At 64.1% G+C, this 44,161-nt stretch carries 43 protein-coding genes and 1 tRNA gene (1 of these 44 only partly in view); 19 read left to right on the forward strand and 25 right to left on the reverse strand.

Annotated elements, in window-relative coordinates; genetic code table 11:
- Nucleotides 1–245 carry the 3' portion of a M23 family metallopeptidase gene (locus tag X741_RS140315; protein ID WP_023780263.1) on the forward strand. 1,726 nt of this gene lie to the left of the window's left edge, so the window shows 245 of its 1,971 coding nt (coding positions 1,727–1,971); the start codon falls outside the window, past its left edge; it ends in the stop codon at nt 243–245.
- Nucleotides 246–256: 11 nt separating this feature from the next.
- Here the strand turns inward: X741_RS140315 and X741_RS140310 are convergent, their stop codons facing one another.
- Complete coding sequence (locus X741_RS140310) at nt 257–1,834, reverse strand: MFS transporter (RefSeq protein WP_023780264.1); 1,578 nt, start codon at nt 1,832–1,834, stop codon at nt 257–259.
- A 153-nt stretch (nt 1,835–1,987) separates the two neighbouring features.
- On the opposite strand from X741_RS140310, the gene X741_RS140305 reads away from it, so the two are divergent.
- Nucleotides 1,988–2,620 (forward strand): TMEM175 family protein, encoded by a 633-nt coding sequence (locus tag X741_RS140305; protein WP_023763938.1) that lies wholly within the window; start codon nt 1,988–1,990, stop codon nt 2,618–2,620.
- Here X741_RS140305 and X741_RS140300 read toward each other — a convergent pair.
- The 8 genes from X741_RS140300 to X741_RS140265 all read right to left on the reverse strand — a co-directional run bounded on the left by X741_RS140300 (nt 2,594) and on the right by X741_RS140265 (nt 14,387).
- Nucleotides 2,594–4,105 (reverse strand): L,D-transpeptidase family protein, encoded by a 1,512-nt coding sequence (locus X741_RS140300; protein WP_023763937.1) that lies wholly within the window; start codon nt 4,103–4,105, stop codon nt 2,594–2,596. The genes X741_RS140305 and X741_RS140300 overlap by 27 nt on opposite strands.
- A 201-nt stretch (nt 4,106–4,306) precedes the next feature.
- Nucleotides 4,307–4,672, reverse strand: coding sequence for an MmcQ/YjbR family DNA-binding protein (locus X741_RS140295; protein ID WP_023780265.1), 366 nt, complete (start codon nt 4,670–4,672; stop codon nt 4,307–4,309).
- A gap of 72 nt (nt 4,673–4,744) precedes the next feature.
- Nucleotides 4,745–7,351, reverse strand: a complete 2,607-nt coding sequence (clpB, locus tag X741_RS140290) for an ATP-dependent chaperone ClpB (protein WP_023780266.1) — start codon at nt 7,349–7,351, stop codon at nt 4,745–4,747.
- A 220-nt stretch (nt 7,352–7,571) separates the two neighbouring features.
- On the reverse strand, nt 7,572–8,525 hold the full coding sequence (locus X741_RS140285) for a DUF4167 domain-containing protein (RefSeq protein WP_023780267.1): 954 nt from the start codon (nt 8,523–8,525) through the stop codon (nt 7,572–7,574).
- Between the two features lie 302 nt (nt 8,526–8,827).
- Nucleotides 8,828–9,706: a peptide chain release factor N(5)-glutamine methyltransferase gene (gene prmC, locus X741_RS140280; protein ID WP_023780268.1), complete on the reverse strand. Its 879-nt coding sequence runs from the start codon at nt 9,704–9,706 to the stop codon at nt 8,828–8,830.
- The gene (prfA, locus tag X741_RS140275; RefSeq protein WP_023780269.1) at nt 9,699–10,778 is read right to left on the reverse strand and encodes a peptide chain release factor 1; all 1,080 of its coding nucleotides are present in this window, start codon (nt 10,776–10,778) and stop codon (nt 9,699–9,701) included. Before prfA ends, prmC begins: the two co-directional genes overlap by 8 nt.
- Before the next feature lie 10 nt (nt 10,779–10,788).
- Nucleotides 10,789–13,059 carry a phosphoenolpyruvate--protein phosphotransferase gene (gene ptsP / locus X741_RS140270; protein WP_023780270.1) on the reverse strand — a complete coding sequence of 757 codons (2,271 nt, stop codon included), beginning with the start codon at nt 13,057–13,059 and terminating at the stop codon, nt 10,789–10,791.
- Nucleotides 13,060–13,133: 74 nt separating this feature from the next.
- Nucleotides 13,134–14,387: an aspartate kinase gene (locus X741_RS140265; protein ID WP_013892869.1), complete on the reverse strand. Its 1,254-nt coding sequence runs from the start codon at nt 14,385–14,387 to the stop codon at nt 13,134–13,136.
- Between the two features lie 223 nt (nt 14,388–14,610).
- On the opposite strand from X741_RS140265, the gene X741_RS140260 reads away from it, so the two are divergent.
- Nucleotides 14,611–16,473 (forward strand): CHASE3 domain-containing protein, encoded by a 1,863-nt coding sequence (locus tag X741_RS140260; RefSeq protein WP_245272794.1) that lies wholly within the window; start codon nt 14,611–14,613, stop codon nt 16,471–16,473.
- Between the two features lie 26 nt (nt 16,474–16,499).
- On the opposite strand, the gene X741_RS140255 is transcribed toward X741_RS140260, so the two are convergent.
- A complete protein-coding gene (locus tag X741_RS140255; RefSeq protein ID WP_023780272.1) occupies nt 16,500–17,069 on the reverse strand; it encodes a putative glycolipid-binding domain-containing protein in 570 nt (189 codons plus the stop codon).
- Between the two features lie 319 nt (nt 17,070–17,388).
- Here X741_RS140255 and ubiG point away from each other — a divergent pair, with 319 nt between their 5' ends.
- Complete coding sequence (ubiG, locus tag X741_RS140250; protein WP_023763929.1) at nt 17,389–18,138, forward strand: bifunctional 2-polyprenyl-6-hydroxyphenol methylase/3-demethylubiquinol 3-O-methyltransferase UbiG; 750 nt, start codon at nt 17,389–17,391, stop codon at nt 18,136–18,138.
- A gap of 78 nt (nt 18,139–18,216) precedes the next feature.
- Here the strand turns inward: ubiG and X741_RS140245 are convergent, their stop codons facing one another.
- Nucleotides 18,217–19,143, reverse strand: coding sequence for a DMT family transporter (locus X741_RS140245; protein WP_023780273.1), 927 nt, complete (start codon nt 19,141–19,143; stop codon nt 18,217–18,219).
- 60 nt (nt 19,144–19,203) lie between these two features.
- On the opposite strand from X741_RS140245, the gene X741_RS140240 reads away from it, so the two are divergent.
- Nucleotides 19,204–19,689 carry a MarR family transcriptional regulator gene (locus X741_RS140240; protein WP_023763927.1) on the forward strand — a complete coding sequence of 162 codons (486 nt, stop codon included), beginning with the start codon at nt 19,204–19,206 and terminating at the stop codon, nt 19,687–19,689.
- 4 nt (nt 19,690–19,693) lie between these two features.
- Here X741_RS140240 and X741_RS140235 read toward each other — a convergent pair whose 3' ends face one another.
- Genes X741_RS140235 through X741_RS140220 form a run of 4 tightly spaced genes read right to left on the reverse strand, consistent with a single transcriptional unit; the run spans nt 19,694 to nt 22,108 of the window.
- Nucleotides 19,694–20,119, reverse strand: a complete 426-nt coding sequence (locus X741_RS140235) for a DUF1178 family protein (protein WP_023780274.1) — start codon at nt 20,117–20,119, stop codon at nt 19,694–19,696.
- Complete coding sequence (locus X741_RS140230) at nt 20,116–20,982, reverse strand: carbon-nitrogen hydrolase family protein (protein WP_023780275.1); 867 nt, start codon at nt 20,980–20,982, stop codon at nt 20,116–20,118. The genes X741_RS140235 and X741_RS140230 overlap by 4 nt, the downstream gene beginning before the upstream one ends.
- A 10-nt stretch (nt 20,983–20,992) precedes the next feature.
- Complete coding sequence (gene grxC, locus X741_RS140225; RefSeq protein WP_023763925.1) at nt 20,993–21,262, reverse strand: glutaredoxin 3; 270 nt, start codon at nt 21,260–21,262, stop codon at nt 20,993–20,995.
- A 45-nt stretch (nt 21,263–21,307) separates the two neighbouring features.
- Nucleotides 21,308–22,108, reverse strand: a complete 801-nt coding sequence (locus X741_RS140220) for a ComF family protein (protein ID WP_023780276.1) — start codon at nt 22,106–22,108, stop codon at nt 21,308–21,310.
- Nucleotides 22,109–22,173: 65 nt separating this feature from the next.
- Here X741_RS140220 and X741_RS140215 point away from each other — a divergent pair, with 65 nt between their 5' ends.
- Complete coding sequence (locus X741_RS140215) at nt 22,174–23,046, forward strand: methyltransferase domain-containing protein (protein ID WP_023780277.1); 873 nt, start codon at nt 22,174–22,176, stop codon at nt 23,044–23,046.
- 75 nt (nt 23,047–23,121) lie between these two features.
- Here X741_RS140215 and X741_RS140210 read toward each other — a convergent pair whose 3' ends face one another.
- The 5 genes from X741_RS140210 to argJ form a co-directional block, all read right to left on the reverse strand.
- The gene (locus X741_RS140210) at nt 23,122–23,301 is read right to left on the reverse strand and encodes a Flp family type IVb pilin (RefSeq protein ID WP_023780278.1); all 180 of its coding nucleotides are present in this window, start codon (nt 23,299–23,301) and stop codon (nt 23,122–23,124) included.
- A gap of 110 nt (nt 23,302–23,411) precedes the next feature.
- Complete coding sequence (locus X741_RS140205) at nt 23,412–23,729, reverse strand: hypothetical protein (RefSeq protein ID WP_023780279.1); 318 nt, start codon at nt 23,727–23,729, stop codon at nt 23,412–23,414.
- A 153-nt stretch (nt 23,730–23,882) separates the two neighbouring features.
- Complete coding sequence (locus tag X741_RS140200; RefSeq protein ID WP_013892856.1) at nt 23,883–24,305, reverse strand: (deoxy)nucleoside triphosphate pyrophosphohydrolase; 423 nt, start codon at nt 24,303–24,305, stop codon at nt 23,883–23,885.
- A 28-nt stretch (nt 24,306–24,333) separates the two neighbouring features.
- A complete protein-coding gene (locus X741_RS140195) occupies nt 24,334–25,086 on the reverse strand; it encodes a GNAT family N-acetyltransferase (RefSeq protein ID WP_031250572.1) in 753 nt (250 codons plus the stop codon).
- Between the two features lie 29 nt (nt 25,087–25,115).
- A complete protein-coding gene (argJ, locus tag X741_RS140190) occupies nt 25,116–26,357 on the reverse strand; it encodes a bifunctional glutamate N-acetyltransferase/amino-acid acetyltransferase ArgJ (protein WP_023780280.1) in 1,242 nt (413 codons plus the stop codon).
- A 168-nt stretch (nt 26,358–26,525) separates the two neighbouring features.
- On the opposite strand from argJ, the gene X741_RS03830 reads away from it, so the two are divergent.
- The gene (locus X741_RS03830) at nt 26,526–27,755 is read left to right on the forward strand and encodes a caspase domain-containing protein (protein ID WP_023780281.1); all 1,230 of its coding nucleotides are present in this window, start codon (nt 26,526–26,528) and stop codon (nt 27,753–27,755) included.
- Between the two features lie 112 nt (nt 27,756–27,867).
- The gene (locus X741_RS140185; protein WP_023780282.1) at nt 27,868–28,467 is read left to right on the forward strand and encodes a TetR/AcrR family transcriptional regulator; all 600 of its coding nucleotides are present in this window, start codon (nt 27,868–27,870) and stop codon (nt 28,465–28,467) included.
- A gap of 68 nt (nt 28,468–28,535) precedes the next feature.
- Here the strand turns inward: X741_RS140185 and X741_RS140180 are convergent, their stop codons facing one another.
- Nucleotides 28,536–29,465: a peptidylprolyl isomerase gene (locus X741_RS140180; RefSeq protein WP_023763916.1), complete on the reverse strand. Its 930-nt coding sequence runs from the start codon at nt 29,463–29,465 to the stop codon at nt 28,536–28,538.
- Between the two features lie 262 nt (nt 29,466–29,727).
- On the opposite strand from X741_RS140180, the gene secA reads away from it, so the two are divergent.
- The 3 genes from secA to X741_RS140165 all read left to right on the forward strand — a co-directional run bounded on the left by secA (nt 29,728) and on the right by X741_RS140165 (nt 35,514).
- Complete coding sequence (secA, locus tag X741_RS140175; RefSeq protein ID WP_023780283.1) at nt 29,728–32,460, forward strand: preprotein translocase subunit SecA; 2,733 nt, start codon at nt 29,728–29,730, stop codon at nt 32,458–32,460.
- A 373-nt stretch (nt 32,461–32,833) separates the two neighbouring features.
- On the forward strand, nt 32,834–34,234 hold the full coding sequence (locus X741_RS140170; RefSeq protein WP_023780284.1) for a lipopolysaccharide biosynthesis protein: 1,401 nt from the start codon (nt 32,834–32,836) through the stop codon (nt 34,232–34,234).
- Nucleotides 34,234–35,514: a GNAT family N-acetyltransferase gene (locus tag X741_RS140165; protein WP_023780285.1), complete on the forward strand. Its 1,281-nt coding sequence runs from the start codon at nt 34,234–34,236 to the stop codon at nt 35,512–35,514. Before X741_RS140170 ends, X741_RS140165 begins: the two co-directional genes overlap by 1 nt.
- A gap of 100 nt (nt 35,515–35,614) precedes the next feature.
- Here the strand turns inward: X741_RS140165 and X741_RS140160 are convergent.
- A tRNA-Leu gene (locus X741_RS140160) sits at nt 35,615–35,699 on the reverse strand.
- A gap of 268 nt (nt 35,700–35,967) precedes the next feature.
- Between X741_RS140160 and X741_RS140155 the strand changes: the two genes are divergently transcribed.
- Nucleotides 35,968–36,552, forward strand: coding sequence for a YqaA family protein (locus X741_RS140155; protein WP_023763912.1), 585 nt, complete (start codon nt 35,968–35,970; stop codon nt 36,550–36,552).
- Nucleotides 36,553–36,639: 87 nt separating this feature from the next.
- On the forward strand, nt 36,640–37,158 hold the full coding sequence (locus X741_RS140150) for a disulfide bond formation protein B (protein WP_023780286.1): 519 nt from the start codon (nt 36,640–36,642) through the stop codon (nt 37,156–37,158).
- Nucleotides 37,159–37,307: 149 nt separating this feature from the next.
- Here the strand turns inward: X741_RS140150 and X741_RS140145 are convergent, their stop codons facing one another.
- A complete protein-coding gene (locus tag X741_RS140145; protein ID WP_010911702.1) occupies nt 37,308–37,865 on the reverse strand; it encodes an HNH endonuclease in 558 nt (185 codons plus the stop codon).
- Nucleotides 37,866–37,993: 128 nt separating this feature from the next.
- On the reverse strand, nt 37,994–38,635 hold the full coding sequence (locus tag X741_RS140140) for a DNA-3-methyladenine glycosylase (RefSeq protein ID WP_023780287.1): 642 nt from the start codon (nt 38,633–38,635) through the stop codon (nt 37,994–37,996).
- A 75-nt stretch (nt 38,636–38,710) separates the two neighbouring features.
- On the opposite strand from X741_RS140140, the gene gluQRS reads away from it, so the two are divergent.
- Both gluQRS and X741_RS140130 read left to right on the forward strand, forming a co-directional pair.
- Complete coding sequence (gene gluQRS, locus X741_RS140135; protein ID WP_023780288.1) at nt 38,711–39,586, forward strand: tRNA glutamyl-Q(34) synthetase GluQRS; 876 nt, start codon at nt 38,711–38,713, stop codon at nt 39,584–39,586.
- 141 nt (nt 39,587–39,727) lie between these two features.
- Nucleotides 39,728–40,624 carry a DMT family transporter gene (locus X741_RS140130; RefSeq protein ID WP_023780289.1) on the forward strand — a complete coding sequence of 299 codons (897 nt, stop codon included), beginning with the start codon at nt 39,728–39,730 and terminating at the stop codon, nt 40,622–40,624.
- A 173-nt stretch (nt 40,625–40,797) separates the two neighbouring features.
- On the opposite strand, the gene X741_RS140125 is transcribed toward X741_RS140130, so the two are convergent.
- Nucleotides 40,798–41,649 (reverse strand): YihY/virulence factor BrkB family protein, encoded by an 852-nt coding sequence (locus tag X741_RS140125; protein WP_031250575.1) that lies wholly within the window; start codon nt 41,647–41,649, stop codon nt 40,798–40,800.
- A gap of 58 nt (nt 41,650–41,707) precedes the next feature.
- On the opposite strand from X741_RS140125, the gene X741_RS140120 reads away from it, so the two are divergent.
- The 4 genes from X741_RS140120 to X741_RS140105 form a co-directional block, all read left to right on the forward strand.
- Entirely contained in the window at nt 41,708–42,574 is an 867-nt protein-coding gene (locus tag X741_RS140120; protein ID WP_084018903.1) for an SDR family oxidoreductase, read from the forward strand.
- A 22-nt stretch (nt 42,575–42,596) separates the two neighbouring features.
- On the forward strand, nt 42,597–42,788 hold the full coding sequence (locus tag X741_RS140115; RefSeq protein WP_013892839.1) for a twin transmembrane helix small protein: 192 nt from the start codon (nt 42,597–42,599) through the stop codon (nt 42,786–42,788).
- 18 nt (nt 42,789–42,806) lie between these two features.
- Nucleotides 42,807–43,388, forward strand: coding sequence for a cob(I)yrinic acid a,c-diamide adenosyltransferase (locus tag X741_RS140110; RefSeq protein WP_023780291.1), 582 nt, complete (start codon nt 42,807–42,809; stop codon nt 43,386–43,388).
- Nucleotides 43,389–43,421: 33 nt separating this feature from the next.
- On the forward strand, nt 43,422–44,161 hold a 740-nt coding region (locus tag X741_RS140105), incomplete at its 3' end, for a rhomboid family intramembrane serine protease (protein ID WP_023780292.1).

Here is a 44,161-nt window from a genome sequence, read left to right on the forward strand (position 1 = left end):
TCCGGCAAGGCCAGGTCATCGGCTACCTTGGCCAGACTGGCCTCTCCACCGGTCCACACCTCCACTACGAACTGATCGTCAATGGCACCAAGGTTGATTCTATGCGCGTCCGGCTGCCGGTCGGCAAGGTGCTGAAGGGCGACGATCTCGTCGCCTTCAAGCGCGAGCGCGAGCGCATCGACGATCTCCTGAAGCAGGAAGACGGCAATTCGCTGAAGGTCGCCAGCGCCAAGATCGAAGGCTGAGCCTTCGAATTTCAGTCCTGCCGGGTTTTGGCTTGCGGCGACGTTTTGGCTTGCCGCTGCCAGGGCAATGGCTCCCCGGAAATGGTCGTCCAGGCAATCACTGTCGAAAGCAGGCATAGCAGCGCCGTCACCAAGGAGACGGCGGCAAACGCCGCATCGCTGGCCGCGAGCCTTGCCGCATCGAGCGCCGGCGCAAGTCCGGCCGGCGCCGGTTCGCCGAAGCCGGGCACGCCCGGCGCCGCACTCCCGTCCAGCGCGTTGGCGTAGACCCAGGCGGCCAGCGACCCCATCGCCGCCACGGCGATTAGGCCGCCGATGCGCGAGACGGCATTGTTGATGCCGGAGGCAGCGCCTGTATCCTTGTCTTCCACTGCCGTCATGATCGCGGTCGACAAAGGTGAGACGACCAGCGCCATGCCAAGCCCCATCAGCGCCATCAGCGGAAATATCCCCGTCCAGAAATGATGGAAGCCAACATAGGCGAGCAAGGCAAGCCCGGCGAAGGCGACCGCCACGATCAGGCTGCCGCAGGCGATCGGGAAACGCGGTCCGATCCGGTCCGACAATTGGCCGACCGGTCCCGACAGAAGCGCGATCGATGCCGACAGCGGCAGGAAGATGAAGCCGACTTCGGCCGTGCTCAGCCGCCAGCCGGCGATCAGCAACATGGGTAGGTAGAAAAGATTGGCCGACAGCGCGAAATAGAGGAAGAAGGTCGCCACATTGGCGCCGGCGAAAGCGCCGATGCGAAACAGGCTGAGGTCGATCATCGGCTCACGCTGCCGCTGCTCGAACAGGATGAAGACGACCAGCAGCACGGCACCGGCGGCAATGCTGGGCCCAGCCATATGGCCCTCGCCGCTGGAGCTCATGGAGGTCAGTCCATAGGCGAGCGCGCCGAAAGCCAATGTCGCGAGCGCGCCGCCACCAAGATCGAGGCTGCGCTTCTCCGTCGGTGCATCGGCCGGGATCTTGACGAGCAGCAGATAGATCGAGATCAGGCCGAGCGGCAGGTTGACGGCGAAGATCGCCCGCCAGATGCCGTCGCCGAAAGCAGAAAGCACCAGACCGCCGAGCACGGGACCAAGCGCGGTGGTCAAGGCCGAGGCCGCTGCCCAGATGCCGATCGCTCGGCCGCGCTCCTTTTTCGGGTAGGCCTTGGCGATGATGGCGAGGCTGCCGGGCACCATGATCGCGGCACCAATGCCCTGGAGGGCGCGAAACGCGATCAGCACGACAGCGTTCGGCGCCAGCGCACAGGCGAGCGAGGTGGCGACGAAAAGCGCAATGCCGGCCACGAAGGCGCGGCGCAGCCCGAACCGATCGCCGGCGGCACCGCCGGCAAGGATCAGCGCCGACAGCGTCAGCGCATAGGCATTGGAAATCCACTGCGCCTCGGCGAGGCTGGCGCCGAGATCGACGCGGATCGCCGGCATGGCGATGGCCAGGATCGAGCCGTCGATGAAGCCGAGCGCCGAAGCAAGGATCGCTGCGATCAACACGTATCGCCGCTGCGATTGCGGACAGAAGGTTCCGGTGGTGACCGGGCTGGTCAGCGGGATGGCGGCTGCTTTGCTTGGTGAATGCATGGAACCCTGCTTAGACCGCCATTGTGTTTGCAACAACCGGCCAAACGCCTTGCGGTCCTTGAAACCAGCCAGTTGGCCAGGATGACGCCCTATCCGGATGCAAACGGCCGCAGTCATGCTAGGTTCCGGCGAGCAGCAGGCGGGGAGAAATCGATGAAGCGCCCACTTGAAGCATCGGCGGAGGGACGTGGCCGCATCGTCGGCATCACCGACGGCGTGTTCGCCATCGCGCTGACCCTGATCGTGCTCGAGATCAGGGTGCCGGCGCATGAGGCTGTTCATTCCGAGCGCGATCTGCTTGCCGCCATCGCGGCACTGGCGCCACGCTTCCTGACCTACGCCTTGAGTTTCCTGACGCTGACCATCTTCTGGTTCGGCCAGCAGGCGCAACATGGGCTGATCGCCAAATCCGACCGGCGGCTCGCCACGCTGAACCTCTGCTTTCTCGCCTTCATCGCCCTGCTGCCATTCTCGACCGACCTTCTGGCCGACTTCCTCGAATTCAGGACCGCGGTTCTTGTCTATTGGCTCAATCTGCTGATGCTCGGCGTCACGCTGTTCGCCAGCTGGCGCTACGCCGAGAAGAACGGCTTTGTGGCGGAAGATGTCGACGCGCAAACGAAACGCACGGTCTATCTGCGCATCGTCAAGGCACAGATTCTATGGGCGATCGGCGCCGCACTTTGCCTGGTCACCCCTCTGCTCAGCGTCGGCTTCATTCTGGTGGTGCAGCTGGTCTATGCCGCCGCGCTGCGCGGCTCATTGCTGCGCAAAGTCATCGGTTGAAGGTCCACCGACGAACTCCACGGTGACGCCTGGCGACACCAGCTTGGCAAGCTCGCGCGCGTCCCAGTTGGTCAGGCGCACGCAGCCATGGCTTTCGGTCTTGCCGATCTTCGACGGCTCCGGCGTGCCATGGATGCCGTAGGTCGGCTTGTCCAGCGCGATCCACACCGAACCAACCGGCCCGTTGGGACCTGGCGGGATGGTCAGGATCTTGTCGTTCTGGCCCTGCTTGAAATTGATGTTGGGATTGTAGGTATAGTTCGGGTCGAGCGCGATGCGCGACACCGTGTGGATACCGGTGGGCGACGGCGTGTCGGCCGAGCCGATGGTCGCGGGATAGGCTGCGACCAGCTTGCCGCCCGCATCGTAGGCGTAGACTTCCTTCTTGCCCTTGTCGGCGACGATGCGCGCGACCGGGGTCGACACCAGCTTGCCGAAGTTGGCAACCTTGATGATCGTCCCGGGGCGATTGAAGTCGAGGCCCTTGTTGATCGACTTCAGATAGTTCTCGTCCATGTGGAAGCGCTCCGCCAGCGCTTCGGGCACCGACGTGTAGCCCATGCGGTCGAGCTGCGCCTTCTGGCTGTAGTCTTCCGGGATCGAGGCGACGTAGGGGCCGGCCGCATCCTCTGGCGTGATGGTGTAGTTGGCAAAGGCATCGCCGCCCGATTGCGCAAGAGCGGCCTGGATACCGACCGCATCGGTCGACTTCAAATTGCTGCCGGTGATCTCGTTGTAGGCGGCGAGCGCCTTGTCGACGTTCGAGCCGAAGCGCCCGTCTATGACGCCGGGCGAAGCACCGCCGCGGTCGAGCAGCACCTGCAGGGCGGCGACATCCTGCCGCGCTCCCAGCGACAGCGACGGGTCGACCGCTGTGTTGCCGCCAGCATTCGGCGGCAGCGCCGCCTGATCGGTGGGCGCGTCCTGATCCTCGGGCGCTGCCGGCTGGAGAGGATCTATCGAGGCTTCATCGAGCGGCTGGCGCTTGATGGTATGCGGCTTTGCGGGCTGCGGCGCGTCGGGGTAATTGTTGTCGTAGCTGCCGTCGTCCTGTGGTGCCGGCGGATAGGCTTCCACCGAATTGTCGCCGTCATCCGCGGGCGGCGGGATGACCCGGCCTTCCTCTTCCAACTGCTTGCGGCGGAAGCGTGCCATGTCTTCAGGATCGTCGAGATAGTAGCGGTCATCGTCGGCGGGGCCGCGGCCCAGCTCGCGCAGCCGCATCTCGCGGCGCAGCGCGCGCCGGTCGAGCCGTGACTGCGGTGGCTGGATGGCGACGACCTTGCCGGTATCGGCATCGACGATGACGCGATTGCCCCTGGCGTCGTAGTAGATATCGAGATTGCCGTCCTGCGCGACAAGGATGCCGCCGGCATCGGCAGCACGGACAACCCTTGGTGCATCGTCCTGCGTCGGTGCGGCAAACGCACCGGAGGACACAAGCCCGGCGGCGAGCGCCGAAAGGGCAAAGATCGTGCGGAACATTGTAGCCAACTCTCCGGTCCGTAAATTGCCGCCGCCCGGCATTGTTCTTTAGGATGCCACATCATGCCTTCCGAAATCGAAACGATTTTCGGACCGATGCGGTAGGCGAACCCCCTCGCCAGCAAACCAGTTAACCACCTTATGGTTCCAACATGAACCGGGCATGAAGATGGCGGCTTCCGGCGTCTCTCGGAATATTCGCTAGCTTGCGCCAAGCCCCAGTTGCTTGCGCGCCTGCTTGGTCAGTTTCAGGGCGACTAGGCGATGGCTCTCGCGCAGGTAGTCCTTCAGCGCCGCATCATCCACGCTCTGGCTTGTCTGACGCTGGATCCATTTCATGCCGCGCGATGCAAGATAGGGCGCGGGCCGACAGCCAGGCTGTTCCTTGAGCACATCATAGGCGATGTCGGAGCATTTGAAGGTGACGAAGAGTTGCTTTCCGTCGTCCCAGCCGCCGATCGCGAAGACCTTGGTCGCGACCTTCCAGACATGGGCGCCGCCCCACTGGACGACATGGTTTGTGGCCGGCAGCGAGGCGCAGAAGCTGTTGTAGTCGTCCAGCGTCATCCGGGCCTCGCTGTTAATAGGAATGCCTAGAAGAAAATGCCGCGCATCCGGGACTGGATGCGCGGCATTGGATCAGGCCGCCGCCTCGGCCGCGACGATCGACGGCTTCGAGCGGAAGTTCAACCGGTCGGATCCGGCCGTCACCTTGACGGTCGAACCGTCCAGTATCTCGCCGAGCAGGATCTTCTCCGCCAGCGGATCCTGCAGGTCCTTCTGCATCACCCGCTTCAGCGGTCGCGCACCATAGGCCGGGTCGTAACCCTTGGCCGCCAGCCATTCGATCGCCTCGTGACCCAGCGCCAGCGTGATCTTGCGATCGACAAGCAGGCTTTCCAGCCGCTTCAGCTGGATTTCGACGATGCGATCCATGTCCTTGCGTCGCAACCGGTGGAACAGGATCACCTCGTCTACGCGATTGAGGAACTCCGGCCGGAACGATGCCCTGACGACGCCCATCACCTCGTCGCGTACCGCGTCGACGTCCTGGTCCTCGCCGAGATTGACGAGATATTCGGCGCCGAGGTTCGACGTCATGATGATCAGCGTGTTGCGGAAATCGACGGTGCGGCCCTGGCCATCGGTCAGGCGGCCGTCATCGAGAACCTGCAGCAAGACGTTGAAGACATCCGGATGCGCCTTCTCGATCTCGTCGAACAGCACGACCTGATAGGGCCGGCGCCGCACGGCTTCGGTCAGCGCACCGCCCTCCTCATAGCCGACATAGCCGGGAGGCGCGCCGATCAGCCGGGCGACCGAGTGCTTTTCCATGAACTCCGACATGTCGATGCGCACCATGGCGCTGTCGTCGTCGAACAAGAAGCTGGCCAGCGCCTTGGTCAGTTCGGTCTTGCCGACACCCGTCGGCCCGAGGAAGATGAACGAACCGATCGGCCGGTTCGGATCCTGCAGGCCGGCACGGGCTCGACGCACGGCTTTCGAAACAGCCTGCACCGCCTCGCCCTGGCCGACGACCCGCTTGCCGATCTCGTCTTCCATGCGCAACAGCTTGTCGCGCTCGCCCTGCAGCATCTTGTCGACCGGAATGCCGGTCCAGCGCGAGACGATATGGGCGACGTGGTCGGGGGTGACCACCTCTTCGACCATCCCCACCTTGCCGTCCTGGGCTTCGGCCTCCTTCAGCTTCTTTTCCAACTCCGGGATCTTGCCATAGGCAAGTTCGCCGGCGCGCTGGAATTCACCCTTGCGCTGGGCAATGGCCAGATCGTTGCGTGCCTCGTCGAGCTGCTTCTTCAGGTCGGCGGCGAGGCCAAGCTTCTGCTTCTCGGCCTGCCACTTGGCGGTGATCTCGGTCGATTCCTCCTCGAGGCCGACCAGCTCCTTTTCCAGGCGGGCGAGCCGGTCCCTCGAGGCATCGTCCGTCTCGACCTTCAGTGCCTCGCGCTCGATCTTGAGCTGCATGATGCGGCGATCGATCTCGTCCAGCGCCTCGGGCTTCGAATCGACCTGCATCCTGAGCCGCGACGCGGCTTCATCGACGAGATCGATCGCCTTGTCGGGCAGGAAACGGTCGGCGATGTAGCGGTTGGACAGCGTCGCCGCCGCCACCAGCGCCGAGTCCGAGATGCGCACCTTATGGTGCTGCTCGTACTTCTCCTTCAGCCCGCGCAGGATCGAGACGGTGTCCTCCACCGTAGGCTCATCGACGAAGACCGGCTGGAAGCGGCGGGCAAGGGCCGGATCCTTCTCGACATGCTTGCGATATTCATCGAGCGTGGTCGCGCCGACGCAGTGCAGTTCGCCGCGCGCCAGCGCCGGCTTCAGAAGGTTCGACGCATCCATGGCGCCGTCCGCCTTGCCGGCGCCGACCAGCGTGTGCATCTCGTCGATGAACAGGATGATGCTGCCGTTGGCCGAGGTGACTTCTGAAAGCACGGCCTTCAGCCGCTCCTCGAACTCGCCGCGGTACTTGGCGCCGGCAATCAGCGCGCCCATGTCGAGCGCCATCAGCTGCTTGTCCTTCAGCGATTCCGGCACGTCGCCATTGACGATGCGCAGCGCCAGGCCTTCGGCGATCGCGGTCTTGCCGACGCCCGGCTCGCCGATCAGCACCGGGTTGTTCTTGGTGCGGCGCGACAGCACCTGGATGGTGCGGCGGATCTCGTCGTCACGACCAATCACGGGGTCCAGCTTGCCGGCGCGGGCATCCGCCGTCAGGTCGCGCGCGTATTTCTTCAGCGCGTCATAGCCCTGTTCGGCACTCGCCGAATCGGCGGTGCGGCCCTTGCGGACATCGTTGATGACCTGGTTCAGCGCCTGCGCGGTGACGCCGGCCTTGGCCAGGATGTCGGCGGTCTTGGCCGATTTCTCCATGGTGAGCGCCTGCAGCAGCCGCTCGACGGTGACGAAGCTGTCACCGGCCTTCTTGGCCAGTTCCTCGGCGGTCGAGAACACCTTGGCCAGAGGCTGCGCCAGATAGAGCTGACCGTTGCCGCCTTCCACCTTGGGCATCGCCTCGAGCGCCGTCTCGATGCCGAGCTTGACGTCGCGGACATTGCCGCCGGCGCGCTCGATCAGCGACGCGGCCAAGCCTTCGTCGTCGTCGACGAGGACTTTCAGGATATGTTCGGGGGTGAATTGCTGGTGATTGCGTGAGAGCGCCATGGTCTGCGCGGACTGGATGAAGCCGCGCACGCGCTCGGAATATTTCTCAAGGTTCATATCTGTCTCCTTCCGTCACCGGCCCGCTTTGCGGCACCGGATCAGATTACGGTGACGGACCCGCCCATTCGAGCCGGATCCAGTTCAGCCGAGATATGGTGCATAGGCCATGCCGTCTCAAGACGCCTTGATATCGGTCAATGCATAATATTCCACGTCAGCCCAAACGAAGACGGCGGAGATTTCTCTCCGCCGTTCAACGTCTTGAAATACTGTCCGATCAGTTGTCGATATCGGTGGTGGCCGGCTCGGCATTGCCGCTGTCGGCGGGGGCCGTGGTCATCTCACCCGTATCGGCGTTGCCGCCACCGGCGTCGACCTGGTCGGCATTGGTGCGAGGACGGCGCGGACGCCGCGGGCGGCGGGCGGCACCGCTCTCGGCGGCTGCCTCATTGAGTTCGGCCTGGGCCGCCAGACCGGCGGGCGAAAAATTCTCGAACGATGGAGCTGGCTCGGCTGCCGCAACGCTCTCGACCGGCAACGTGGCTTCTTCCGCCTGGACCGGGGCCTCGTTGCGCTGCTGCTGGCCGCCTTGCTCTGCGGAAGCATAATCGCGCTGGCCATTCTGGCCATAGCCGCCATTGGGGCGGCGATCACGGTGGCGTCCGCCATTGTCGCGGCCGCCATTGTTGCGCCCGCTATTATCACGGCCGCCATCACGACTATCGCGGCCGCTTTCCCGGTTCAGTGCCACCTCGGCCGGCATGCCCTCGATCACCGGCTGCGGCCCGGCGCCATGGTTGACCACCGGAACTTGCGGTTCGGAACCAACGTTGCCGCCGTTTCCTGCCCCACTGCCGGACCCGGCATTGTCGAACTCGTCGCGATCCTCGTCGCCGTCATCATCGAAATCGTCGCGATTCTGCTGGACGTTCTGGATCGGCATCTGCGCCTGGGCGGCGGCAATGATGCGATTGTAATGTTCTGCGTGCTGGAGATAGTTCTCCGCCATGACCCGGTCGCCGGAGCTTTGCGCGTCACGTGCTAGGGTGGCGTATTTTTCGGCGATCTGCTGAGCCGATCCACGGATCTTTACGTCCGGACCGTTGCTCTCGTAATTGCGCGTCAGGGGATTCGGCCCCTTGCGGTTGTTGTTGTTGTTATTGTTATTGCCGCCGCCGCCGCCATTGTTGTTGCGACCGCGCATGCGCCTGTTCTGCTGTTGTGGCCTCATTCGACTCTCTTCATTTTGGAATTTTTGAAAACTCGTAACGAACGGTGGCGCTCATGCAGCCAGCCGTTCGGTTTCTTCACCGGCGTTCGCCCGCATCAATTGCGTTGGCGCCACGTGCCATCCTGTTCCGGTTACATCACTTGCCGGACGATTCCCGCACGAAGCTTGGGCGTCGTTTGCGCAAGAAGGCAGCTATTTCCAAGGAAACCGAATCGCTAAGAGCACTGCCTGCTTCGTCTCATCCGGTTAACGCGACCCTAGCCGCATTCCCCGGCATTGCCAAGCGCTTTTTTCGCACTGCGTCAAGGCTTTCCCCGTTGAAAGACAAGAACCCTGTCGTTTTCACCAAGGTCGCGGAAAGCACCGACCAGTCCATAACTCGCAGACCTGAATATATCCGTAACTTCGTCCTGCTGCGTGCGGCCGATCTCGACCGCAACCCTGCCTTCGGCTTCCAGAAACCTTGCCGCCTCGGCGGCGATGATCCTGTAGGGGTTCAGCCCATCCACGCCGCCATCAAGGGCCAGGCGCGGGTCGAAATCGCGGACTTCGTCCTGCAGATTTCCAATGTCTCGAGAAGTTATATAGGGAGGGTTTGCGGCAATTACATGGTATCGGCCCGAAACTTTTTCGAACCAGTCCGACTGCAGCGCCGTGAACCGGCCGCCGAGCCCGAGTTGCCCGGCATTGCCGGTCGCCGTCGCCAGCGCACCGGGGGCGATATCGACACCGGTGGCGGTCGCGGCCGGCTCGGCGCTGAGCAGCGCCAGGGCGATGGCGCCCGTCCCCGTGCCGAGATCGAGGATGCGGCATGCGCCCTCGCGCGCCGCGATTGCCTTGACGAAGGGCAAGATCGCCTCGACCAGCGTTTCGGTATCCGGCCGCGGCTCCAGGGTTTCGGGCGACAGCGACAGGCGCAAACCGTAGAATTCCCGGTAGCCGAGGATGCGATGCACCGGTTCGCCACCGGCCCTTCGTCTCAAGGCGGCGTCGATCGCCTCGATGGCGCGCCCGTGAACCATGAGCTCCGGATCCGCAATCGCTTGGGTGCGCGTGGTACCGGAAAAATGCTCGACGATCAGCCTGGCGTCGAGCGTCGGATCATCGACAGCGGCGGCCACGAGCCGAGCCCGCGCTTCCCGCAGCAGCGGCCCCAGCGCCTCTGGCAGGCTGTCAGCCATCAAGGCCGATATCGGCGAGCAGCTTCGACTGGTGATCGGCGATCAGCGCGTCGATGACTTCGTCGAGCTCGCCCATCATCACCCGGTCGAGCTTGTAGAGCGTCAGGTTGATGCGATGGTCGGTGACGCGGCCTTGCGGGAAATTGTAGGTGCGGATGCGCTCCGAACGGTCGCCGGAGCCGACCTGCGACTTGCGCGCCTCCGAGCGTTCCTCGTCCGCCTTGCTGCGCTCCATGTCGTAGAGCCGGGCGCGCAGGATCTGCATGGCCTTCGCCCGGTTCTGATGCTGCGACTTTTCCGCCTGCACCACCATGATGCCGGTCGGCAAATGGGTGATGCGGACCGCCGAATCGGTGGTGTTGACGTGCTGGCCGCCCGAGCCGGAGGCCCGCATCGTGTCGATGCGGATATCTTCGGCGCGAATGTCGATATCGACCTCTTCCGCTTCCGGCAGCACTGCTACGGTGGCGGCGGAGGTGTGGATGCGGCCGCTGGCTTCGGTCGCCGGCACGCGCTGCACGCGATGCACGCCGGATTCGAATTTCAGATGGGCAAAGACGCCTCTGCCGGAAATGGTGGCGATGATTTCCTTGAAGCCGCCGGCATCGCCGTCGCTGGCCGACACCGTCTCGAAGCGCCAGCCATGTTCGGCGGCATAGCGCTCATACATGCGAAACAGATCGCCGGCGAAGAGCGCGGCCTCGTCGCCGCCGGTGCCGGCGCGAATTTCGAGGATGGCGTTCTTGTCGTCGGCGGCATCCCTGGGCAGCAGCAGGAGTTGGATATCCTTCTGCAGCGCCTCGATGCGCTCCTCGACACCAGGCAGATCCGCCTCGGCCAGTGCCCGCATCTCGGCATCGGTGCCATTGTCGGCGAGCATCGCCTCGAGATCGGCCTGCTCATGCTCGGCCGAGCGCAGCGCCCGAACCTTGGCCACCATCTCCTGCAGCTCTGCATATTCGGATGCCATCTTCACATAGGCGTCCGGCGCCGGTCCGGCCGACATCTGCGCCTCGAGCATCTCGAAACGCTTGACGACTTGATCCATACGATCGCGTGGCAGGTTGACCATGATGAGGCAGCTACAATGGGATCGAGCGGTCGTCGGCAAAGGCCTGCAGCAGCGCCCGCATGGGCAACCCCTGCGCCGGCGCCATCAGATTGTCGTCGAAGAACGCCTTCAATTCTTCCAGCGGCAGCTCCGTCAGCATCGCCTTGACCGGGCCGATCGAAGCCGGCGACATGGAGATCGAGCGGAAACCGATGCCGATGAGTGCCATCGCCGAAATGGGTTTTCCGGCGAGTTCGCCGCACAGGGTGACCGGCGTGTGGTTGCGGGCACCGGCGTCGGCGATCTGCTTGAGCACGCGCAGGAACGGCGCCGACAGCGTGTCGAAGCGGTTGGCCAGCTGCGTGTTGCCGCGGTCGACCGCCATGACGAACTGGAAGAGGTCGTTCGATCCGACCGAGACGAAGTCGACGGCCTTCATCAATTCGTCGAGTTGGAACAGCAGCGAGGGCACTTCCAGCATGGCGCCGAGCTTGAGGCTGGTCGGCAGATGATGGGCGAAGCGCGACAGATGCCGCACCTCGCGGTCGATGATCTCGCGCGCCTGGGCAATCTCGCCGAGCTCGGTCACCATCGGCAGCATCAGCTTGAGCTCGCGCCCGCCGCTGGCCTTCAGCAGGGCGCGGATCTGGGTGCGCAACAGTCCGGGACGGTCGAGCGTCAGGCGGATTGCTCGCCAGCCGAGCGCCGGGTTCTCTTCCTGGATGGCGCCCTTGAAATAAGGCAGCACCTTGTCGCCGCCGATATCGATGGTGCGGAAGGTGACAGGCTTGCCGCGTGCCGCCTCGAGCACGTCGCGGTAGAGTTTCTCCTGGGCCTCGGCGCGGGGAAAGGTCGAGGCGACCATGAATTGCAATTCGGTGCGGAACAGGCCGATGCCGGCCGCGCCGGCTTCGGCCAGTTGCGGCAGGTCGACCGCCAGCCCGGCATTCATCAAGAGATCGACCTGGACACCGTCCTTGGTCGTCGACGGCTTCTTGCGCAGCTCGCGATAGACCTCTTGCCGGCGTGCCCTGAAACGCACCTTTTCGGCATAGGCGGCTTCGAGATCGGACTGCGGCCGCAGATGGATCGCGCCTTCCTCGCCGTCGACGATGATGGCATCGCCGTTTTCCGCCATGGAGACGGCGCCCTTCATCTGGCCGGCCACCGGAATGCCCATGGCGCGCGCGACGATGACGACATGACTGGTGGCCGCGCCATCCTCGAGCACCAGCCCGCGCAATTTGTCGCGGGGATAGTCGAGCAGTTCGGCCGCGCCCATCGAACGGGCGACGATGATGGCATCCTTCGGCAGCGAGGCGGCGACATCCTCCGGCCCGCGCCCCATAAGCTGGCGCAGCAGCCGGTTGGCGAGGTCGTCGAAATCGCTCATCCGCTCGCGCAGATAGGGATCGGTCATGTGCAGCATGCGCGCACGCATGTCGCTTTGCACCTTTTCGACCGCCGCCTCGGCCGTCAGGCCGTTGCGGATCGCCTCTTCCAGCCGGCGCACCCAGCCGCGGTCATTGGCGAACATGCGGTAGGCTTCCAGCACCTGGCGATGCTCGCCTTCGAAGGCGACGTCGCGGCGTTCCAGCATGTCGTCGATCGACAGCCGCAGCGATCCGAGCGAGGCTTCGAGCCGCCGGACCTCCTCCTCGCTGTCCTCGTTGAACAGATTGGTGACGACGATGCGCGGCTCATGCAGCACGACGTGGCCAAGCCCGACGCCATCGTTGAACGACAGGCCGGTGAAGCTGACCGGGCGGCGCAAATCGAGTTCGAGGCCCGGCCGGGTCAGCCGCGCCAGATCGCCGGTGGCGATCATCTCGGCGATCACCATCGCGGTGGTTTCCAGCGCCTCGACCTCGTCGTCACGGTAGTGGCGCATGGTCTTGTTCTGGACGACCAGGACGCCCAGCGTGCGCCCTGCCCGCAGCACCGGCACGCCGAGGAAGGAATTGTAGATCTCTTCCCCGGTCTCCGGCAGGTAGGCGAAGGCCGGGTGTTCCTGCGCGTTGGACAGGTTGAGGGGCCGAGCGCTTGCCGCGATCGTGCCGACCAGGCCTTGCCCCAGCCTGAGTTGCGCCAGGTGGACGGCGTTCGGGTTCAGGCCTTCGGTGGCATAGAGTTCGAGCACCGAATCGGCGCGCAGCACATAGAGCGAGCACACTTCGGCGACCATGTTGGAGGCGATGTCGCGCACGATCCGGTCGAGCCGCTCCTGCGGCTCCAGCGGCTCCTGCATGAGCTCGCGGAGCCGTTTGAGCAAAACGCGCGGGCCACTGGCCTGATCACGCATCGCGGCTTGTTCTCCAATGGGCTTGTTGCCGGCGCAGTTCGGCCGGCACTCACGCAACAACTGATTCAGTCTTGCTACTGCTTATCGAGACCGTAGACGGAATGCAAAGTACGAACCGCGAGTTCAGTGTATGGACCGTCGATCAGTATCGAAATCTTGATCTCGGAGGTCGTGATCGCGCGGATATTGATCGAACGGTCGGCCAGCGCCTTGAACGCGGTGGCGGCGACGCCGGCATGGCTTCTCATGCCGATGCCGATGACCGAAACTTTCGACATGCCGGCTTCAGACTGGACGACGTCGTAGCCGACCTCGGCTTTCAGCCGGTCGAGCACGGCAAGCGCCTTGTCGAGATCGCCCGACGGCACGGTAAAGGTCATGTCGGTGAACTTGCCGTCCTCGGAGATGTTCTGGACGATCATGTCGACATTGATGTTGGCCTCGGCCAGCGGCCCGAAGATGCCGGCGGCGACGCCTGGCCGATCGCCGACGCGGCGCAGCGAAATCTGGGCCTCGTCCTTGGCGTAGGCAATTCCGGTGACGACCTGCTGTTCCACGATCTCTTCCTCGTCGCAAATGAGCGTTCCCGGAGGATTGAGCAAATCCCCCATTCCAGGCGCATCGGGATCGTCGAAGGACGACCGCACGAAGGTACGCACCCTGTGCACCATGGCAAGCTCGACCGAACGCACCTGCAGAACCTTGGCGCCGAGCGAAGCCATTTCAAGCATTTCCTCGAACGAAATCTTGGCCAGCCGCCGCGCCTTCGGCTCGATGCGCGGATCGGTGGTGTAAACCCCGTCGACGTCGGTGTAGATGTCGCAACGGTCGGCCTTGACAGCGGCAGCGATGGCCACCGCGCTGGTGTCGGAGCCGCCACGGCCAAGCGTGGCGATGCGATTGTCGGGCCCAATGCCCTGGAATCCGGCGATCACCGCCACCTGGCCTTCGCCGAAGCGCTTGACCAGGAAGGCGCCGTCGATGTCGAGGATGCGCGCCGCGCCATGCGCGTTGTCGGTCTTGATCGGGATCTGCCAGCCCTGCCAGGAGCGCGCATGCACGCCCATGTTCTGCAAGGTGATCGCCAGCAGGCCCGCAGTGACCTGCTCGCCCGAGGCGACGACCGCGTCATATTCGCGTGCGTCATGCATCGGCGAGGCTTCGCGCGTCCATTGCACCAATTCATTGGTCTTGCCGGCCATCGCCGATACCACGACAGCCACCTCATGACCGGCGTCGACCTCGCGTTTGACGTGACGCGCCACATTGCGGATGCGGGCGATGTCGGCGACGGAGGTTCCGCCGAATTTCATCACGATACGCGCCATGGAAGCGAAATGCCTTTGACTGAAGCCGGCCAGGAGCCGAAAGCGGGAGAAAGCGCCCGGCTGACGCCGGCCGCTGAATGCGCGGCCTCCTTAGCCAAATGATGACGGTTTCGCAAGGCTGGCGGCTGATCGCCGCTTTCAAGAAGGCGGCATATTGCCTTCCAAGCTTGCGCCGCTTACCAAATATTGCCCGCGAGAAATTCCTTTTGGTTCGGCAAAATAGATGATTGCCCGTCTTCGGCGTGCCATGCGATGGCAGTCGGTACCACTCGTCACCGGCTTCGCCGTGTTGGCGATGATCGTCGGCACCCGTGCCGTGCTCGTCGAAAACCAACGAGCCAATCGCGCCGCCGCTCGCGAGACAATCGAGTATCAAGAGTTGCTGTCGGGGTTGCTTTCAATGGCGCAGGACGCCGAGAGCGGCCAGCGCGGCTATCTCTTGACCGGTGAGAAATCCTATCTCGAACCTTACCGGAAGGCCGTCGATGCCATTCCGGGACAGCTCTCCCGCATCGGCGCCATGACGGCTTCGGACGACCAAATCGTCCAGCAGATCAATCATATCAAGGACGCGCTTTCGCAAAAGCAGGCTGAACAGGCCCGGACGATTGCCCTCTATGACAAGGGCGACGCCGCCGCCGCGCTGCAACTGGTCCGCAGCGGCCAGGGCAAGGCCGCCATGGACGAAATCCGCGCCAGCATGGATACGATCCGCCGCATCAGCGCCGCCGACATCGCCGCACGCGACGAACAAACGGACCGGGTTGAAGCCTGGCTGCGCATCGGCTCGCTAGCGGCCCTTCTGGCGATCTTCCTCCTCGGCGTCTACACCATCCGCGAATCCCGCCGCCGCTTCCGCGACGTTGTCATCGGCCAGGAAGAGCTGATGCGCAAGAACATCGAACTCGGCAACGAAATCCAGACACGTGAAAAGGCCGAGTCCCAGATACGCCAGATGCAGAAGATGGAGGCCGTCGGGCAACTGACCGGCGGCATCGCCCACGATTTCAACAACATGCTGGCGGTGATCATCAGCGCCATGAACCTTGCCCAGCGCAAGCTGAAGCGCGGCGAGCACGACTTGGAAAAGCTCATCGAGGCCGCGACCGACGCGGCCAGCCGCGCCGCCAAGCTGACCTCGCGTCTGCTTGCCTTCTCGCGCCAGCAGCCGCTCGCGCCGCAGGTCGTCGACACCAACCGCCTGGTGACCGGCATGTCCGACCTTTTGCGTCGTGCCCTGGGTGAAGGCATCCGCATCGAAACGGTGCTGGCGGGCGGCCTGTGGAAAACCCACGCCGACCCAAGCCAGATCGAAAACGCGATCCTCAACCTGGCCGTCAATGCCCGTGACGCGATGAGCGAAGATGGCAAGCTGACCATCGAGACCGCCAACAGCCATCTCGACGACGGTTACGCCGCCACCCATGCCGACGTGATCCCCGGCCAATATGTGATGATCGCCGTCAGCGATACCGGCGAGGGCATGTCGGCGGATGTGATGGCGAGGGCATTCGAGCCTTTTTTCACGACCAAGCCGGTCAACAAGGGCACGGGACTTGGGCTGAGCCAGGTGTTCGGCTTCGTCAAGCAATCGGGGGGCCACGTCAAGATCTACTCCGAACGGGACCAGGGCACGACGGTCAGGATCTACCTGCCGCGCTTTTTCGGACCGGAGGAGCCGGCAATACCGGCCGAGCGCGGCGACAGCACCGCCAAGGTCACCGAGACGATCCTCGTGGTCGAGGACGATGCCCAAGTGCGGGCGGCCACGACGGACGCCATGCGCGAACTCGGCTATGAGGTCATCCACGTTGGAAGCGGTCAGGAGGCGCTTGAGAAGCTGGCCGCCACACCTGGCATTGCCCTTCTCTTCACCGACATCGTCATGCCGGTGATGAACGGCCGCAAGCTCGCCGAAGAGGCGGTGGCGCGCCAACCCGGCCTGAAAGTCATCTTCACCACTGGTTTCACCAGGAATGCCGTCGTCCACAACGGCGTGCTCGACCATGACGTGCACTTCTTGGCCAAGCCGTTCACCATCGAGCAACTGGCCGCGAAGCTGCGCGAGGTGCTGGACACGAAATAATGCATGTTGGCCGCCAGAACTCCGCTTCAGCCCGACGCGGCCACGCCTGTCCATAAGCCGGGATAGTCGACGACGAAGCCGTGCGGCGAAACGTCGAGGATCTCCTCGTAACCGAACATCGGCGCCGCGTAGGCATAGCGGGTCTTGTCAAGGCGACGATAGCTCTGTTCGAGGCGTACCAGTTCCAGCGCAGGGAAGGTCAGGTAGGCAGCCGGAGCGGGCGTCGCCTCGCCGATGCCGAGAGCGAACCGGCGGATCGCCACCAGGTTCGACGCCGGCGTGAAGCCGAGATCGATGTCGACGAGGCCGGTAGCGGCGTGCTGCGGTTCGCCGTTCAGCATCCACCGACCGTCGGAATCGCGTTCGATCTCATAGTGCAGGCTCCGCAAGCCGAGAACGCCCTCGACCCGTGCTGAACGCGTGCGCCAGCCGGCATCGCAAATCACCTCATAGGCAAGGCAGCATGGCGTGCCGTCCTGGACGAAGATGGCCTGTCCCTTGAGACTGAACCCGTCGTCGGTTTGCGAAAGCAGGCAAGCGTCGTGTCCTTCCACATCCAGCCGGCGCCAAAGGATCGAAGCCATCTTCCGTGTCATCGTCGTCTCCTCTATTCAAAGCCTATCCTCTCTTCGCCCGCCAGGGCCGATCGTGTTTCGCCCAACGCCCGGCAGGTGACATGTCCTGACAAGACGGGGCCTGACAAGGCAGGGCCTGATAGGGCGGGTCCTGACAGGGCGGGTTGCTCTGCCAGTGGAGGAAAAATGCTGCCTTGACATTCGCGGCCTCACGCCCGACTTCCTAGCGCATGACCCCGAAATCGATCTCGATTTCGGGGTCATGCGCAGATTCAAAGTGCTACAGCGTCCTTTGCGCGTCCAAGGACATGCGGCGCTTCAGTGCCGAGGAGACCAACCTATGCCCGAGCCCCGACGATCGACGATCGATGCCGGAGAGGTGGAACGCTTTTCCGCCCTTGCCGCGGAGTGGTGGAACCCGAACGGCAAGTTTCGTCCGTTGCACAAATTCAATCCGGTCCGGCTTTCCTACATCCGCGACCAGATAGCGGTGCGCTTCGGCCGTGACCCGCGCGCGGCGCGGCCTTTCGAAGGCCTGCGCATTCTCGACATCGGGTGCGGCGGCGGCCTCCTGTGCGAGCCGATGGCCCGGCTTGGCGCCGAGGTGGTGGGCGCCGACGCTTCGGCGACCAACATCGAAGTGGCGAAGTTGCACGCGGCCGACGGCAATGTGAGCGTCGATTATCGAGCCACGACCGCCGAGGACCTTGCCGACGCCGGCGAGACATTCGACGTCATCCTCAACATGGAAGTGGTCGAGCATGTCGCCGACATCGACCTGTTCGTCGCCAAATGCGGGCAGATGGTCCGCCCCGGCGGCATCATGTTCGTGGCCACCATCAACCGCACGCTGAAGGCGCTGGGTCTCGCCATCATCGGCGCCGAATATGTATTACGCTGGCTGCCGCGCGGCACCCACCAATTCGGCAAGCTGGTGCGCCCGGAAGAGCTGGAAAAGGCACTCGGCGGCGCCGGCCTGACCGTCATCGATCGCACCGGCGTCACCTACAATCCGCTTGCCGACCGTTGGTCGCGGTCGAAGGACATGGACGTCAACTACATGGTGCTGGCCGAAAAGGCATCGGTCTGACGACCACACTCCCTGGAGAAATGACCGGCATCCAAGGCCGGAGCCCGGCGGCGGAGGTGCCGACTAGATCCAGAATAGCTACGCCTTCTGGCTTTGCGCCCTGGTGGTGATGACGACGCCGATGGTGATGATGACCGCACCGGCCCAGGTCAGCAGCCGATAGTGCTCGCCAAGAAAAATCGTGCCGGCAAACAGCCCGACGGCGGCCGCCACATAGCCGATCTGGCTGAGATAGACCGGGCCGCCGACCGCCTGCAGCCGGAAGAAGAAGGCGAACATCGCCGCGGCCGACGCAACCTGCCCGACGACGACAAGCGGCACGCCGCCGAGCGGTACGAAAGCCCTGACGCCGAACAACGCAAGTATGCCGGCGAGCAGCAGCGTCGCCGCTGCCAGATGGCTGCCGACGGCCAGTTCGATCGGCCCGGTATCCTGCGGCCAGTCGACGGTGCGGTAGATGTTGCCAGCGGCAAGGCTGACCGGGATCAGCAGGCCCATCACCACCCAGAACAGATCGGCGGGCTGGCCGGCCTCGCCGCGTGTCACCGCCACCATGACGGCGCCGACGAAGCCGACGGCGATGCCGATGATGCCGAGAAGGTTGGGGCGCCGGACGCGCAGCAGGATCGAGAACACCAGCGTGATGACGGGCGACAGCGTGAACATGATGCCGGTGTAGCCGGCCCCCAGATGCGGTATGGCCGAGAACATCAAGAGATTGGGGACGGCGTAGGATACCGCCGCGGTGACGAAGAAATAGCGCAGTTTGTGGGCGCTGAGCCGGATGCGCTGGCCGCGTGCCAAGAGCACGCACAGCAGCACGCCGCCGGCCCCGAACGAGATGACGAAGGCCCAGACCATGGCCGGCACCCCAGCCGCCGTTGCAAGCTTGCCGAAAGGCAGCGTCAGGCCGAGCAAGCCACCGGTGACGATGAGCAGACCAAGCGCCGAATCCCAGAGAATCTTCTTTTGATCGAGCCCTGTCGTGCGGCCCTTGGCCAGCATTGCATCTTGCGGTAAGATAATGCAAAGATTCTTAACGTCAAGATATATAGCGGTGAGACAGTGGACAGGGCAGCGCGAGCGATCGAGCAGTGGAAACGGGAGCGGCCGGACCTGGATGTCTCGCCGATGGGCGTACTCGGACGGCTCAACGAGGCATCGTCCCTGATCGCCCGCGATCGCCTCGCGCCACTGTTTGCCCGTTACGGCTTGCAGTCCGGGGAGTTCGATGTGCTGGCGACGCTGCGCCGCTCCGGATCGCCCTACGCGCTGACCCCGACCGCACTCTACGAAGCGACGATGGTGACCTCAGGGGCCATGACCAACCGGCTCGACCGGCTCGAGACATCCGGATTGATCTCGCGCGGACCGCACCCCAATGACCGGCGTGGCATTGTGGTGCGGCTGACCGAAAAAGGCCTTGCGCTCATCGACGAGGCTGTCACCGCGCACGTCGCCAACGAACACGAGATCCTCGCGGGCCTGACACAGGCCGAACGGGAAACGCTGTCGCGCCTGCTTGGGAAATTGATCGGCAGTATGGGCTAACCGCTCAGTTGCGGTCGTCCGGGAACACCGGGATCGGCATGAAGTCGACGCCGTCCTCGGCGAGGCTCTTGGCCTCGTCCAGCGTCGCCTCGCCATAGATGCCGCGCGGATCGGTTTCGCCGAAGTGGATTTTTCGGGCTTCCTCGGCGAACTTGTCGCCGACATAGTCGGCATTCTCGCGCACCTTCTCGGCCATCGCCTTCAATTGCGCCAGGGCCTGCTTCTGCGCCTCGCCCATGGCGAGCGCTATGGTTTCCTGCTTGCGTGCGGTGGAAACGGCGGGCGCCATCAGCGCCTTCTGCACCTTGTGCGAGCCGCAGCTCGGGCAATCGACAAAGCCGCGCTTCTTCTGGGTGTCGAAATCGTCATTGCTGCGAAACCAGCCCTCGAACTCGTGCTCGTTTTCGCAGATCAGGGAAAAACGGATCAAGAAGCAGCACCCCTGAGAAGCGGCGCCTCCGCTGAACCGGCATTGACGGTGAAATCCCGCGCATTTTTCAGGTTGGGGATCTTCTTGCGCGCAGCAGCCGACTGCGCCGGGTCGATCTCGGCGACGATCACACCGGGCTCGTCATGCGCGGCCTCGGCGACAATGCGGCCCCACGGATCGACGATCAGCGAATGGCCAAAAGTCTCGCGTCCATCCTCATGCAGGCCGCCTTGCGCTGCGGCAACGACATAGGCGCCATTCTCGATGGCGCGAGCCCTCAGCAGCACATGCCAGTGGGCCTCGCCCGTCTGGCGGGTGAAGGCGGCGGGTACGGTCAAAACATCCGCGCCGGACATGGCCTCGGCTCGGAACAGTTGCGGGAAACGCAGATCATAGCAGACCGCGAAGCCAAGCCTTGCGCCCGCGATCTCGGTCACGACGGCCTCGGTGCCCGGTTCGTAAGCGGCGGATTCGCGCCAGCTCTCGCCATTGTCGAGATCGACGTCGAACATGTGGATCTTGTCGTAGGTGGCGAGCGTGGCGCCATCGGGTCCGAACAGCAGCGCCCGGTTGGCGAGCTTGCCGTCGGCACGCAGGATCGCGGTCGAGCCGATATGCAGGAAGACGCCGAGTTCGCGCGCCAGCCTGCGAGCGGTCGCGACAACGATGTCGTTGTCTTCGGAGGTGAAGGAAGCGGCACGCGCTTCCTTGTCGCGGATCAGCGCTCCGGTCATTTCCGGTGTCTGGATGTAGGTCGCGCCTTGCGCCGCGGCCTCGCGCACCAGCCGTTCGACATCGACCGCATTGCGCTCGGGGCTCTCGCCTGAACGCATCTGGACCGCAGCAGCCTTGAAAACACCCATCGTCACACCCTCAAATCGTCGCGCCGTTGGCGAGCAGCCTGTCCAGCCGGCCTTCGGCCTCCAGTTCATGGAGTTCGTCGCAGCCACCGACATGCATATCGCCGATGAAAATCTGCGGAAAGGTCGTGCGCCCGTGAGCACGCGAAATCATCTCTTGCCGCAGTTCCGGCGAAAACGAGGCATCATGCTCGGTATAGGCGACACCCTTGCGCTCCAGCAGCCGCTTGGCTGCCGTGCAGTAGCCGCACATCATGCGCGTATAGATCGTGACATCGGCCATGACGAATTCCGTAGTCTCTTCCAAGCTCATACGTCCATTGCCGACTTATATAGTCGCGGACTCGTCCGCCCGAAAGTCCCCCGGCAACACACGGGCAAAGGTCAGCACGTCGACTGCGGCAGCACCTCCCTTTTTCAGCGCCTTGGTAGCGGAACGCACGGTGGCGCCGGTGGTGTAGACATCGTCGACCAGAAGCACCCTGCGGCCGGCAATCTCGATCTCGGCTTCCGCCGGCACCCGGAAAGCGGCGCGCACATTGTCCTCGCGTTCCTGCCGCTCCAGCCCGACCTGCTGCCGGGTGAGCTTGACGCGCCGCATCGCCGAGGGTGCGAAAGACAGGCCGCTGAGTTCGCAGACCGCGCGCGCCAGTTCCGCCGACTGGTTGAACCGCCGCCTGAAGAAACGCCGCCAATGCAGCGGCACCGGCACCACCACATCGGCCTCGGCGATGAGGTCGGCGCCGGCGCGCACCATCCAGCGCGCCATCCATGGCGCAAGATCCGTACGATCCTGGTATTTCAGCCCCTGCACCATCTGGCGGGCAACGCCGGAATAGGCAACGGCCGCCCGCGCCCGGTCGAAGGGCGGCGGATCGGCAATCGCCTCGGCCGACAGAAAGCCTTCGCCCATGTTGTGCGTGAACGGCGTGCCCATCACCGGGCACCAGGGCCGCTCCAGGAGCCGCAGCTTCGGCCAGCAGGCGCCGCACAGCACGCCGGGCTGCGAGACGTGCCGGCGGCAGCCGGCGCAAACCGGCGGAAACAGGATGCGCGCCGGCCAGCCGAGGGCCGAGCGGGCCAGGCTTCCGATCTCGACGGACTTGATCTTGGACCTCGGATCGGCCACGTGGTTGGTTCTCCGTACCGGCTATACCAGGTATATCAGGGCGCGGACAAACAAGGATCCGCCCGTTGCAGCCGATAATGGATACCTCTCTGTGGCTGGCGCACAAGCGGCGCGCGCTTGACGCTCCGGTCGACGGTGCCGATTTCCTCATGAACCGCACTGCCGAGGATCTTGCCGACCGGCTGGGTGCCGTCGAACGCAGGTTCGGCAAGGCCGCGGTGCTGTTTTGCCAGACACAGGCCGCGGCCAACGTCCTCGCCGCGAGCGGCAAGGTGACGGAGATCGTCCGCGTCGAGACGGACGCGGCTTTCCTGGACGGTGCCGCAGGCATGATCGCACCGCTGGAAACCGTGCCGTTCGAGCCGGAAAGCCTCGATCTGGCGGTGTCGCTTCTGTCGCTGCAGGCGATGAACGACATTCCAGGCATGCTGATCCAGATCCGCCGCGCGCTGCGGCCGGACGGACTTTTCCTCGGCGCCTTCGCGGGCGCCGGCACGCTCGGTGAATTGCGCGAAAGCCTGCTTGCGGCCGAGACCGAGCTTTACGGCGGCGCCAGCCCGCGCGTCATCCCGTTCACCGACGTGCGCGATGCCGGTGCGCTTTTGCAGCGGGCCGGTCTCGCCCTGCCGGTCGCCGATGTCGAAACCGTGACGGTGCGCTATGCCAACCTGTTTGCCCTGATGGCCGATTTGCGCGCCATGGGCGAAACCAGCGCGCTTGCCGACCGCAGCCGGCGGCCGGGTTCACGCAAGCTGTTCGCGCGTGCCGCCGAACTCTACGCCGAGCGGTTTTCCGACCCTGATGGCCGGATAAGGGCGAGTTTCTCGATCGTCTGGATGTCCGGCTGGGCGCCCGATGCGTCGCAGCAAAAACCGCTGAAGCCTGGTTCGGCAAAGGTCTCGCTGAAGACTGTGCTGGAAGGGCCTGAAAAGCATTGAACTGTCCGCGACGCGGACAAGCCAGGATCAATGCGCGCCAAGATCAAAGCGCGCCAGGGTCAATGCGCGCCAGGATCAATGCGCAAAAGCGTTGGCAAGCCTGCTGCCATTGTCGCTGAACAGCCAGGTGATCGAGTTGAAGACTTGGCCGATGCCGCCAATGATGGTCAGCGACAGCACGCAGACAATCAAGGCGTATTCGACGGCGGTGGCGCCGGTCTCATCCGTCAGAAAACGCAGCAGCACTGTTTTCATCGCCTCGATCCCTCTTGCCGGAACCCTACCGCCGATCTGTTAAGAAAGGTTAACGGCAAAGGCTTAACGGGCGGTGAAATCACCGCCCTCTGGAAAATCTCTTAACCATATCAGCAGTCGCCGCTGCTCCTGCCGTCGGACCGAATGATGCAGACTGAACCTGGCTGAGCCTGCAGCACGCTGCGACGCACCGTATAGATGCTGCGATGACTGACCGAACCCGTGGCCGTCATGTCGAGACCACCGGAAAAATCGTCACGAACCGATTGCGAGCGCGTCCGGCTGTCGAGGAAAGGTGTCGCAATCAGCGCCAGTGCCACCGCGGCCGAGCCGAACAGCAGGGTGATGCGCAGCACCCCCATGCCGGCATCGGCGACACGAAAGCTGCGGTCGGACCGGATCGAGTCCCAATCCCTGTCTAGGCTCATGCTGTCGCTCCCCAGCGAATCGGCGGCACGGCCGCGACAACACGGCCACGCATCAATTTTTCATGATGAGATAAATCTTCCATTAACGCCGGCTGATATGGCCCGATACCGTGGATCTGGCTCGGCCACCGGGGGCATGTGGCCTTGCCCTGCTCACAGAAGATCGATGAGGAACGGGATCAGCGGAGCATCGGCCGGAGGCATCGGATAGTCGCGCATCTGCTTGGGCCGCACCCATTTCAGCGCCTGCCCTTCCCTGGGCTGGGCAATGCCGCGGAAACGGCGGCAGATGAACAGCGGCATCAGAAGATGGAAGTCGTCATAGGAATGGCTGGCGAAGGTGAGTGGCGCCAGGCATGGGATCTCGGTCTCGATGCCGATCTCCTCCTGCAGTTCGCGGATGAGGCATTGTTCCGGCGTCTCGCCGGGCTCGACCTTGCCGCCGGGGAATTCCCACAGGCCGGCAAGCTGCTTGCCTGGCGGTCGCTGCGCCAAGAGCACGCGGCCGTCGGCATCGACCAGCGCGCAGGCCGCGACCAGCAGCAGGCGCTTGCCCGTACTTGCTAGATCATTCATGTATTCACCAGCTCATTCATGCCCGACGTCACTCATGCCCGGGCGGCCGGCGGTAGTGGTAGCGATAGACTTCCTCGAAGCCGAGCGAATGGTAGAGCGCCAGCGCCGGCACGTTGCCGGCCTCGACCTGCAGCCAGGCCTCCCGCGCGCCGCGCAGCCGTGCCCATTTCAGCGCCGACAGGATCAGGTTGCGGCCATGGCCCTTGTTGCGCGCCGACCTGTCGGTCGCCACCTCGAACAGCCCGGCAAGATCGCCGTCATGCACGCAGATCAGCGTCGCCAGCGGTTCCGCCCCGTCTTCGAGCGCGAACAGCCCGGCTTCGGGTTGGATCGCGCCGATGATCTCCGACAGGCCCGGCCGCAAGGAAACATCCGAGCCGCTGACCTTGAGCGAGGCGCCTATGAAGCGGCTGATGTCCTTGAGCGGTATCTGGTCCATGGCGGTGTCGAGTTGCGCGGCCGCCAGCGGCAGCCGCATGACCAGGGATTCGTCGAACCGGTTCCAGCCCTCCTTGTCGAGATGACTGGCCAGATCAGGCCCAGACAGCGGCGACATGCGGAATGTCAGCGGCCGGCCATAGGCGTCGAAACGGCGGCTGGCGCGGCCGATACGGTCGGCCATGTGCTGCGTGTCGCCGGGATCGAGCGGATTGACCGAATTCAGGCGCTTGGCCGGATGGCCGGCGGTCAGCCGCACCACCCAGGTACCGTCATAATGGACCGCGGCCGCCGGCCAGGCGCGAAAGCCAGCCGCCTCGTAGCGGCGCACGGTTGCGAGCATGCTTGCCGGATGGCGCGAAACCAAGGCGATCAGCTCCTGTAGTCGCCGTTGATGGCGACATATTCCTTGGTGAGATCGCACGTCCACACCGTCGCCTTGCCGCGGCCGATGCCGATATCGGCGCGGATGCGGATGTCGTCGCGCTTCATGTAGGCCGAAGTCTTCTCTTCCGAATAGGCCGCATCGCGTTCGCCCTCATGCGCCAGCCGGTTGTCGCCGAACCAGATCGACAGCCTGTCGCGATCGGCTGGCTCGCCGGCCTTGCCGACGGCCATGACGACGCGGCCCCAATTGGCGTCCTCGCCGGCAACCGCCGTCTTGACCAGCGGCGAATTGGCGATCGACAGCGCGATGCGCTTGGCCGAGCGCGCCGATTTCGCGCCGGTGACGGTGACTTCGACCTGCTTGCGGGCGCCCTCGCCGTCACGCACCACTTGCAGCGCCAGCGACTTCAGCACCTTGCCGAGCGCCCGGCGGAACGCGCCGAGACGGGCATCCCTGGGATCGGTAATTTCAGGCGCGCCGCGTTGGGCGGCCTTGCCGGTGGCAAAGATCAGCAGCGTGTCGCTGGTCGAGGTGTCGCTGTCGACGGTGACCGCGTTGAAGGTCTTGGCGGTGCCGCGCGACAAAAGATCCTGCAGTACCGGAGCCGCGATCGGCGCATCGGTGGCGACGAAGGACAGCATCGTCGCCATGTCCGGCGCGATCATGCCGGCGCCCTTGGAAATGCCGTTGATGATGACATCGGTGTCACCGAGCTTGACGGTCTGCGTGGCCACTTTCGGATAGGTGTCCGTGGTCATGATGGCCTTGGCCGCCTCGGTCCACAGATCCGGCTTGCCGTCGCTGACAAGGCCGGCCAGCAGATGGCTGAATTTCGTGGTGTCGAGCGGTTCGCCGATGACACCGGTCGACGCCAGAAAAACCTCTCCCGCCGTGCAGCCGGCCGCCTTGGCCGCCGCCTCGCCTGTCAGCGCGGTGGACTCGCGGCCCTTCTTGCCGGTGAAGGCATTGGCGTTGCCGGAATTGACGACCAGCACCCGGGCCTTGCCGGCGCCGAGGTTCTGCCGGCAGAAATCGACCGGCGCCGAGGGGCATTTCGACTTCGTGAAAACGCCGGCGACCGTGGTGCCCGCGTCGAAGACCATGGCCAGGAGGTCGGTGCGGTTCTTGTACTTTATCCCCGCTTCGGCGGTGGCGATGCGCACCCCTTCGACAACAGGCATCTTGGGGTATTTCTTCGGCGCGAGCGGCGAAATCGTCGTGGACATGGGGACCTCGGGCGGGAAAATCGCAAGGGGAAGGCCGGTTTGCCCGATACGAAGCCGGTGCGCAAGGGCGTTTTCGCCGCGCCTGCCGGGCGTGAAACCACCGCGGATCAAGCTTGCGTTTCAAATCTGTTGGCATCGCCGGGGGCTGTGGCGCTATCATCGCTTCCCATGGGCAGGCTTACGATCCTCGCGTGGGCGTTTCTGGGACTTTTGCTGCTGGGCGCCGACGCCGAGCCGCAACTGCGCGTCGCGCTCGTCATCGGCAACGGCACCTATGCCGAAGCCGGCACGCTCGCCAATCCGGTGAACGACGCGCTCGACATCGCCGATAAGCTGCGCTCGATCGGCTTCGAGGTCATCGAAGGCAACGATCTCGGCAAGCGCGAGCTCGAACGCAAGATCGGCGAGTTCTCGGATGCCCTGCAGGGCGCGGGCGCCGGGCTTTTCTACTATGCTGGCCATGGTCTGCAGGTCGAGGGGCGCAATTATGTCGTGCCGGTCGACGCCAGGCTCGACATGCCGGTGAAGCTCCAGCTTGAGGCCGTGCCGATCGACGAAGTCCTCGACATCATGGAACAGCAGACCAAGGTCAGCCTGGTGTTTCTCGATGCCTGCCGCAACAATCCGTTTGCCCGCAGCTTGAGCCGTACCGCCACAACCCGCTCGGCGACCGCTCTGGCGGGGCTGGCACAATTCGATTCGACGCGCGGCTCCTTCATCGCCTTCTCGACCGCGCCGGGTGCGGTCGCCATGGACGGCACCGGGCGCAACTCGCCTTTCGCCGCCGCCTTGCTGCGGCACATCGCCGAGCCCGGCCAGAGCATCAACGACATGATGATCGCGGTGCGCCGCGACGTGGTCTCGCAAACGCGCGAGGCCCAGCGGCCATGGGAACAGGGTTCGCTGCTCGAACGCTTCGAGTTCGTGCCGGGCGGCGAGCCTGTGCTGTCGCCCAAAGTGGCGGCGGCACCCGCGCCGGCTCCGCAGGTCGCTGCACTCGAGCGCTCCGTGGGCGACGACAAAGCCTCGATCGAAAGATTCCTGCGCCAGGATTATCTGGCGCCGGACACCAGGGCGATGGCCGACACCGTCCAGCGGCTCTACGGTTCGTCCGCCTCCATTTTCGGCGCACGCTACGACGCCGCCGCCATCCTCAAGATGAAGGCCGACTGGTTTGCGCAATGGACTTCGTGGTCGCTTGGCCTGGAATCCGGCAGCCTGGAGATCACGCCGCATGGGGAGGATCGCGCCGATGCCGCTTTCGCCATGCGCTACGACTATGTGCCGAAGGACAAGTCGGCGGCACGGCTGACCGGCAAGGCGCGCGTCACGCTCGGGCTGGTCAAGGCCGAGGACGGGTGGCGCATCGAGTCGGAAACCTCGCAAGCGATGCAATGAACGGCGGGACGACCGCGCTGCGGCTTCCCCTGATTCGAAGAAAACGGCCCGTTTCGTTTCATCGCGCGCTCACCTATGATTGCCGGCGAAACTGTTGGCGAGGACGACGGGAATGGCCGAGGACGCGGATCCGGCACGCAAATCGATTGGCGCCAGGCGCAATCCCGACAGCGCCGAAGCCATTCTGGAAGCCGCCGAAGCCGTGCTGGTCGAGGCCGGCTACGCAGGCTTCTCGATCGAAGCAGTGGCGCGCCGCGCCCGTGCCGGCAAGCCGACCATCTACCGCTGGTGGCCGAGCAAGGCGGCATTGCTGCTCGAAGTCTACCAGCGCCAGAAACGCGTCGAGGTGCCCGATACCGGACAACTGGAGGAGGATCTCGTCGGCTTCCTGGAGAACCTCTTCGCCCATTGGCGCGAGACATCGTCGGGGAGCGTGTTCAGGTCGCTGATCGCCGAGGCGCAGACGGACGAAACCGCGGCGACAGCCCTTGCCGGCTATGCCGGCGGACGCCGCGCCCATACCGGGCAGATCATCGAGCGCGCCAAGGCCAGGGGCGAGGTCGCCAACGATATCGATCCGGCCGTGGTCGCCGACCTCGTCGCTTCCTACGCCTGGCGGCATCTCCTGACCAACCGGCTAGATGAGCCCGAGGCGACGATACGCAAGGTGGTCCACTATCTCCTGCAAGGCATAGCGGCATCAGGCAGATAGCGGCGGCTAACAAAAAAGGGCGCGGCAACCCTTGGCTGCCGCGCCCTTTTTGAAAACGTCGTTCAGGCTTACTTGCCGGCTTCCATCGTATCGACGGCCTGCTTCAGCTTGGCATCGGGGATCTCGACCTTGGCTCCGGCGCGCAGTGACTTGACCAGGGCAAAATACTTGTCCCGGATGACCGCCTGCTTGGCCTGGTCCTTGACGTCGTCGAAGGCCGGCGGCTGCTTGGTGCGCTTGTCCTCGAGCTTGATGACATGCCAGCCGAACTGCGTCTGCACCGGCTGCTCGGTGTATTTGCCGACCTCGAGCGCGAAGGCAGCCTTGTCGAATTCCGGCACCATCTGGCCAGGTCCGAACCAGCCGAGGTCGCCGCCACTGGTCTTGCCCGAGGGATCGCTGGTGTGCTCGTTGGCGAGTTTCTGGAAATCTCCGCCGCCGTCGAGCTGCTTGATGATCGCCTCGGCCTCTTCCTTCGTCTTCACGAGGATGTGACGCGCATGCACCTCGTTGACCGGCGGCGTGCTGGCGATCTCCTGGTCGTAGCGGGCGCGGACTTCGGCATCGGTGACCTTGGCAACGACGCCCTTCTCGACCATCTCGCCATGCAGTGCGCGCTGCTGCAGGAAGGCCATGCGGCGCTGGAAATCGGGATCCTTGTCGAGACCGTCGGTAACGGCCTTGGCTGCCATGACGCGGATCTCGATGGCCGCCGAAAGTGCCGCGGCGCGGCGCTGTTCGGGCGACAGCTGCGCGAACTGCTGCGACAGCTCGCCTTCGGCAAGCGTGAGGTCGGCTTCGGTCAAGGGCTGGCCGTTGACGGTGGCGACCACGGCATTCGGGTCGACCGGTGCCGCCGCGGGTGCTGGAGCCGCCGCATCGGCCGGCGCGGGAGCAGGAGCGGTCTCCTGCGCCATCAGCGGCGACAGGCTAAGAGCCGACAGCCCGAAAGCCAGACCAAGGCTGGCAAGCGACGCACGGCGGAACAACAAGGACATAAGGATGACTCCGGTGGAGGATTGTAAGGAGGGACGGCTTCCAGATCAGCCAGATTGTGGCGGAATTTGGCGCGACCGGCAGGGCCAGCGCGGCGTTGACATCAGTTGAGCCCCCTCTTATCTGTCCAACGACTTGGCGTCCAGAACCGTTTTCCGGGCGCTTTTTGTGTTTGCCCGCATTAAAGCGGTGCGTTCACGCGGATTTGATGGGGCCGGCCGGCGCCTGTCTCAAGATTGAGAATTCTATCGAAAGGACCATTGGATGGTCAGTCTCGGCGGTCTCGCCCGTAAGGTTTTCGGTTCCTCCAACGACCGTCGGGTCAAATCGACCCGGCCCCGCGTCGAGGCGATCAACGCTATGGAAAACGAGATGCGGGCTCTTTCCGACGCCGAGCTTGCCGGCCGCACGGCAAAGTTCCGCCAGGATATCGCCAATGGCGCCAGCCTTGACGACCTTCTGGTCCCGGCCTTCGCCACCGCCCGCGAGGCGGCGCGCCGCGTGCTCGGCATGCGCCCCTTCGACGTCCAGCTGATCGGCGGCATGGTGCTGCACAATGGCGGCATCGCCGAAATGCGCACCGGCGAAGGCAAGACGCTGGTCGCGACGCTGCCGGTCTACCTCAACGCACTCGCCGGCAACGGCGTCCATGTCGTCACCGTCAACGACTATCTCGCCACCCGCGACTCCGAATGGATGGGCCGGGTCTACAAATTCCTCGGCCTCTCCGTCGGCGTCATCGTCCACGGCCTGTCGGACGAGGAGCGCCGCGTCGCCTACGCGTCCGACGTCACCTACGCCACCAACAACGAACTCGGCTTCGACTATCTGCGCGACAACATGAAATACGAGCGCGCCCAGATGGTGCAGCGCGGTCACAATTACGCGATCGTCGACGAAGTCGATTCGATCCTGGTCGACGAGGCGCGCACGCCGCTGATCATTTCCGGTCCGCTCGAGGACCGTTCGGAAATGTACAATACTATCGACACCTTCATCATCCAGCTGCAGCCGCAGGATTATGAGATCGACGAGAAGCAGAAGACCTCGATCTTCACCGAGGAAGGCACCGAGAAGCTGGAGAACCTGCTGCGCGACGCCGATCTTTTGAAGGGCGAGTCGCTCTACGACGTCGAGAACGTCGCCATCGTCCACCACGTCAACAACGCGCTGAAGGCGCACCGCCTGTTCCAGCGCGACAAGGACTACATCGTGCGCAACGGCGAGATCGTCATCATCGACGAGTTCACCGGCCGCATGATGCCGGGCCGCCGTTATTCGGAAGGCCTGCACCAGGCGCTGGAAGCCAAGGAGCATGTGGCGATCCAGCCGGAGAACCAGACGCTGGCCTCCGTCACTTTCCAGAACTACTTCCGCCTCTACAAGAAGCTTTCCGGCATGACCGGCACGGCGCTGACCGAGGCCGAGGAATTCGGCAACATCTACGGCCTCGAAGTCACCGAAATCCCGACCAACCTGCCGGTCATCCGCATAGACGAGGACGACGAGGTCTACCGGACGGTCGAGGAGAAGTACAAGGCGATCGTCAAGGAGATCCGCGAGGCCAGCGCCAAGGGCCAGCCGACGCTGGTCGGCACGACCTCGATCGAGAAGTCCGAGCAGCTGGCCGAGCGCCTGCGCAAGGAAGGCTTCAAGGACTTCGAGGTGCTGAACGCCCGCCACCATGAGCGCGAGGCGGCCATCGTCGCCCAGGCCGGCAAGCCCGGCGCCATCACCATCGCCACCAACATGGCCGGCCGCGGCACCGACATCAAGCTCGGCGGCAATGCCGAGATGCGCATCGCCGAGGAACTGGGCGACATGCCTGAAGGCCCCGAGCGCGAGGCGCGGGAAAAAGAGATCAACGCCGATGTCGAGCGGCTGAAGGAGAAGGCGCTGGCCGCCGGCGGCCTCTATGTGCTGGCCACCGAACGCCATGAATCGCGCCGCATCGACAACCAGCTTCGTGGCCGCTCAGGCCGCCAGGGCGACCCCGGCCGTTCGAAATTCTTCCTTTCGCTGCAGGACGACCTGATGCGCATCTTCGGTTCCGAGCGGATGGACGGCATGCTGCAGAAGCTCGGCCTCAAGGAAGACGAGGCGATCATCCATCCCTGGATCAACAAGGCGCTGGAAAAGGCGCAGAAGAAGGTCGAGGCGCGCAACTTCGACATCCGCAAGAACCTGTTGAAATATGACGACGTCTCCAACGACCAGCGCAAGGTCGTGTTCGAGCAGCGCATCGAACTGATGGACGGCGAAGGCCTGTCGGAAACCATCGGCGAGATGCGCGAGGGCGTCATCGAAGAGATCGTCGCCAAGGCCATCCCCGAAAACGCCTATGCCGAGCAATGGGATGTCGCCGGCCTGAAGGCCGAAGTCGCCGAATTCCTCAATCTCGACCTGCCGATCGAGGACTGGGCCAAGGAAGAGGGCATTGCCGAGGACGATATCCGCGAGCGCATCACGCAGGCCGCCGATGCCGCCGCCAAGGAACGCGCCGAGCGCTTCGGCCCCGAGGTGATGACCTATGTCGAGCGTTCGGTCGTGCTGCAGACGCTCGACCATCTGTGGCGCGAGCACATCGTCAACCTCGACCACCTTCGCTCCGTCGTCGGCTTCCGCGGCTACGCCCAGCGCGATCCGCTGCAGGAGTACAAGGGCGAGGCCTTCGAGCTGTTCCAGGCGATGCTAGGCAATCTGCGCCAGGCCGTCACCGCGCAGCTGATGCGCGTCGAGCTGGTCCGTCAGGCCGCCGAAGCCCCGCCTCCGGAAGCCCCCGACATGTTCGGCAGCCATATCGACGGCACCACCGGCGAGAATGATTTCGGCGACGGCGAGACCGCCCTCCTGGTGCGCCAGGAGCAAAACGCCATCGTCGCTCCCGAGGATCGTGATCCAAACAACCAGGCCACCTGGGGCAAGGTCGGCCGCAACGAAGCCTGCCCCTGCGGCTCCGGCAAGAAATACAAGCACTGCCACGGCGCGTTCGCGTAAGGACCGCGCTCTTCCTTCTCCCCGTTCCACGGGGAGAAGGTGCCCGAAGGGCGGATGAGGGGCGACGTTGGCGTCAGCGATTGTCAGACGCAGTCCCCGCGAAACCATTTCGTCCGGGATAATTTCCCTGGCCCTGCCCGCATCAGCGCAAATCTCCCAAACCCTGCGCTGCCCCTCATCCGCCTGCCGGCAAGCCCTTCTACCGCTCGGGCGTTCGTTGTTCGAAAAGCCAAGCAATTGGCTTTTCGTCCGCTGCGCGGACCACGCCTCACCCCCGTTGAACGGGGCGAAGGGAGCCCCCGCCCACGTTTTCTTAATGTGTCTCCGCTACACCCAACCCTGAAAAAGAGGCGGAAAACGGAGAAAATTCGGGGTGCGCTTTTCCGCGGCCACGACTGCCGGGCGGTTCTTGCCGCAGCGCTTGGCGCTGCGCATGGGGCCGTTGCTCGACCGCATCGACACCGTGCTGTTCACCGCCGACGAGCGCGGCGAAGCCGGCCGCATGTCGGTCATCGCCTTCTCCATCCGCATCGTCAGCGCCGTCATCGCCTTCGTCAGCCAGGTGCTGATGGCGCGCTGGATGGGCTCGTTCGAATACGGCATCTTCGTCCTCGTCTGGGTGACGATGGTCATCGTCGGCAATCTCGCCTGCCTCGGCTTCCACACCTCGGTCATCCGCTTCATCCCCGAATACCGCGAGCGCGGCCTGATGGATGAACTGCGCGGCATCGTCGTGGCCAGCCGCCTGTTCGTGCTGATCGCCTCGACGATCATCGCCGGGCTCGGCGCGCTTGGCGTCTGGTTGGCCGCACCATGGATCGAGAACTACTACGTGATACCGTTCGTCCTGGGCGTCATCTGCCTGCCGATGATCGCGCTGTCGGACCTGCTGCAAGGGCTGGCGCGGGCCAATTCATGGGCGCTGTTCGCCTTGTCGCCGACCTACCTGATACGCCCCGTGCTGATCCTGCTGTTCATGGCGCTGATGCTTTTCGCCGGCTACGCGCCCGACGCCAAGACAGCGATCTTCGCCTCCATCGCCGCCACCTACGTCACCACGCTCGCGCAACTCATCGGCGTCACCCAGCGCATGGAACGGAATATCCCCGCCGGGCCGATGAAGGTGCATTTCGCGCAATGGTTCGTCGTCTCGCTGCCGATCTTCCTGGTCGAAAGCTTCTTCTTCCTGCTCACCAACGCCGACGTGCTGATGGTCGGCGCCTATATGGATCCCAATGACGTCGCCGTCTATTTCGCCACGGTCAAGACGCTGGCGCTGGTGCATTTCGTCTATTTCGCGGTCAAGGCCGGCGTCGCCCAGCGCTACGCGCAGTTCACCCATGGCGAGCCGGAAAAGCTTGCCGCCTTCGCCCGCGAGACGGTGTCGTGGACCTTCTGGCCGTCGCTTTTGATGGCGCTGTTGGTGCTGGCGCTTGGCGAACCGATGCTGGTGCTGTTCGGCCCCGAATTCACATCGGGCTATCCGCTCTTGTTCCTGCTCGTCTTCGGCGTGGTGGCGCGCGCCGCCGTCGGGCCTTGCGAGAGCCTGCTCACCATGAGCGGCAACCAGAACATCTGCGCCGCCGTGTATGCCATGACATTGGCTTTCAACATCGGCCTCAACGTCGTGCTCATCCCGCTCTTCGGCTTGTGGGGCGCGGCGATGGCCACCGCCTTCGCCATGATCTTCGAGGCCGGCGCGCTGTCTTTCACGGTCTGGCGCAAGCTCGGCATCGTCATGGCGATCTTCGTGCCAGTCAAAGGAGCCGCGTGATGGCCGCAGTCCCCTTGCTCGAGGAAACCAGCGGCGGTACGGCCGGCGCCATGGTGTCCGGCCTTGCCGGGCTGGCGCGCGACGCCGATCCTGCTCATATCGAAATCCTCGCCAACAACCGGCCAGAGCGCAAGCTCGCCATCTATCCGGCATCGGCCGGCTTCGACCTGGTCGAGGAGCTGGATTATCTCTGCGCCCGCACGATCGAGCCGAACGTTTTCTTCAACCCGCGCTTCCTGGCCCCGGCCATGCCCCGGCTTGAGGATCGCGAGGTGCGGCTGGCGGTGATCCGCGACGGCGACGAATACCGCAACCGGCTGCGCCTCCTGGTGCCGTTCTCGGTGGAACGCCCGGTGGTGCCGCTCGGCGTGCCTGTGATGCGCACATGGTCGAGCCCGTTCGGTCCGCTCGGCACGCCGCTGATCGACCGCGACGATCCGGTCGGCGTCGTCGAGGATTTCTTCGCGATGCTGTCGCGCCCGCACCTGAAACTGCCGAAAGTCTTCGTCCTGCCCGACATCAGGCTCGACGGTCCGGTGGCGAGCCTGCTCGGCACCGTGGCCGAGACACGTGGCCTGACGCTGGTCACTACCGGCCAGACCCAGCGCCCCGCGCTGGAGAGCGAACTCGACGGCGACGACTATCTGAAGGCCTCGCTGCGCTCACACCATTACCGCGAGTTCCGCCGCCTGAAGCGGCGCCTCGGCGACCTCGGCGGGCTGGAGCATGTGGTGGCGCGCGGCCCCGAAGAGATCCGCCACGCCATCGAAAGCTTCCTGACGCTGGAAGCGTCCGGCTGGAAGGGCCGCGAGCGCACCGCCATGGCGATCGACCGCTTCCGCGCCGCCTTCGCGCGCGAGGCCGTGCATCGGCTCGCCGAGCAGGACATGTGCCGCATCCATTCGCTGACGCTCGACGGCCGCACCATCGCCTGCCTGATCGTCTTCGTCGAAGCCGGCGTCGCCTACACCTGGAAGACGGCCTATGACGAGACGTTGGCCGCCTATTCGCCGGGCACGCTGTTGATGATCGAAGTGACGAAGCAGCACCTCGATGATCCCAACATCATGATGACCGATTCCTGCGCCGTGCCCGACCATCCGGTGATGAGCAGGCTGTGGACCGAGCGCAAGCCGATCGGCACGCTGGTGATCGGACTGACGCCCGACGCCGACCGCCTGGCGCGCCAGGCCGCCTCACAGCTGCATCTCTACCGCGAGACCCGCAACATGGCCCGCCTGCTGCGCAACCGCATGAAGAGTCTGCTGCGGCGGCGGTGATCCTCCTTCGCCAAGGCTTCCTCCTTCACCAAGGCTACGGAGGACACGCCGTTTACAAAGCTTGGAATGGCTTGCCACCCGAAGCTCGAAGAGCGAAGGGTGGTGCCCCTAGCCGGGATCGAACCAGCACTCCTTGCGGAACTCGATTTTGAGTCGAGCGCGTCTACCAATTCCGCCATAGGGGCTCAGGCCGGACGGCCTGGATGGGCGCGGACTATACGGTCGGAGGCCTGTTCGTCAACTGGCCAAATCTCGGGATCGCCCGGATGCGACCAAACTGCGCCTTTCGATTTCGTGGCTGTGCTGCCATTGTGCAGCGCGGAAAATCTTTCTAGACAGGCGGCGTGTCAAAGCGATGCCCATCTGAACACGGATGGATGCCCTGCGCTTTGGGTCCTTGTTCTGTCCCGAAACCGATACATAGCTTGCGGGCGACATGCATTAGGAGTGCCTATGCTTCGTGGACTGTACGACTGGACCTTGTCCCTGGCGGCCCGCAAATCCGCCGAATGGTGGCTGGCCTTCATCGCTTTCGTCGAAAGTTCTGTGTTCTTCATCCCGGCGGACGTACTGTTCCTGCCCATGGCGTTGGCGCGGCCAGAACGCGCCTATCGCTACGCGCTGACCGCCACTGCCGCGTCCGTGCTGGGCGGCATTGCCGGCTGGCTGATCGGCTACTATGCCTACGACACGATAGCACGGCCGATCCTGGAGCACTTCGGCGGCATTGCCACGTTCGAGAAGTGGCAGTCGTCCGGCACCGGGCTGATGCTGGTGCTGCTCGTCACGTCCGGCGTTGCGCACCTGCCGCCGATCAAGGTGGTCACTATTCTCGCCGGGGCGCTTCACATCAATCTTGTGGTCTTCATCGTCTCGGCCATCTTGGCGCGAGGCGCTCGTTTCCTGCTGCTCGCCTGGCTGCTGCGCCGCTATGGCGAGCCGATCAGGGAATTCATCGAGAAGCGCCTGGGATTGATCGTCGGCGCCGGCGCGGCTGCCCTGATTTTGCTCTATATATTGGTCAAATACGCGTTCTGATCCATGTCGCCCAAAACTGTGTAGCGGCTTTGGGACAACGACACGGACAACGAAATAGCCCGACGAATTCAGCGGACGAAAAACCCAATGACAGCCATCATGAATGCCGACGCCGGACGCCAGCGGACGCGAACCGCCCTGTTTCTCGCCGTCGCCATGGCCGCCACCGTCGGCTCGGCGCTCTGCTTCCAGTATATCGGCGGCTACATCCCCTGCCATCTCTGCCTGGAGCAGCGCACCCCCTACTATATCGGCGTGCCGTTGATGGTGCTGGCGGTGATTGCATCGATGCTGCGCGCACCTGCATGGCTGACACGCGGCCTGCTGGGCATCGGCGGCCTGCTGATGCTCTACGGCCTCTATCTCGGCGTCTACCACTCCGGCGTCGAATGGCAGTGGTGGGCGGGCCCGACCGATTGCACGGCGGGCGCCGGGCCGGTCGACACCGGTGGCAAGGGCGTGCTCGACGCGCTCGACAAATTCGTGCCGCCCTCCTGCGACAAGGCCGCACTACGCATCCTCGGCCTGTCGCTGGCCGGCTGGAATGCCATCGCCAGCCTTGTCCTAGCAGCCGTCGCCTTCCGCGGCGCACTTTCCCGCGACTGAGCCTATTCGCGTGAGTGGCGCGACGCAGAGTTAGAGAGAAGATTCAGCAGGCTGAATTGCATGGCTCGGCTTTCGACGTCCGAGCACGCCGGTCCTTAAACGCGAAGCCGCTGATAGGTGAGCGGCCAGCCTCCCGATCTCGAACGATCTCAGGGTTCGAGTTCGACGTCCCAGTATAGATAATCCATCCAGCTTTCATGCAGATGGTTGGGCGGGAAAAGGCGGCCGTTGTTGTGCAGATCGTGCACCGTCGGCTGGTAGGGCTTCTGCAGCGGCCACATCTTGGCATGCGCCGGCATCATGCCGCCCTTCCTCAGATTGCAGGGCGAACAGGCGGCGACCACATTCTCCCATGTCGTCGCCCCGCCGCGATGGCGCGGGATGACGTGGTCGAAGGTCAGGTCGTCGGGCGTGCCGCAATATTGGCATTGGAAGCGGTCGCGCAGGAAGACGTTGAAGCGGGTGAAGGCCGGATGCCTGGACGGCTTCACATAGGCCTTCAGGCTGACCACGCTCGGCAGCTTCATCGAGAAGGTCGGCGACGACACCGCGTGCTCGTATTCGGCGACGATGTTCACCCGGTCGAGGAACACCGCCTTGATGGCGTCCTGCCAGGACCAGAGCGACAAGGGGTAATAGCTGAGCGGACGGTAATCCGCATTCAGCACCAGTGCTGGAAGCCCATCCGGAGATACGGCAACCGTCACGTGTTTACCTCCTTGGTTCTAGACCCGAACGGCGGGGATACTGTAAGCCTGACATGACAGGGATGTGAAGCGGATTGTCGCGTCGCCGAAGCGTCAAAAACGCATGATTTTTATGCTTTTTTGCAGATTCAGGCCGGCGGCGCGGCGTCCCGGCCCCTGATTTCGCGATAATAGGACCAGAAAAGCCGCGATGCGACACCTCGCCAGGGGCTCCATGATTCGGCCAATGCGATCAGTGCTTTCTCGGGTGGGCGCGGGTCGATGCCTAGCGCATGACCGACCGCCGTTTGCAGCGCGACATCACGCGCGGGAAAGATATCGGGGTGCCCCGCGGCAAACAACAGATAGACTTCCGCCGTCCAGGGACCAATGCCCGGCACCGCCGTCATCGCCGTGATGGCTTCGACAGCGTCGAGCGAACAGAGGTGATGAAGGTCGAGGCCGTTGGCCACGGCCTGGGCAACCGCGATCAGGCCGCGCTGCTTGGGCCGTGACAGGCCGGCTTCGCGGAACATGTCCTCGCCGGCGGCCATAATCGCCTGCGGCGTCAGCGGGTCGACAAGCCTGGTCAGCCGCCCGAAGATCGCCTCTGCACTGGCGCGCGACACCTGCTGCGAAACGATGATCGAGGCCAGGCTCCGGAAGCCAGGCTCGGAAAGCCTGAGCGGCACCTCGCCGGCCATGCCGCGCACCTTGTCCAGACGCGGGTCGATCGCGCAAAGCGCATCGAGCCCGCGGGCGATGTCGTCGAGTGTGGCGATGCGTTGCATGGTATCCTTGTCCGCGAATGTGCCGCAAGCTAGCAACTGCCAAAACCGCCGCACAACCCGATTGCCGCTCGAGACATGACGCTCCTGACATTCCGCTTCGCGCCCAGCCCCAACGGCGAACTGCACCTTGGTCATGCCTATTCGGCGCTGCTCAACCAGAAGCTGGCAAAGGCGAATGACGGTCGCCTGCTGCTGCGCATCGAAGACATCGACACGACGCGCTGCACGCCGCAATTCGAGGCGGGCGTGCTGGCCGATCTGGAATGGCTGGGTCTCGACTGGGAGGAGCCGGTGCGCCGCCAGTCCGAGCATTTTGCCGAGTACGGGACGGTGCTCGATCGGCTGATAAGCGAGGAACTCGTCTATCCGGCCTTCATGAGCCGTGGCGAGATTCGCGCCTTCATCACCGACAGCGAAAGGCGCGGGCGCGACTGGCCGCGCGACCCTGACGGCGTGCCGCTCTACCCCCCGGCTGACAAGGCGCTGCCGGTCAGGGAACGCAAGCGGCGGATCGCCGAAAATGCGCCCTTCGCCTGGCGGCTCGATGTCGGCGCCGCCCTGGCGCGTGTCGGCAGGGTTCTCGCATGGACCGAATTCACCGACGAGGCGCTGTCGGCGACGCGCGCGATCGCCGCCCGCCCGCAGGACTGGGGCGATGTGATCGTGGCGCGCCGCGACATCCCGACCAGCTATCATCTTGCCGTCGTCATGGACGATGCCCTGCAAGGCGTCAGCCATGTCGTGCGCGGCCAGGACCTGTTTTCCGCAACAAGCGTGCAGCGCCTGCTCCAGGAGCTTCTGGGGCTACCGCAGCCCACCTATTTCCACCACCGGCTCATATTCGGACCGGATGGGCGAAAACTGTCGAAGAGCCTCGGCGACACTGGACTTGCCAAGCTGCGCGATGCCGGCGCATCGCCTGATGATGTCAGGCGAATGGTGGGGCTTTGAACTCTTGGCTGGTCCGGAAAATCGCACCGCCCGTTGAATTCCCGTGATGCATGGATCAATCGTTTCGTTTTGCGCGCCGGCTTGAACGGGACTAGAGCAGCGCCACGGTCAATTCTCACCAGCGTGGCGGTCTCCGGAAAAATGCACAGCATCAAGCGGTTCATCCCCGCCACCTTCGTCGTTTTGTGGGCGACCGGCTTCATCGGCGCCCGCTACGCCATGCCATGGGCGGAACCGTTCACCTTCCTTGCCGCGCGGTTCGTGATAGCCGCGATCCTGCTGGCCGTCCTGACGCTCGTACTGGGCTCGAAACGAGCCACCCGCAAGCAGGCACTGCACGCCACCGGCGCCGGCGTGCTGATGCATGGCGTCTATCTCGGCGCCGTCTTCTGGGCCATCCACAGGGGCATGCCGGCCGGGTTTTCGGCCCTGATCGTCGGCCTGCAGCCATTGATCACGGCCGTGCTTGCCGGCAAGTTCCTCGGCGAGGCCATCCTGCCGCGCCACTGGCTTGGCCTTGGCATCGGCCTGATCGGCATCGTCATCGTGCTGTGGCCCAAGCTCGGCGCGCTCGGCGGCGGAGTGACGGCGGCGACATTGATCGCCTCGCTGGTCTCAGTGCTCGGCATGAGCGCCGGCACCATCTGGCAGAAGCGCTTCGCTTCCGGCGGCGACCTTGTCGTAGCCACCATGTGGCAATATGTCGGCGGTGCTTGCCTGATGATCCTGGCCGCGCTCGCTTTCGAAACCCATACCGTCATCATCAATGGCGAACTGATCTTCGCCATGGCCTGGCTGGTGCTGGTGCTGTCGCTCGGCGCCATTTTCCTGCTGATGGTGATGATCCGCGACGGAGAGATGTCGAAAGTCGCCTCGCTGTTCTACCTGGTGCCGGCGGTGACGGCGATCATCGCCTGGGCACTCTTCGACGAGCAGCTCAACGCCCTGCAGATCGTCGGCATGGCGATCACGACCTTCGGCGTCGGCCTGGCAACGGCTCGGCAGGCCAAGGGAAGAACTGTGGAATCGAGGAATTGAGGAATTGAGGAATTGAGGAATTGAGGAATTGAGGAATTGAGGAATTGAGGAATTGAGGAATTGAGGAATTGAGGAATTGAGGAATTGAGGAAAAAATCGGCCATATCTGGCGCTGTCTACTTCTTCTCCAATTCTTCAGTTCCTCAATTCTCCAGTTCTTCCAATTCGACCCGTCATCCCACCCGCGCACGTGCCTCCAGATAGCGGCTGATCGCGGCATTGAGCTCGCCGCCGAGGATGAAGATCGCCGAGACGATGTAGAGGAAAACCACCGCGATCATGATCGAGGCGAGACCAGCATAGGTCGTCACATAGGACGAGAAATGATCCAGATAGGTGGCAAAGATCGTCGAGCCGATCAGCCATGCCGCAAGTGTGAAGATGATGCCGGGCACCAGCGAGACGAAACGGCGCTGGCCGGCCGGCAGCCAGTAGTGGACGGCAAACAAGCCGCCGATGATGACGGCTGAGGCGATGACGTAGCGCCACAGCGTGATCGTGCCGGTATAGGGCTTGATCCACTCGAAATGGGCTTCCGCCAGCCGCGCCAGCAGCGGTGCGAACACCAGGAGCACGCTGATCGCCAGGAACCCGGCGGTGGCGATCAGCACGAAGAAGATGCTCTGCACCCGGCGATAGATGATGCCGCGCGTCTCCGTGACGCGGTAAGCCCGGTTGAGCGACGTGCGCAGCGCCTCGATGCCGTTCGAGGCGAAATAGGCCGCCAGCAGCACGCCGTAGGTCAACAGGTCGGTGCGCCTGACGGTCAGCACGTTCAGCACCTCATGCGCGATCGGCTTGGCGATCTGATCCGGCCAGGTGTCGAAGACCAGATGCACGGCCGTGTCGGCAAAGGCCTGGGCGCCGAGGAAGCTGCCCAGCGTGGTGGCGAAGATCAGGAACGGAAACAGCGCCATCAGCGAGGTGATCGCCAGATGGCTGGCCATCGCCCAGCCGTCATCCGTGTTGAAATGGCCGATCGCGTCGTAGAGCACGCGGCGCAGGGCGACAATATTCCGCAGCAAGAACGCGCGCTCCCTTCGATTGTCTCGACGCCGCGAATATGGGAAGTGAATGCGACAAATGGCAACCCTTCGTCAAACCACGAATTCGCCCGCAACAGAGTTGCGCACCATCATCGTCACCGGTGCGTCCTCCGGCATAGGCGCCTTTTGCGCACGCGCATTGAAGGCCGAGGGCTGGCGGGTGTTCGCGACGGCGCGAAAACCCGAAGACATCGCCGCTCTCGAAACCGACGGCATCGAGGCCTTCCATCTCGACTACAGCGATCCGGGTTCGATCGCCGTCCTGGTGACTTCAGTGCTCGAACGCACCGGCGGAAGGCTGGACGCACTGTTCAACAACGGCGCCTACGCGCAGGCCGGCGCCGTCGAGGACTTGTCGGTGGCGGCGCTCAAGCAGCAGTTCGAGGTCAATTTTTTCGGCTGGCATGACTTGACCCGCCGTCTGGTGCCGGTGATGCGCGGCCAGGGCCATGGCCGCATCGTCCATTGCTCGTCGATCCTTGGCCTGGTGCCGGTGCGCTTTCGCGGCGCCTATTCGGCATCGAAGCATGCGCTCGAGGCCCTGATGCTCTGCCAGCACCAGGAACTGGAAGGCAGCGGCGTCCATGTTTCGCTGATCGAACCGGGGCCGGTGAAATCGAAGATCGCCAGCAACGGCCTGCCCTGGTTCCTGAAAAACATCGACCTCGAGAATTCCGTGCATCGCGTGGACTACGCGGCGCAGTTGGAGCGGCTGCGCGCCGGCGGCAGCCAGTCGGCGCTGAAGCCCGGGCCGGAAGTGGTCTACAAGGTTCTACGCCATGCACTTCTGTCGCGGCGCCCGCGCCCGCACTATGTGGTAACAGTGCCGGCCAGGATCGGCGCGGCGCTCAAGCGCTTGCTGCCGGCATCGATGCTCTACCGCCTGATGGCCAAACGCGCCTAACCCGAAACAACTGGAACGCAACATGGCAACCGTCTTCAACATCCTCGCCATTCTGGTCATGGTCGCCGTGGCAATCGTACTGGTCCGCGGCCTCATCAATATGATGCGCGGCGGTTCCGGCGTCACATCGAACAAGCTGATGCAGGCGCGCGTCATGCTGCAGGCCGTGGCGCTGTTGCTGATCCTGCTGGCGGTGTATTTCACCCGCAAATGACGTCGTTCGGGAGGCGATGTGGTCAAGCTCAACAAGATCTACACCCGCACCGGCGATGACGGCACAACGGGCCTCGGCACCGGCGAAAGGCGGCTGAAATCCGATCTGCGGGTGGATGCCTACGGCACGGTCGACGAAGCCAATGCCTGCATCGGCATGGCGCGCGTGCACACGGCGGGGACCCACCCGGCGATCGATGCCATGCTTTCGCGCATCCAGAACGACTTCTTCGACCTCGGCGCCGACCTGGCGGTGCCCGACGACGGCAAGCCGCTCGGCTATGAGCCCTTGCGGATCACCGCCGCGCAGACCGACCGTGTCGAGAAGGACATCGACCTCCTCAACAAGGATCTCCAGCCGCTCAAATCCTTCGTGCTGAACGGCGGCACGCCGGCGGCGGCGGCCCTGCATCTCGCCCGCACGGTGGCGCGGCGGGCCGAGCGGCTGATGGTGGCGCTCGCCCAGGATCCGGCGGAACACGTCAATGGCGACGGGCTGAAATACATCAATCGCGTCTCGGATTTCCTGTTTGTCGCCGCCCGCGCGGTCAATGACAACGGAAATGCCGACGTGCTATGGGTTCCCGGCAAGAACCGCTGAACGGATCGAAAAGCGGAAGGGAACCAGACACGCATGTTCATCCCGCTTTACGACACCAACAGGCTTCGCCATATCCGGCTGCAATATGTGACGATCGGCCTGATCGTGGCCAACGCGCTGGTTTATTGCGCCACCGCACTCGGCGGCGAGAACTTCACCAATGCCGCCGTGCTCGGCCTCGGCTTCATCCCGTCCGTCGTCCACAACACGGCGGAACTCGACCCGCGCTTCATCGTCATCCCGGAAAGCCTGAGCTACCTCACCTACTCCTTCCTGCACGCCGACATCTTCCACCTCGGCGGCAACATGCTGTTCCTGTGGGTGTTCGGCGACAATGTCGAGGACGCGCTCGGCCATATCCGCTACCTGATCTTCTATCTCCTGTGCGCCGTCGCCGGCGCCGCCTTCCAGGGGCTGGTCGCATGGGACTCCCAAGTGCCGCTGATCGGCGCGTCCGGCGCCATCGCCGGCGTGGTCGTCGCCTATCTGATCCTTTATCCCAGGGTGAAGGTCTGGGTACTGGCCTTTGCCCGCATACCCCTTCGCATTCCGGCCTTCATTCCGCTCATCCTGTGGGTGCTGTTCCAGATCGTCATGTTCGCCGCTGGTGGCGAGGACCAGATTTCCTGGGCCTGCCACATCGGAGGCATCATCGCCGGAGCCGCGCTGGTGCTTGTCCTGCGCAGCCGTGGGGTGCCGCTGTTTGCAGGCGCCGACGAGGATATCCCGGCCGCCGCTCCCGAGCCGCCGCCGCTCGCGGCCCGGCCGGCGAT

It is taken from the genome of Mesorhizobium sp. LNHC221B00 (assembly GCF_000502935.1).
Classification (GTDB): Bacteria; Pseudomonadota; Alphaproteobacteria; order Rhizobiales; family Rhizobiaceae; genus Mesorhizobium; species Mesorhizobium opportunistum.

Bases quoted from the DNA above. Each gene is read 5' to 3' on its own strand.
- X741_RS140180 (WP_023763916.1), bottom strand. From the start codon at position 29,465: ATGTCCTTGTTGTTCCGCCGTGCGTCGCTTGCCAGCCTTGGTCTGGCT.
- X741_RS140165 (WP_023780285.1), top strand. From the start codon at position 34,234: ATGGCCGCAGTCCCCTTGCTCGAGGAAACCAGCGGCGGTACGGCCGGC.
- X741_RS140120 (WP_084018903.1), top strand. From the start codon at position 41,708: ATGGCAACCCTTCGTCAAACCACGAATTCGCCCGCAACAGAGTTGCGC.
- clpB (WP_023780266.1), bottom strand. From the start codon at position 7,351: ATGAACCTTGAGAAATATTCCGAGCGCGTGCGCGGCTTCATCCAGTCC.
- secA (WP_023780283.1), top strand. From the start codon at position 29,728: ATGGTCAGTCTCGGCGGTCTCGCCCGTAAGGTTTTCGGTTCCTCCAAC.
- X741_RS140195 (WP_031250572.1), bottom strand. From the start codon at position 25,086: ATGCTCGCAACCGTGCGCCGCTACGAGGCGGCTGGCTTTCGCGCCTGG.
- grxC (WP_023763925.1), bottom strand. From the start codon at position 21,262: ATGGCCGATGTCACGATCTATACGCGCATGATGTGCGGCTACTGCACG.
- ptsP (WP_023780270.1), bottom strand. From the start codon at position 13,059: ATGCGTGATCAGGCCAGTGGCCCGCGCGTTTTGCTCAAACGGCTCCGC.
- X741_RS140115 (WP_013892839.1), top strand. From the start codon at position 42,597: ATGGCAACCGTCTTCAACATCCTCGCCATTCTGGTCATGGTCGCCGTG.
- X741_RS140300 (WP_023763937.1), bottom strand. From the start codon at position 4,105: ATGTTCCGCACGATCTTTGCCCTTTCGGCGCTCGCCGCCGGGCTTGTG.
- X741_RS140305 (WP_023763938.1), top strand. From the start codon at position 1,988: ATGAAGCGCCCACTTGAAGCATCGGCGGAGGGACGTGGCCGCATCGTC.
- X741_RS140155 (WP_023763912.1), top strand. From the start codon at position 35,968: ATGCTTCGTGGACTGTACGACTGGACCTTGTCCCTGGCGGCCCGCAAA.
- prfA (WP_023780269.1), bottom strand. From the start codon at position 10,778: ATGGTCAACCTGCCACGCGATCGTATGGATCAAGTCGTCAAGCGTTTC.
- X741_RS140245 (WP_023780273.1), bottom strand. From the start codon at position 19,143: ATGCTGGCCAAGGGCCGCACGACAGGGCTCGATCAAAAGAAGATTCTC.
- X741_RS140285 (WP_023780267.1), bottom strand. From the start codon at position 8,525: ATGAGGCCACAACAGCAGAACAGGCGCATGCGCGGTCGCAACAACAAT.
- X741_RS140200 (WP_013892856.1), bottom strand. From the start codon at position 24,305: ATGAATGATCTAGCAAGTACGGGCAAGCGCCTGCTGCTGGTCGCGGCC.
- argJ (WP_023780280.1), bottom strand. From the start codon at position 26,357: ATGTCCACGACGATTTCGCCGCTCGCGCCGAAGAAATACCCCAAGATG.
- X741_RS140210 (WP_023780278.1), bottom strand. From the start codon at position 23,301: ATGAAAACAGTGCTGCTGCGTTTTCTGACGGATGAGACCGGCGCCACC.
- X741_RS140255 (WP_023780272.1), bottom strand. From the start codon at position 17,069: ATGACACGGAAGATGGCTTCGATCCTTTGGCGCCGGCTGGATGTGGAA.
- X741_RS140295 (WP_023780265.1), bottom strand. From the start codon at position 4,672: ATGACGCTGGACGACTACAACAGCTTCTGCGCCTCGCTGCCGGCCACA.
- X741_RS140265 (WP_013892869.1), bottom strand. From the start codon at position 14,387: ATGGCGCGTATCGTGATGAAATTCGGCGGAACCTCCGTCGCCGACATC.
- gluQRS (WP_023780288.1), top strand. From the start codon at position 38,711: ATGACGCTCCTGACATTCCGCTTCGCGCCCAGCCCCAACGGCGAACTG.
- X741_RS140260 (WP_245272794.1), top strand. From the start codon at position 14,611: ATGATTGCCCGTCTTCGGCGTGCCATGCGATGGCAGTCGGTACCACTC.
- X741_RS140150 (WP_023780286.1), top strand. From the start codon at position 36,640: ATGACAGCCATCATGAATGCCGACGCCGGACGCCAGCGGACGCGAACC.
- X741_RS140310 (WP_023780264.1), bottom strand. From the start codon at position 1,834: ATGCATTCACCAAGCAAAGCAGCCGCCATCCCGCTGACCAGCCCGGTC.
- X741_RS140205 (WP_023780279.1), bottom strand. From the start codon at position 23,729: ATGAGCCTAGACAGGGATTGGGACTCGATCCGGTCCGACCGCAGCTTT.
- X741_RS140130 (WP_023780289.1), top strand. From the start codon at position 39,728: ATGCACAGCATCAAGCGGTTCATCCCCGCCACCTTCGTCGTTTTGTGG.
- X741_RS140230 (WP_023780275.1), bottom strand. From the start codon at position 20,982: ATGGGTGTTTTCAAGGCTGCTGCGGTCCAGATGCGTTCAGGCGAGAGC.
- X741_RS140185 (WP_023780282.1), top strand. From the start codon at position 27,868: ATGGCCGAGGACGCGGATCCGGCACGCAAATCGATTGGCGCCAGGCGC.
- ubiG (WP_023763929.1), top strand. From the start codon at position 17,389: ATGCCCGAGCCCCGACGATCGACGATCGATGCCGGAGAGGTGGAACGC.
- X741_RS03830 (WP_023780281.1), top strand. From the start codon at position 26,526: ATGGGCAGGCTTACGATCCTCGCGTGGGCGTTTCTGGGACTTTTGCTG.
- X741_RS140140 (WP_023780287.1), bottom strand. From the start codon at position 38,635: ATGCAACGCATCGCCACACTCGACGACATCGCCCGCGGGCTCGATGCG.
- prmC (WP_023780268.1), bottom strand. From the start codon at position 9,706: ATGGCTGACAGCCTGCCAGAGGCGCTGGGGCCGCTGCTGCGGGAAGCG.